Here is a 56,709-nt window from a genome sequence, read left to right on the forward strand (position 1 = left end):
CGCCGACCCGCGTCAGCCCCGGCTTCGGCGGCACGGTGTCCAGCGCGTGCAGGGTGTAGGCGGCGCAGGTGCGGGCGGCCCTGTCCCAACGGGCGCCCAGGGCGCGCAGTTCGGGTTCCAGCGGTTGCCCGGCCAGATGGGCGCCGACCACGAAGAGCTCGACGGCCGGGACGCCGCCGCCGTCCGCGATCGCCGCCGGCCACGGCAGCCGGTCGGCGGGCAGCGGCGGGGCGCCTCCGGCGAACTCCGCAGGGGGTTCGGGGCGGACGGCGATCAGGCGGGCCAGGTCGAACGCGACCGCGTCGTGGAACGGCCGGGCCACGACGGTGACGCCGAACTGGGCGATCCCCCTGTCAGGGCCCTCGTCCACCGTGCCGGCCGGCACCGCGACCGCGCACAGGTCGAACAGGTTGCAGAAGTTCGTGTACGTGCCGACGCGCGAGTTGACCGCCACCGGCTCGGCGGCGACCTCGGCCACGGTGGGATGGCAGGGAGCGGTCGGGACGAGCAGCGCGTCGAAGCCGTCGAGCAGGTCCATGCACTCCTCCCGCAGCCGTTCCAGCCGTGCGAGGTCGCGCACCAGGTCCGAGCCGGAGACCCGCCCGGCCCGGCTGATGATCGCGCCGACCGTGGGATCGACCTCGCCGGGATGGGCATCGACGAACGCGCCGACGGCCGCGTGCCGCTCGGCGACGAGCGCGCCGTCGTAGAGGAGCCGGGCGGCGGCCAGGAACGGCTCGATCCTGATCGGCTGTACGACGGCTCCCGTGGCCCGCAGCCGCTCCACCACAGCCGTGAAGGCCTCGGCCCACCCGGGGTCCATCGCGGGCAGCTCGTCAGGAACGGCCACGCGCGGGGCGGCGGGCGCGGCCAGGGGCGCGGCCGGCGGCCAGGGCCGGGTGCCGGGGCCGCCGGCCATCACGGCCATGGCGGATCCGGCGGTGTCGAGGTCACGCGCCATGATCGTGACGGCGTCGTACGAGCGGCACGCCGGCACGACGCCGGCCACGGAGACCGTGCCGAGCGTCGGCTTGATGCCGGTGATGCCCTGGAGCGCGGCCGGCACCCGTCCCGAACCCGCGGTGTCGGTGCCGATCGCCAGGTCGGCCAGGCCGAGCGCCACCGCCACCGCCGAGCCGGAGCTGGAACCGCCCGACACGAACTGCGGGCGGCGGGCGTCGCGCACCCCTCCGTACGGGCTGCGCTGGCCGACCAGGCCGGTGGCGAACTGGTCGAGGTTCGTGACGCCGACCACCGTTGCGCCGGCGGCCCTCAGCCGTGCCACGGCCTGCGCGTCGGCCGTCGGCGGGGCCGGGGCGAAGGCGGGGCAGGCGGCGGTCGTGGGGAAGCCGGCCACGTCCACGTTGTTCTTCACGGCCAGCCTGAGCCCGGCCAGCGGCCCGGACGCCGCCGCCAGGTCTGCCGCCACCTGGGCGTCGTCCCGGTGGGAGATGAAGATCTCCGGCCGCCGCTCGCGAAGGGCGGCGGACGCCTCCGACGGCTCGCGTGGCGAGGAAGGCTTCTCCGGCCGCTCCCGTGGGATGGCGGACGCCTCCGGCTGCCGCCCGTGCAAGGAAGCGGACGCCTCCGGCCGCTCGCGGGGCGGCTCGTGGATGGCGCTCATGCGAGCGGCCCCAGCACCACCAGGCAGTCCCCGGGCGCGACCTGGCTCCCCGCCGCGGCGCGGACCTCGACCACGACCCCGGCGGCAGGCGCCCCCAGGTAGGTCTCCATCTTCATGGCCTCGAGCGCCACCAGCGTCTGCCCCTCCTCCACCACGTCGCCCACGGCGACCTCCACCTTCCACACGTTCGCCACGAACGGCGCGTCCAGCCGCGCCCCGCCCTCCGGCACGACGACCTCGGCCACCCCGCCGGGCGTGGCGGTCTCGACGGCCGCGGCCTGTTCGGCGCGGGTGAACTCGCCCGCCTCCTCCCACGCCCGCCGCTCGGCCGCGAACGCCGCCGCCTGCGTGGCCCGGAACGCGGCGATGGACGCGGCGTTCGCGGCGAGGAACCGCTCGTGCTCGGCCAGCGAGAAGGAGCCGTCGGTCGCGTCGATGGCCGTGCGGCCGGCGGCGAGGTCGGCGCGCAGGTCGAGCAGTTCCTCCGGCGAGACCGGGTACCAGCGGATGCGGTCGAAGAAGCGCAGCAGCCACGGGTCCTGGCCGGGCGCCGGATGGGTGCGCCACACCTGGGTGGTGCGGCCGACGAACTGGTAGCCGCCCGGCCCCTCCATGCCGTAGACGCACAGGTAGGCGCCGCCGATGCCGACGGAGTTCTCCGCCGTCCAGGTGCGGGCCGGGTTGTACTTGGTGGTGACGAGCCGGTGCCGCGGGTCGAGCGGCGTCGCCACCGGGGCGCCCAGGTAGACGTCGCCCAGGCCGAGCACGAGGTACTCGGCGTCGAACACGGTGCGGTAGACGTCGTCCACGCTGCCGAGCCCGTTGATGCGGCGGATGAACTCGATGTTCCACGGGCACCACGGGGCGTCGTCGCGGACGCCGGCCATGTAACGCTCGATCGCCTCCCTCGTCGCGGGGTCGTCCCAGCTCAGCGGCAGCCGTACCGTGCGGCTGGGGACGACCAGCTCGGCGGTGGGCGGCAGTGTGGACTCCAGCTCCACGAGCAGGCCGAGCAGGCGCGGCACTGGCAGCACCTGCGGATCGACGTGCACTTGGAGGGAGCGGATGCCGGGCGTCAGGTCGAGGACCCCGGCTGGGGAGAGGCCGGCCAGCGCCATGTGCAGGGCGTGGACGCGGGCGCGGAGGGCGAGGTCGAGGACGAGGTCGCCGTACTCGATCAGGATGCTGTCGTCGCCCTGCCGCCGGTATGTCACCGCCGGCCCGTCGTGGCCGTCGAGGCGGCGCAGCACGCCGTCGTCGCCGTCGCCGCCGGCCGCCGCGAGGGCGGGCAGGTGGAGGGTGCGTGGTGGTGGGGCGTCGGTGGAGCTGATCGGGACGAACGAGACTGTGTCGCCCGGTCTGAGCTGGCCCAGCTTCCACCGCTCCGCCGACACCACCGTGACAGGGCAGACGAAGCCGCCGAGACTGGGGCCGTCGGGGCCGAGCAGGATCGGGGTGTCGCCGGTGAAGTCGAGCGCGCCGACCGAGTAGGGCGTGTCATGGATGTTGGACGGGTGCAGGCCCGCCTCGCCGCCGTCGCGCCTGGCCCAGGCCGGTTTCGGGCCGATCAGGCGGACGCCGGTGCGGGCGGAGTTGAAGTGCACGCCGTAGCGGGTGGAGTAGAGCTGGTCGATGTCGGCGCGGGTGAAGAACTCGGGCGCGGCGTGCGGCCCTTCGGTGACGCCGAGCTCCCAGTGCCGTCCGAAACGGGGCCGGCGCTCGACGGGGACGGGGCCGGGGAGGGTCCCGGCAGGTGCGTCGGCCGGGGTGATGGCGGACGTTCCGGCCGGGGTGCGGGTGCGGAGGACGTCGCCGGGCCGCAACGCGCGCCCGCCGTGCCCACCGAAACGGCCCAGAGTGAAGGTGGCGGCGCTGCCGAGGTAGTGCGGCACGTCCAGCCCACCGGCGAAGGCGATATACGTACGCAGCCCCGCCGTAGCATCACCGACGTGCAGGGTGGCGCCGGCCGGCACGCGCACCGGCTCCCACATCGGCACGGCGACCCCGTTCACAGTGACCGGCGCGGGCGCCCCGGCGACGCAGACGACGGTGTCATGGCTGACCACGAGGTCGGGCCCGGTCGCGGTGCACTCCAGGCCCGCCGCGTTCTCGTCGTTGCCGAGGGCGAGGTTGGCCAGCCGCAGCGAGCGGTCGTCCATCGCCCCGCTCGGCGGCACCCCGACCTGCCAGTACCCGACGCGCCCCGCGGCGTCCTGGACGGTGGTGAGCAGGCCGGAGCGCACCACCGTGATGCGCGGCTCCGGGTCGCCGACGCCGGCGAGGGTGCCTGTGGTGTGCGTCGCGGCTGCGAAGTCCGGGATGCCGACCGCGGCCCGCAGCAGGCCGAGGTTGACCTCGATGCCGTCGAACCGGGTCGCGGCCAGGGCCCGTCCGAGGCGGTCGAGGGCCTCCTCGCGGCTGCCTCCGGTGGCGATCACCTTGGCCAGCATCGGGTCGTAGGCGGTGGAGACCTCGGTGCCGGTCTCGGCCCAGCCGTCGGTCCTGATGCCGTCCCCGGCCGACAGCTCCACCCGGGTGAGCACGCCGGCGCTGGGGCGGAAGCCGGCGGCCGGGTCCTCGGCGTACACGCGTGCCTCGACGGCGTGCCCGGACACCGGCACCTCCCCGGCGGCCAGGTACGGCGCCAGGAAGGAGCGGTCGCCCCCGGCCAGGCGCAGCATCCACGCGACCAGGTCCACGCCGGTCACCTGCTCGGTGACGGGGTGCTCCACCTGGAGGCGGGCGTTGACCTCCAGGAAGGACAGCTCCTCGCGCTCGGCGTCGTAGACGAACTCGACCGTGCCGGCCGAGCGGTAGCGGATCGAGGCGGCCAGGTCGCGTGAGGTGCGGTGCAGCCGTTCGCGTACGTGGGCGGGCAGGGCCGGCGCGGGCGCCTCCTCGACGACCTTCTGGTTGCGCCGCTGCAGCGAGCAGTCGCGGTCGCCCAGGGTGACGACGCCGCCCAGGCCGTCGCCGAAGAGCTGCACCTCGACGTGGCGGGCGCGCTCGACGTACCGCTCGGCGAAGACGCCGGCGGTGCCGAAGCTGCGCAGCGCGAGGCCGGTCACCCGGTCGTAGGCGGCGCGCAGCTCCTGCGGGGTGCGGCACACGGTCATGCCGATGCCGCCGCCACCGCCGGTGGCCTTGAGCATGACGGGGTAGCCGATGGCCGCGACCTCGGCGACCGCGTGGTCGGCGTCCGTCAGCAGGCCGGTGCCGGGGAAGACCGGCACCCCGGCCGCCACCGCCACCGCGCGGGCGGTGTGCTTGTCGCCGAAGGTCCGCAGGTGCTCGGGGGTCGGGCCGACGAACGCCAGCCCCGCGCCCTCGACCAGCTCCGCGAAGCCGGCGTCCTCGGCCAGGAAGCCGTAGCCGGGGTGGACGGCGTCGGCGCCGCTCTCCTTGGCCGCGCGCAGGACCGCCTGCGCGTCGAGGTAGGACTCGGCGGGTGAGGCGGGGCCCAGCAGGACGGCCTCGTCGGCGAGCCGGACGTGCGCGGCGGCGCGGTCGATCTCGGAGAACACCGCGACCGTGCGCAGCCCGAGCTCCCGCGCGGTGCGGATGATCCGGCAGGCGATCTCACCGCGGTTGGCGACCAGCAGCGTGGCGGGGGTCCGCGTAGGTTCAGGCACCGGCGTACACCACCATCCGGGCCCGGCTGGGGTCGAAGCCGTTGCACGGGTTGTTGATCTGGGGGCAGTTGGAGACGACGACGAGGGTGTCCTTCTCCGCGCGCAACATGAGGGACAGCCCAGGGGCGGAGATGCCGTCCACGATGCCGAGCGCACCGTCGGGATCGACGGGAACGTTCATGAACCAGTTCACGTTGGAAACCTGATCCCGCTTGCCCATGCCGTACTTGGACAACTCGGCCAGGAAGTTGTCGGCGCAGGCGTGCTGGGAGTAGGTGTGGTGCCCGTAGCGCAACGTGTTCGACTCCCGGGAGCACGCACCGCCCAGCGTGTCGTGCCGGCCGACCTCGTCGGCGACCACGGTGAGCAGCGGCTCGGACTCGTTGTCGCGCAGCACGCTGCCCGTGGTGAGGAAGATCGTCTCCTGTTCCTGCAGGGTGGTCTGGGCGCTGTAGGCGCGCCAGGACCGGTGGGCGTCGTAGGCGAGGAAGTCGACGGCCTGGTTGCCGTCGAGGTCCACGATGGCGAGCACCTGCCCGCGCTGGAGCACCCACGACCAGGGGGCGCGGGGCGGGACGGTCTCCCGGTGCAGCTCGGCCCCGAAGGCGTCCGTCGTCACAGTCCTCTGCCCTTCCGGTGGTCGGCGGTGTTCTCGAAGGCGCGCCGCCCCTCGGGGGTGGCGCTCCACTGGGGGTCCTCGGGCGTCGTCACGCGGTCGCGCCAGGCGAGGATCTCCAGCGGGGTGACGGTGTAGCCGGGGCGCGGGTCGAGCGGGTGGGCGGCGTTCGCGAGCAGGACGACGACCGGCAGCTCGGTGCGCAGGGTGACGCTCGTGCCCGCCCCGGCCGAGCCCTGCCACTCGGGCCGCCCGTCGGCGTCGATCCGCACGCCCTGGAAGAAGGAGATGGACGGGGGCAGGTCGCGCCGTTCCAGGCCGTTCTTGGCGCCGGCGAGAGCGAGCAGCTCCCGTCCGGCGGGGCTGGGGCCCTGGGGGGAGCCGTCGCCGTAGCGCCGCTCGTTCCTGGCCCTGGTCGAGGTGCCGTACAGGGTGTCGTGGCGTCCCGATCCGTCGTGCAGGACGGTGGCCAGGACCCGGGCCTGGTCGCTGAGCAGCAGGTACGACGCTCCCGCGTACACCTGCCACTGCACCTTGACCGTGTCGGCGACGTTGAGCCGCTCCCACGGCATGCTCGCGTGGTACAGCAGCAGCGACGCGCAGGCGTCGCCGTCGGGGTCGGTGAGCCGGATGGCGGTGCCGGGCGCGAGCACGCGGTGGGCGTAGCCGCCCGCCGGGATGCGGTCCGCCCAGACGACGTCGCCGGCGTCGACCCCTGCGGGCAGGTCCGCCCAGCGCGAGGCCGGCACGGTCGGCGCGGTGTGGACCGCGGTGCCCTCCTGGGCGCGGGCATGGGCGCGCGCACCTGCGGTGGTGGCGGTGCCGTTCTGGACTGTCGTCACGACGCTCCTCGTAATATCTGTCGCTTGACAGAAATGCTGGGCGGCCCCGCGAACGCCCATGGGTCAGGGGCGTAAATCCCGTGTTAAGCGGTGCTCACGATGGAATCGCGGCCGAAGTGATCAGGCTGCGCGGTGAGTTTTGCGTTACGGCAGATGAACGTCGGCGTCACGAGGCGGAAACGACCGGCCCGTACATATCGGTCAACCGACAGAAATTCGATCGCCCGGAGACCCGATGGACGTCACCGCCACTCCCCCGCCACCCACGGACGAAGCCGCGCTGCGGACCTTCGGCTACCGCCAGGAGCTGCACCGCAGCATGGGCAGGTACGCCTCCTTCGCCGCCGGCTTCTCCTTCATCTCCGTGCTGACCACGGTCTTCCAGTTCTTCGCCATCGGATACTCCTTCGGCGGTCCCGCGTTCTTCTGGACCTGGCCCATCGTGCTGGGCGGGCAGATCCTGGTCGCGCTCTGCTTCGCCGAGCTGGCCGCCCGCTACCCGATCTCCGGCTCCATCTACCAGTGGTCCACCCGGCTCAGCACGCCGACGTTCGGCTGGTTCGCGGGCTGGATCATGATCCTCGGGCAGATCGTCGTCATCGCCGCCGCGGCCCTGGCGCTGCAGGTGGTGCTGCCCTCGATCTGGCCCGGCTTCCAGCTCGTCGGCGGCGACCCCGCGCCTACCACCGCCACGGGCGCGGCCAACGCCGCGATACTCGGCCTGATCCTGCTCGCGCTCACCACGGCCGTGAACGTCATCGACAACCGCGTCCTGGCCAGGGTCAACAGCATCGGCGTGACCACGGAGATCATCGGCGCGGTGCTCATCGTGGTGCTGCTGTTCACCCACGCCGAGCACGGCCCCGGCATCACCTTCAGCACCGGCGGGCAGGGCGGGGCCATCGGCGCGCTGCTCGTCGGCTCCTTCACCGCCGCGTACGTGCTCATCGGCTTCGACAGCGCGGGCGAGCTGAGCGAGGAGACCCGCAACCCCCGGCGCGTCGCGCCGCGCACCATCCTGACCGCGCTCACGGCGGCCGGGCTGCTCGGCGGCCTGATCATCTTCGCCGGCCTGCTCGCCGCCCCCAGCCTGACCGACGGGCGGCTGGCCACCGAGGGCCTGTCGTACGTGCTCACCAGCAGCCTGGGCGACTGGGTGGGCAAGCTGCTGCTGGCCGACGTGGCGGTGGCGATCGCGGTGGCCACGATGGCGATCCAGACCGCCGCCACCCGGATGTTGTTCTCCATGGCCCGCGACGGCGTGGTGCCCTGCTCCGGCGCCCTGTCCAGGGTGTCGCCCCGCACCGGCATGCCGACCGGCCCCGCCCTGGTCACCGGGGTGCTCGCGGCGGCGATCCTGCTGCTCAACTTCGCCTCCCCCGAGGCGTTCCTGGCCATCGGCACCACCTGCATCGTGCTGCTCTACCTGGCCTACGCGATGGTGACGGGACCGCTGCTGGTCCAGCGCCTGCGCGGCGGCTGGCGGGGCGGGGCGCCGGGCGGGCTCGCGGAGGACGGGACGCCGCTGTTCAGCATGGGACGCTGGGGGCTGCCGGTCAACGCGGTGGCCGTCTGCTACGGCCTGGCGATGACGGTGAACCTGGCCTGGCCGAGGGCCGAGGTGTACGCCCCGATCACCGGCCACTGGTTCTTCCAGTGGTTCACCGTGATCTTCCTCGCGGCGGTGGTGGCCCTGGGCCTGGTCTACCGGCGGCTACGCCTGAGCGGTGCCGCCGCCGGGCAGGTGGCCGTCGCGAGCGCCGCCCAGGTGCCCGTCACGAACACCGGCCAGGCGTAGCGCCGCGTCGGCGGTGGCGGCCGCCAGCGTCTCGACGGCGGTGGCGGCCAGCTCGCCCGGCGTGTCCCTGCGGATCAGGATGACGCCCTCGATCAGCGCGAACAGCAGGTCGGTGCGCAGCGCCCGGTCGTCGGGGGCCAGCGCCGCCCCGGCCGAGGTGGCCGCCAGCAGCCGGGCGTACACGGCCTTCAGCTCCTCGCGCATCCGCCGGAACCCGGCGAACCGCTCCGTACGCACCTCGGGCAGCAGATACAGCGCCCCCAGGTTGTACGGCCCCGAGCACAGCAGCCCGGCGTCACGGTGGCACAGCTCCCACAGCCGCTCCTCCGGCGTGGCGCCGGCCAGGGCGCCCGCCGCCTCCAGGGACGGCCGCACCGTGCTCTCCAGCAGCTCGGCGAGGATGGCCTCCTTGCCGTCGAAGTAGTGGTAGATCGACGCCTGCCTGATCCCGGCCCGCTCGGCCAGCGCCCTGGTCGTCGTGGCCGAGTAGCCGTGGACGGTGAACAGCTCCGCCGCCGCCGTCAGGATCTCCTCGCGCGGGCTCAGCTCGCTGCTCGGCCGGGCCACGGCTCGCGGTCTGCCTACTTTGCGCACGGTGGAAGGGGCGGTCACCGCACGATCGTCGCACACCTGCCGAACCAGCGCGGCAGCCGGTCGAGCAGCTCCCGCTGGTCGTCACCGGCCCACGCCACGTGACCGTCAGGCCGAAGCAGCACGGCGGGCACGTCCAGCTCCTCCGCGGCGTCCACGACGTGGTCCACCCGATCCGCCCAGCCCTCGACGGAGAGCCGGCCGGTCCGGTCCAGCAGCAGGCCGCGGCCCGCGCGCATCAGCTCGTAGAGCCGCCCCTCCTTCAGCCGCACGTCCCGCATCCGCCGCCCCACCAGGCCGGGCCCCGCGCCGAAGTCGTAGCGGACGCCGATCGCGGTGACCTTCTCGATGAGCCGCCTGCGTACCTCCTCCAGGTCCATCAGCTCCGCCAGCAGCCGGCGCACGGCCTGCGGGCCGGGCTCGGCGGACATCAGCTCCATCTGCGCGCGCGTGTTGTCCAGCACGTCGGCGGCCACCGGCCGGCGCTCGGCGGCGTAGGTGTCCAGCAGCCCCTCCGGCGCCCAGCCGGCGATCTCGGCGGCCAGCTTCCAGCCGAGGTTGAACGCGTCCTGGACGCCCAGGTTGAGCCCCTGCCCGCCGGCGGGCGGGTGCACGTGCGCCGCGTCCCCGGCCAGCAGCACCCGCCCGACCCGGTAACGCTCGGCCAGCCGGGTGGCGTCGCCGAACCGGGACAGCCAGCGGGGCGAGCGCGCGCCCCAGTCGGTGCCGACGTACACCCGCAGCCGCTCCTGGAACTCCTCCAGGGTCGGCGGGACCACGCGGTCCTCGGCGACCCCCGCGGCGGGCACGAGGACGCGGTACACCCCGTCCCCGAGCGGCATGGCGCCGAACGTCAGCAGCGTCTTGCGGACCTCCGCCCCGGCGGCGGCGATCGCCGCCGGGTCGTCCGTCAGCTCCATCTCGCCCAGCAGCATCTCTGTCCTGGCGGGCTCGCCGGGGAAGGCGACGCCGAGCACCTTGCGTACGGTGCTGCGCCCGCCGTCACAGCCGACCAGGTGACGCGAGCGCAGCCGGGTGCCGTCGGCCAGCTCGGCGGTCACCCCGTCCGCGTCCTGCTCCAGCCCGGCCACCTCGCAGCCGCGCCGGACCTCGGCGCCCAGCTCGGCGGCCCGCTCGGCCAGCAGGCGGTCGGTGACGGGCTGCGGGATGGCCAGGGTGTAGGGGTGCGAGGTGTCCAGGTCGTCGAGCGGCGGCTTGTCGATGCCGGCGAAATGGCCGCGGAGCGGGTGCTTGGTGCCGTGCGCGAGGAAGCGCTCCAGCACGCCGCGCTGGTCCAGCACCTCGATGCTGCGGATGTGCAGGCCGAGGGATCGGACGTACGCGGGCGGCTCCGCGTCCTTCTCCAGCACGAGGACGCGCACGTCGTGCAGCCGCAGCTCGGCGGCCAGCATCGAGCCGGTCGGCCCGCCGCCGACGATGATCACATCGAACATGGGTCCGCCCATCCGGTGAGGTTCCGTGTCGGCCAGCGGCTCAGGCGGAACGCGCGTACGGCGCGGTTTCCGCAGGTCGGTGGCCCCAGCCGTTGATTGTGCGGCACGACCCCCGTCTTGCCGCAAGGCCCCCGGTGCGCTATAGGTTGAAAGTGGCGGGGAGTTTCACCGCCGGGGCCTGACTGTCACGCATCCCCCCGGCTACCCGGTCAACGTCTCCAGAGCCCGTTTCGCCGACGCGGAATGAAGGAGACGACCCGTGTCCCAGCCCCGCCCCTTCGTCATCGATCCCACCGGCGCCGACCGCCACGCCGAGTACCAGGCCCTGCGGGCGCGCGGCCCCGCCACGCCCGTGGACGTCCTGGGCCTGCGCGCCTGGGCGGTGTCCGACCCCGTCCTGCTCAAGACCCTGCTGACCAGCCCCGACGTGTCCAAGAACGGCCGCGCCCACTACCCGCGCTTCCAGGAGACGATCCGGACGTGGCCGCTGGCCCTGTGGATCGAGGTGCAGAGCATGCTCACCGCGTACGGCGCCGAGCACCGCAGGCTGAGGCGGATGGTCGCGCCCGCCTTCAGCGCGCGCCGCATCGCCGAGCTGAAGCCGACCGTGCAGGCCCTGGTCACCGAGCTGATGGACGAGCTCGCCGCGGTGCCTGACGGGCAGGTGGTGGACCTGCGCGAGCGGCTGGCCTACCCGCTGCCCATCGCGGTGATCGGCCACCTGATGGGCGTGCCGCAGGACCAGCGGAGCGACTTCCGCGAGATCGTCGACAACGTCTTCGACAGCACGCTCACGCCCGAGCAGGCCCAGGCGAACAACCTGCGGCTCTTCGAGCACATCGAGGAGCTGATCGCCACCAAGCGCGCCGAGCCGGGCGACGACATGACCTCCCTGCTCATCGCGGCCCGCGACGAGGAGCACGACGGCTCCGGCCTCACCGGCGTCGAGCTGCGCGACACGATGATCCTGATGATCAGCGCCGGGTACGAGACGACTGTCAACGTCATCGACCAGGCCGTCCACGCCATGCTGACGTCCCCCGAGCAGCTGCGCCTCGTGCGGGACGGCCAGGTGGCGTGGGAGGAGGTGGTGGAGGAGACGCTGCGCGCCGAGCCCGCCATCAAGTACCTGCCGCTGCGCTTCGCGGTGACGGACCTCCAGCTGCCCGACGGGCAGGTCATCGCCGCCGGGGAGCCGATCCTGGCGGCGTACGGGGCCGCCAACCGCCACCCCGGCTGGCACGGGGCTGAGGCCGACACCTTCGACGTCACCCGCAGGATGAAGGACCATCTGGCGTTCGGCTACGGCGTGCACTTCTGCCTCGGCGCTCCCCTGGCCCGCCTGGAGGTCGCCGAGGCCCTGCGCCAGCTCTTCGAGCGGTTCCCCGACCTGTCGCTCGCGGTGCCGGCCGAGTCGTTGCGGCCGATACCCACCCTCATCAGCAACGGTCACCAGGCACTGCCCGTGCGGCTGCACGCCGCCGGGTGACACGCCGCCAGGGGAGCTGTCACGTGCCGGGGGTGCTGTCTTGTCTGAGCTGTACACGGCCGGACCCGCCGGCCGCTGAACGCGAAGGATGCCTGATGAGCACCGACCACGCCCACGGCCACCACCTCGACAACCCCGACAAGAGCGGCCCGCCGCCGAGGATCGACGTGGTCGCCACCGTGCCGGGGGCGCCGCCCGCGCCCGAGGGCGCCGAGGCGATGACGCTCCTGGTCACGTTGCCGCCGAAGAGCCCAGGCGCGCCGCCGCACCGGCACTCGGGACCCGCCTACGGGTACGTGGTCAAGGGGGCCGTCAACTTCGAGCTCGAAGGCGACCCGGTGCGGGTCGTCCGGGCCGGTGAGGCGTTCTGGGAGCCCGGTGGCGACGTGATCCACTACCAGGACGGCAACCACCTGGAGGACGAGGAGTCGGCCTTCGTGGTGACGATGTTCTGCGCGCCGGGGCAGCCGATGCTGATCCCGGTCAGCGCGGAGGAGCTGGAAGCCCGCAGGGACCGCCGCGCGCCGCGGTCATGACCGCGGTGCGCTCGTCCTGAGACAAGGCCACCGGCCACCCCGCGAGGGGTGACCGGTGGCCTTTCGCAGGTCCGCCCCGCACGTTTCGGGGCGGGGGCGGTCATTCGACCAGTACGGGACGCAGCCGGGCCGAGATCGCGAAGGCGGCGGCGACCGCCAGCATGCCGAGGCCGGCCCACAGGTTGGCGTTCACGTCGCCGGTCCTGGCCCGGTCGGCGGCCGTGTCGGCGACGATCCCCATGACGGTCAGCACGGCGCCGTAGAAGCCGATCAGGCCGGCGATGACGATGCGGATGTCGAACGCGCCGGCCTTGCGCGGTGTGGTCATGTCCGGGCTCCTGGTTCTATCGGAAGATCACGTTGAGGGTGGTGACGAGCAGCAGGGACAGGCCCGCGAGCTTGACCGGCGTGCGGTACCAGGGCAGCCGGGCCCCGGCGGGGTCGGTGCGGGCGGCCTCGGGCGTCCCGGAGAAGACCAGCCCGGCCAGCTCGCCGGCCGGTTTCGGCTTGGTGGCCAGGCTGACCAGCACGCTGACCACGAGGTCCACCACGAACGCCACCCCGGCGGAGACGAACGCGGCGCCCTGCCCGGGCAGGGAGACCAGGCCGGTCTCGTTGGCCAGCCAGACGGCGATCGCGCCCAGCGTGCCGGAGACCAGGCCGATCCAGCCGGCGGCGGGGGTCATGCGCTTCCAGCAGATGCCGAGGATGAAGGTGGCGAACAGCGGGGCGTTGAAGAAGCCGAACAGGGTCTGCAGGTAGGTCATCAGGTTGCCGTAGCCGGCGGCGATGAACGCGGTGCCGATGGCCAGCAGGGTGGCGCCGACGGTGGCCCAGCGGCCGACCTTGAGGTAGTAGCCGTCGGAGCGGCCCCTGCGCACGTACTGCTGCCACAGGTCGTAGCTGAAGACGGTGTTGAAGGCGGAGATGTTGGCCGCCATGCCGGCCATGAACGCGGCCAGCAGGCCGGTCAGCGCGAGGCCGAGCAGCCCGGTGGGCAGCGTGTCGCGGATCAGCAGCAGGATCGAGTCGTTGTAGGTGACCCCGGCCGCCGGGTCGCCGGCCTTCAGCCGGACCACCTCCGGCACCAGCACCCCGGCGATCATGCCGGGGATCACCACGATGAACGGGATGAACATCTTCGGGAACGAGGCGATGATCGGGGTGTTGCGCGCGGCCGTCATCGAGCTGGTCGCCATGGCCCGCTGGACCTCCACGAAGTTGGTGGTCCAGTAGCCGAAGGAGAGCACGAAGCCCAGGCCGAAGACGATGCCGACCACGGACAGGACCGGGCTGCCGAAGCCGGCCAGCGCGGTGCCCGGCCACGAGCGCAGCTCCTCGCTGTCCTGGATGCGGTCGATCAGGCCGCCGACGCCGCCGACCCGGTGCAGCCCGATGAGGGTGAGGGGCAGCAGCGCGGCGACGATGACGAAGAACTGCAGCACCTCGTTGTAGATGGCGGCCGACAGCCCGCCCAGCGTGATGTAGCTGAGCACGATCGCGGCGGCCAGGATCAGCGCCACCCACAGCGGCCAGCCGAGCAGGCTGTTGACCACGGTGGCCAGCAGGAACAGGTTGATCCCCGCGATCAGCACCTGCGCCAGGGCGAAGGTGATCGCGTTCACCAGGTGCGCGCCCGGGCCGAAGCGGCGGCGCATGAACTCCGGCACGCTGCGCACCTTGGAGCCGTAGTAGAACGGCATCATCACCACGCCGAGGAACAGCATGGCCGGCACCGCGCCGATCCAGTAGTAGTGCATGGTCGGCATGCCGTACTCGGCACCGTTGGCCGACATGCCGATGACCTCGACGGCGCCGAGGTTGGCCGAGATGAACGCCAGCCCGGTGATCCAGGCCGGCAGCGACCGCCCCGACAGCAGGAAGTCCAGGCTGCTGGAGATCCGCCGGCGGGCGGCGAACCCGACCAGCAGGACGACGGCGAAATAGACGAGGATCAGCGCGTAGTCGATGAGCTCCGCGCCGATCCTCAGCGGGTTGTCCACGGGGATCAGTCCTTTCCGGCGGCTACGCGCGTGACTCCGGTGGCACGTAGTCGAAGGTGGGCCCGGCCACCGTGCCCTCCTTCGTGCCGTCCTCGTCGGGCATCGCCATCAGGGCGACGGCCTGGCCCTTGAGCCCGTACATGGTGCCGACGGCGGCGCCGAGCAGCTTGGGGTCGCCGTCGAAGGCCTGCTCGAGCTGGTTCAGCAGCGTGCAGTAGGTGCGGTTGAACTGCTCCTGCGCGACGCGGACGGCGCTGCCAGGGGCGTGGTCGGACAGCTTCGGGTCGGGCCGCATCGGCCGGACGGCGGCCAGGTTCACCTGGACCGGCTCGCCGGTGGGGCCGGACTGCGGGGTGTCGCCGCGCCGGTAGCGGCGGCCGAGCTTGAGCTCCATGAGGCGGTAGTAGTGGGCGACCTCGTCCCGGTCGGGGTGGAAGATGTCCTGGTCGCCGTCCCAGACCTCGCCCCTGGCGGTGCCCTCGCCCTGCTCGACGATCTCCTCCAGCGCGCCCAGCGCCGACTCCAGGTCCTCCACCGCGAACAGCGAGCCGGCGGTGTGCCGGAAGTGGGTGCCGCTCACCTGGCGGGCGGGGTCGCCGCTGAAGACGGCCTGCTCGCCGAGCTGCTCGCGCAGGTGCCGCAGCCCCTGCTCGACGGCGTCGTAGAACTGGCCGATCGTCTCGTAGCCGTCGCCCTCCGCCGGCGCGCCGGGGGGCGCCGGCTGCTCCAGGCGCAGGAACATCTCCAGCGCCCGCGGGCCGAACGGCAGCAGCGACAGCTCCAGGGAGCTGTGCGGCAGCCGCCGGGGGTAGGGCGGCAGCATCCGCGGCGTGTCGAGGCGCGGCCTGCCGCCCACGGCGTTGAGCAGGTTCGCGGCCAGGGCCAGGTGCAGCATCTCCTCGGCGAAGACGCTGCCCACGACCTCCACCGCGTCGGGGTTGCGCTCCGGGTCCAGCGAGTACAGCGCGCACAGGTACGAGGGCAGCGTCGCCTGCTCCAGCTCGATCGCCCACTGCAGGTGCTCGCGCAGGCTGTCGAGGGTGTCGATCGGGGCGGGCCCGGGAGCGGTGACGCTCTGCCCCGGTTCCAGGTTCTTCATCGGTGTCCTTCGGTTCTTGTCGGAAGTGCCGGCTCAGGCCGTGGCCAGTCGCCGGCGGTTGCGGATGCGGCGGCGCTCCTCGGGGGTGGTGCCGCCCCACATGCCGTCCGGTTCGCCGGTCGCCAGGGCCCAGTCGAGGCAGACGGCCCGCACCGGGCAGCTCTGGCAGATGCGCCGGGCCTGCTCCTGGCCGCGGCCCGGATGCTCGTCCCAGGTGATCGGGAAGAACAGGCCGGGGTCGGCGTCCTGGCAGGCGGCGTGATCGGTCCACCGCAGGGGTGAGCGGGGCTCACGAGCCGGCCGGCCGGTCATGATCTCCGCCTGGTGACGGTGAGTGGCGCCGCCAGTGCTCTTCGAGCGCCGCCGCCACCCGCTCGGGCTGCTGCAGCAGCGGCCAGTGGTTGCAGTCGACGAGCTTGATCACGTGTTCCGCCCCGATGGCCCGGCCCAGCTCGTCGGCGAACTCCACCGGGCAGGCCGGGTCGCGCGAGCCCCAGATCACCAGGGCGGGCGCGGTCAGCTTGGCCAGGTCCGGCTCCCACTCGGCGCCCATGCGCACCGCCGAGCGGTAGAGCTTGAGTACGCTGTCCCTCATCGGCGCGTCCACGTGCCGCGCCATCTCCCTGGCCGGGCCGCCGGGCACCTCGAAGCCGCTGATGAGGTCCGCGGCGAAGCCCTCGGGCGTCAGCTCGGCCATGAAGCGGTCGCCCTCGACCGGGTCCTGCCAGATCCTGGCCAGCGGGTGCCACGGGTAGCGGGCGCTGATCGGGCCGTTGCCGCCGGCCCAGGTGCGTACCAGGTCGGGGCGCAGGCAGGCGGCGCGGGCGGTGAGGATGCAGCCCCAGTCGTGGCCGACCAGGTCCACCGGCTCGCCGACCTGCTCCAGCCGGCCGATCAGCCAGTCGGCGTACTCCTCCTTGGTGCTGCCGAAGCCGAGCGGGCGCGGGGCGCCGAAGCCCGGCAGGTCCCACGCCTCCACGTCCGTACGCGTCAGGTGCCGGCGGACGCCCGCCCAGACGCGGTGGGTGTCGGGAACGCCGTGAATGAGGATCGCAGGCACGCCGGCGTCACCCGCGCACGAGGTCGTCGGCGGAGCCCAGCGCGGCCCTGAGCACGGCGACGGCCTGGGCGGTGGCGGCCCGCGCGGCACGCGTGTCGCGCACGGGGTTGAGCATCATGAAGTCGTGCAGCGTGCCGTTGTAGCGGACGCTGGTCGTCGGCACGCCGGCCGCCGTCAGCTTGCGGGCGTAGGCCTCGCCCTCGTCGCGCAGCACGTCGTTCTCGTCCACGATGACGAACGCCGGCGGCAGCCCCGCCAGGTCCTCCAGCGTGGCGCGCAGCGGGGAGGCGGTGATCTCGGCGCGCTGCGCGGGGTCGGTGGTGTAGGCGTCCCAGAACCAGGCCATGGCCTTGGCGGTCAGGTGGGGGCCGTCGGCGAACTCGCGGTAGCTGCCGGTGTCCTGGCCGGCGTCGGTGACCGGGTAGTACAGCGACTGGTGCGTGAAGCGGACGTCGCCGCGCCGCTTGGCCATGATCGTCAGCGCCGCCGTCATGTTGCCGCCGACCGAGTCGCCCGCCACGGCCAGCCTGGAGGCGTCCAGGCCCTCGGCCGCGCCGTCCTTGGTGATCCACTGGGCGGTGGCGTACGCCTGCTCGATCGCCACCGGGTAACGCGCCTCCGGCGAGCGGTCGTACTCCACGAACACCACCGCCGCCTGCGCGCCCACGGACAGCTCGCGGACGAGCCGGTCGTGGGTGCCCGCGTTGCCCAGCACCCAGCCGCCGCCGTGCACGTACAGGACGGTGGGCAGCGCCCCCGTGGCGCCCACCGGCTTGACGATCCGCACCCGCACGTCACCGGCCCCGGCGGGCACGACGATCCACTTCTCGTCCACCTCCGGCTTGGCCACCTCGCCGGCCTGCACGCCGTCCAGCAGCTTGCGGGCACCCTGCGTGCCAAGCTCGTACACGAACGGCGGTTCGGCCGTCGCGTCGGCGAACTCCTGCGCCGCCGGCTCCAGGACGATCTCGGTCATGGGGATCTCCCTCTCACTGGTGACCGGCCTTCGCGGCCGGCCTTCACCCCCTTGGACCGGGCGGCGTCCCGGCTCGTGACAGCGGGCGGAGAGGGAGGGAGCCGTCAGGCGGTGGCGGCGGCGCCTCCGGGCAGCGCCTCGCGCAGCTGCCTGCGGGAGGCGATGCCGAGCTTGACGAAGATCTTGCGCAGGTGCCATTCGACGGTGTGCGGGCTGATGTAGAGCTGCGCGCCGATCTCGGAGTTCGTCAGCCCGTCGGCGGCCAGGCGGGCGACCTGCGCCTCGTGCGCGGTCAGCGTGGCACGCGCCTCGACGGGGCGTCTGCGTACGGTCTCGCCGGTGGCCTGCAGCTCGCGCCTGGCGCGTTCGGCGAACGCCTCGGCGCCCATCCGGCCGAGCAGCTCGTGGGCCAGGCCGAGCTGCTCGCGCGCGTCGACGCGGCGGTTCTCGCGGCGCAGCCACTCGCCGTAGAGCAGGTGGGTGCGGGCGAGCGTCATCCTGACGCCGGTACGGCCGAGCCGCTCGATCGCCTCCCGGTAGCGGGCGTCGGCGGCCTGCCCGTCGCTCACCTGGGCCCGCGCGCTCGCCGCGGTGCCGAGCGCCCAGTCGGTGCCGCTGGCCCCGGCCATCTCGTCGAGCCGCCGGGCGGCCTCGGCGGCGCGGGCCCGTCTGCCGCTCCTGGCCGCGGCCTCGACCAGCTCGATCGTGGACCAGGTGGACAGCCCCAGCTCCCGGGGGTGCTCGGCGCCGCGTTCCGCCGCGGCGAACGCCTCCTCGTAGCGGCCGTGGGCGTTGTACAGCACCGCGCGGGCCCACTGGGTGGCGGTGGCCACCTTGCCCTCGCCCTGCAGCGCCGTGTCGCGGGTGATCGTCTCGATGACCTGGAGGGTCGCGGCCTCGCTGCCTCGCCAAGGCTCCAGCACCAGGGCTCCGTACTGGGCCATGAAGCGGCTGCCCGTCACCTCGCCGATCGTCATCGCCTCGGCGACCAGCGCGCCCGCGGCGTCCAGCTCGCCGGCCAGGACCTGGGCCGACAGGTGCAGCAGCAGCGCCGACGGCAGCACGGACAGCGCGCCCGTCTCGCGGGCCAGGTCCACCAGCCGGGCGGACAGGGCCGCGTAGCTGTCGAAGTCCCAGACGTTGTGGGCCATGCGGCAGGCGAGCGGGAGCCAGCCCAGGCCCTCCTGCCTGGAGACGCCGTCGGTGCGGAAGGCGTCCAGGGCGCGCAGCACCATGGGCGTGCCCGCCGTGTACCCCTCGATGGCCGCCGTCGCCGTGCCGTTCAGGAGCAGGTCGTTGCGCTCGGGGGGCGGGCCGGGCGGGGCGGCGAGCGCCGCCCTGGCGACGTCCGCCACCTGGGCGCCGTTCGCCAGGCGGCCGGCGGTGAGTGCCGCGTACAGCGCGTCGCGGTAGGTCTCGCGGGCCAGCGCGGGGTCCAGCGGTTCGAGGTGCCTGCCTGCCTTGAGCAGCAGCGGCAGGGCGGCGCCCGCGCTGGTGGAGGCGAACGTGATCCGGCCGCGCAGCAGGCTGGCCTCGGCGAGCCGGTGCTCGTCGAGGGGGCTGAGCTCGGCCGCGTCGAGCAGTTCGAGCGCGGCGTCGTACCCGCCGGCCTGGTACTTGTCGCGGGCCGCCGCCAGCGCCCTGGCGCCGCGCAGAGCGGCGTCGGGGGTCAGCTCGGCCGCCCGTTCGAGGAACGCGGCGGCGGCCGCGACCCCGCCACGGGCCTGGGCCCGGCCGGCGGAGCGGACCAGCTCGGCGGCCACCGTCTCGTCGGGGCCCGGCGTGGCGTTGGCCAGGTGCCAGGCCCGCCGGTCGGGATCGGCCCGCGCGTCGGTCGCGTCGGCCAGCGCGCGGTGCACGGCCTGCCGCTCCTGCGGCGCCGCGACCCGGTAGGCCGCGGAGCGGACCAGGGGGTGGCGGAACCGAACCCGGGTCCCGATCGTGATCAGGCCCGCCGCCTCAGCCGGCCCCGCGGCGGCGGGCTCGATGCCCAGCAGGCCCGCGGCCCGCGCCAGCAATGTCACGTCGCCCACCGGCTCGGCCGCCGCGACCAGCAGCAGCCGCTGGGTGCGCGGGGGCAGGGACTGCACGCGCCGCAGGAAGCTCTGCTCGATCTGGCTGGCCAGCGGCCGCGCGTCGGGCCGGCCGAAGCCGCCCGCCAGCTCGGCCGGGGTCAGCCCCCTGGGCAGCTCCAGCAGGGCCAGCGGGTTGCCCTGCGCCTCGGCCACGATGCGGTCCCTGACCTGCTCGTCCAGCCGCCCGGGGGTCGCGGAGTCCAGCAGGGCACGGGCGTCGCCGTCACCCAGGCGGCCCAGGTCGAGCTGCGGCAGGCCGGCCAGCTCGGTCTCCAGGTGGTGGTCGCGGACCGCGATGACCAGCCCGATCCGTTCGGCGAGCAGGCGCCGCACGACGAAGGCGATGGTCTGCGCGGAGACGGTGTCGAGCCACTGGGCGTCGTCGACGAGGCAGATCAGCGGCTCCTTCTCGGCCACGTCGGCGAGCAGGCTGAGCACCGCCAGCCCGACCAGGAACCGGTCCGGCGGCGTGCCCGCGCTCAGGCCGAACGCCGTGCTCAGCGCCTCGCGCTGCGGCTCGGGCAGGTGCGGGAGGTGGTCGAGGAACGGCGCGCAGAGCTGGTGCAGGCCGCCGAAGGCCAGCTCCATCTCGGATTCGACGCCCGCCGCCCTGGTCAGCCTGCATCCGGTGGCGCTGTCGCGGGTGTGCTCCAGCAGTGCGCTCTTGCCGATGCCCGGCTCACCGCGCAAGATGAGCACCGAGCTGCGGCCGCCCTGCACGGTGGCCACCAGCCGGTCCAGCCTCTCGCACTCGGCCTGCCGCCCGCGAAGGCGCGGCCCAGGGCCTCTGCTTGCCACCGAGCCTCCGTCCTGCTCCGATCACCGGCGATGCGCGGCGGCCCCCGTGACCCCCGGGGGTCCTGGGGCCCCCAGGGTACCCGGGCCAGGGTATCGACCACGGTGTTCCCGGGGCGCGATGGAGGGGTCCCGACGACGACCGTGATCACAGTGGCATCCGCCGGATGCCGGCTGTGAACGGAGTTGAGACCGTGAGTTTGCTGGAGTCGTACGCGAACCGCGTCGAGCAGACCGACGACCGCCCGATCAGCGGGTGGGACGGCGCCGCCGCCACGTTCGTCAGCGCCGCGCCCCGGCTCTACGCGATCGGCCTGCGCGTTCTGCAGGACGTCGGGGAGGCCGAGGACGTGGTGCAGGAGACGTGGCTGCGCTGGGCCAGGGCCAACCGCTCGATCGTGGCCAGCCCGGCCGCGTTCCTGGCGCTGACCACCACGAGGCTGGCCATCAATGTCACCCAGTCGGCGCGCAAACGCCGCGAGACCTCGGCGGGGCCGTGGTTGCCGGAGACGCCTGACCCGTCCGTCAGCCCTGAGACGGCGGCCGAGCGGCATGAGGCCGTGGACGGCGCGATCCGGTTGATGTTGCAGCGGCTGACCCCGGCGGAGCGGGCCGTCTACCTTCTGCGTACGGCCTTCGAGTATCCGTATCGGCAGATCGGCGAGGTGCTCCACCTGAGCGAGGAGCACACGCGGCAGCTCCTGCGGCGGGCCCGCCACCACCTCGCCACCGGACGGGTGCATCCGGTGAGCCGCGCCGCGCACCAGCGCCTCGTGCGCACCTTCCTCACCGCCGCCCGCACCGGGGACCTGGCCGCGCTGGAGAGCCTGCTCGCCGCCGACGTCGCGCGCTGAGCGTTCTGCCGGGGGGCAGGGGGCGGCATCGGAAAGGCCCGCGACGGGAGCCGGGCTCCCACCGCGGGCCACTGCGGACCGTCCGGCGTTCAGCCGTCCGTGGCGCGGACGGCCTCGACGATGGTGGCGGTCACGGCGTCGGGCTCGGAGACGGCCAGCGCGTGCGAGGCGCCGGGGACCTCGCGGGTGCCGCGCGAGCCGGCCCGCTCGGCCATGAAACGCAACGCCGCGGCGGGGATGTTCAGATCACGCTCACCGTGCACGAACCACGACGGGATGCCGCGCCAGGCCGGCTCGGCCACCGTCGGCTCGTCCCGCAGCGCCCGCTCGGTGACCGGCCGCTGGGTCGCGGCCATCAGCGCGGCCTCACCGGCGTCCACGTCGGCACAGAACTGGTGGTGGAACTTCGCGGGGTCGATGCGGAACTCGTTCCCCCCGGACGCCACCGGGTAGGCGATCAGCGCCTCCCCCAGCGTGCTGCCCTCGAACTTGGCCGACAGCAGCAAGGCGCTCTCGCCCGGCTCGGGCGCGAAGGCGCCGACGTACACCAGGGCCCGCACGGCCGGGTCGCCGGCCGCCGCCTGGGTGATCACCATGCCGCCGTAGGAGTGGCCGGCCAGGACGACCGGCCGGCCGAGGCCGGCGATCACGTCGCGCACGTACGCGGCGTCCCCCTCGACGTCGCGCAGCGGGTTCGCCACCGCGACCGCCGACAGCCCATGGCCGTGCAGGCGCTTGATGACCCGGTTCCAAGAGGCCGACTCGGCGAAGGCGCCGTGCACCAGCACGACGACGGGCTGTTCGGTCATGACGTCATTCCTTCTCTCGTGGTGAGTTGCTGATCGGCGGGTTGTTCCTCGTGGAAGCCGATCTCCCGGTGGGTGCCGTCGCACAGCGGCTTGTTGCCGGAGTGGCCGCAGCGGCACAGCGTCATCCGGTTGCGGGTCTCCAGCGGCACGCCGTCCGAGCGGACGACCGGCACCCCGCCCGTGACCCACAGCGCGCTGGCCAGCCCGTCCTCCTCCTCCAGGACCGAGATGGCCTGCGGCAGGTCGACCTCGACGCTCTCGCCGCCGCGCTCGATCGCGTAGCTGTAGGAGCCGGACGGGCAGTGGTCGATACGGCCCATGACAGCCGAGCGCACGTCGCTGTCTTCGGTGTCGGCGAGCATCGCGGCGATCGGCCTGGTGCGGCCGATGCAGAAGGCGGCGTGGATGCACAGCTCCCCCACCCGCTGCGCCGAGATGCCGACCCCGTCGTGCACGTGCTGCAACTCCCGGTACGGGCGCATGACCGCGGCCTCGGTGCCGTCGAAGCCGATCACGGCGTGCGTGCCGTCGCAGAACGGCTTGCTGCCCGAGTGGCCGCAGCGGCACAGCGCGTAGGTGTCCTCGGTCTCCAGCGGCTCGCCGGTCTGCCAGGTCAGCGCGTCGTCGCCGGAGGAGACGAGCTTGCGTTTGCGCCGGAGCGGGACGCTGCCGTACACCACGTACGGGCCGTCGCGCAGGACGACGACGCGCCGCTCGTCGCCGACGCTCCACCTGCGGCGCTCCGGCGCCACGTAGCGGAACGTGGGGCCGGCGCCCTGCTCCATCAGGGCCAGGGCCTGGGCCTTGAGCGCGTACATGGTGCCGGTGGCGACCGCGAGCAGCCTCGGGTTGCCGTCGAACGCCCGCTCCAGCAGGTGCAGGACGGCACCGTAGGTGTGGTCGAACTCGTCCTGGGCCTTGCGGACGGCGCTGCCCGGCTCGGCAGGGCGCGGGTTGACCGGCATCGGGCGCACCCCGGCCGGGTCCACCCGGACCGGCTCGCCGGTGGGGCCGGAGCCCGGGGTGTCGCCGCGCCGGTAGCGCCGGCCGAGCTTGAGCTCCTGGAACCGGTAGTAGTGGGCGACCTCGTCCCGCTCGGGGTGCAGGACGTCCTTGTCGCCGTCCCAGACCTCGCCGTGGGAGTTGCCCTCGCCCTGCTCGACGATCTCCTCCAGCGCCGCCAGCGCCGACTTCAGGTCGTGGACGGCGACGAGCCGGCCTGCGGTGTGCCGGAAGTGACCGGCGTGCACCTGGCGGGCCGGGTCGCCGGAGAAGACCACCTGCTCGCCGAGCCGGTCGCACAGCTCACGCAGCCCCAGCTCGATCGCGGCGTAGAACTGGCCGATCGTCTCGTAGTCGTCGCCCTCCGGCGCGGCCCCGGCGGGCGCCGGCCGTTCCAGCCGCAGGAACATCTCCAGCGCCTGCGCTCCGAAGGGCGCCAGGGACAGCTCCAGGGACCGGTCGCCGTGCGGCAGGCGCCGCGGATGCGGCGGGAGCATCCGCGGCGTGTCCAGGCGGGGCCGGCCGCCGACGGCGTTGAGCAGGTTCGCGGCCAGCGCCAGGTGCAGCATCTCCTCGGCGAAGACGCTGCCCACGATCGCGGCGGCCTCCGGGTTGCGCTCCCGGTCCAGCGAGTACAGCGCGCACAGGTACGGCGGGAGCGTCGCGTGCTCCAGCTCGATCGCCCACTGAAGGTGCTCACGCAGGCTGTCGAGCGTGCCGATCCGCGCCTCACGCGACATGGTCGTCCGGCCGCGAGCCGTCCTCCAGCACCTCGACGGCGTCGAGCAGGCCGCGCAGCTCGATCTCCTCGCGTTCGGCGTCCGTCGGGTCGAACAGCCACTCGGTGACCGGCAGCTCGGCGACCTCTGCGGGACGGCTGGCCTCGGCCAGCGTCACCTCCGCCTCGATCTCGATCTCGAGCTCGTGCAGGAAGTCGTTCTCGTCCCTCGGAGCGCTCATCGTTCCTCCATCCATGACGTGCTTGGTGCCCGGCCGACGGCGTGCGGCGGCCGCACGCCGATCCGGCCGGACGCGAACAGGCGGGTGCAGCGCTCACCCTGGCGGGCCGCCGCCGGTGCCGTGATGGGCCTACTTGCCCGTGCCGGTGCGGTCGAGCCACTCGCGGTAGGTGATCGTGCCCAGCACGGCGGCGGCGTCGTCGAGCGGGACCAGCGACCGCTCGACCAGCTCGCTGCCGAAGTAGCGGGCGTGCGGGTCGGTGACCACCTCGCGCGGGTCGCCCCAGACCGCCAGCGCCTTGCGGAAGAACTCGTCCATCCGGTACTGCTGCGGCCCGGCGATCTCGACCCTGCCGTTCAGCGGCGTCCCCACCGCGGTCCTGCCGACCGCCGCGGCCACGTCGTCGCCCGCGATCGGCTGGAAGAGCACCGGCGCGACGTGCACCTTGCCGTCGCGGGTGGCCTCGTCGGCGATGCCGCGGGCGAACTCGAAGAACTGCGTCGAGTGCACCAGCGAGAACGGGACGCCCGACTTCTCGATCAGCCCCTCCTGGGCGATCTTCGCCGCGAAGTAGCCGTTGTCCGGCATGCGCTCGGTGCCCACGATCGACACCGCGACGTGGTGGCCCACGCCCGCCGCCTTCTCCGCCTCCAGCAGGTTGCCCGTGGAGGTCTCGAAGAACTTCAGCACGGCCTCCCGCTCGAACGACGGTGAGTTCGACACGTCGACCACGACCTGCGCCCCGGTGAGCGCCTCGGCCAGGCCCTCCCCGGTGAGGGTGTTCACGCCGGTGTTCGGCGAGGCCGCCACCGCCTCGTGACCGTGCTCAGCCAGCTTGGCCACCAGCTTCGACCCGATCAGACCGGTCCCTCCGATCACCACGATCTTCATGCGGATTCCTCTCTCGTCCGCCGGGCCGCGCCTCGTCGCCGCCCGGTCATCAGCTATGACCGGACAGCCCCTCGGGCTCGTGACGGCTGCCGGAGAATTCCTGCGCGGTGAGCGGGACGATCGCCACCGGGCAGGCGGCGTGGTGCAGGACGTTCCGGCTGACCGAGCCGTGCAGCAGCGCGCTGAACTCGTGGCGGTGGTGGGAGCCGACGACGAGCAGGGACGCCCGGGCCGCGGCGTCCGTCAGCGCCTTGCCCGGGCGCCCGGTCAGGCTCTCCTGGTCGATCGTGACCGTGGGGAAGCGCTCCTGCCAGCGCGCCAGCTCCGGCTCCGCCAGGGGCGGGCCGCCGCGGTCGGCCACGTGCGCCAGCATCAGGGGATCGGCGGTGCGGGCGGCATGCGCGCAGGCGAAGTCGAGGACGGCCTCGCTCTCGCCGGGGTCGCCGATGCCCGCCACGACGGGCCCGTCCGGCCGGGCGGAGCCGCGTACGACCACGACGGGGCAGGCGGCCTCGGCGCCCAGCTTGGCGCCCACCGAGCCCAGCAGCAGACCGCCGACCTCGCCCAGCCCGCGGCTGCCCACGACGAGCAGCTCCGCCTGGCGCGAGTGGCGCAGCAGCACGGCGAACGCCTCGCCTTCCGGCAGCTCGGTCGTGATCCCGACCTCGGGCGCGACCATCCGCGCGCGGTCGCGGGCGGTCTCCAGGATGCGCTCGGCGGCGTGCCGGAGCCCGCCCTCCGGCGGTGCTCCCGGCGCCGGCCCCAGGGGTACGTTCATCAGGGGCCAGATGAAGGCGTGCACGATCAGCAGCGGCCGGCGGCGGCGTCCGGCCTCGGCGGCGGCCCACTCCACGGCCCGCAGGCTGTCCTCGGAGTCGTCCACGCCCACGGTTACAGGGCTCATTGTCGTCCTTTCATGGTGGTGCCCGTCACCGGCTACTCGACGAGCTTGCCGGCGGTCGAGACCTCGCGCATGAGCGCCGCGATCTCGGCGGGGACCGGCGGGACGGCCTCGCGGGCCACGGCGCCGGGGCCGGACCACACGAGGTTGACCTGCAGCTCGGGGTCGAGGTCCGGATGGTCGGAGCGGTTGTGGCAGCCGCGGGTCTCGCGGCGTTCGAGCGCGGCCTCCATCGTCGCGCGGGCGGCGAGCGCCGCGGACTTCAGGTCGAAGGCGTGCGCCAGGTCCTGGAAACCGGCCAGGTCGGGGTGCACGCCCACCTCGCCCATCCGCGCCTCCAAGGCGGCGAGCTCGCCGAGCCCCGTCAGCAGGCCGTCCTCGTCGCGGACCACGCCGGCGTGCTCGGTCATGATGTCGCGCAGGGCGCGCTGCAGCGCCCGCACGTTCTCGGGGCCGTCGGCGGCGAGCAGCTCGTCCACCTCGGCCCTGGCCGCGCCGAGCGCGTCGGCCGAACGGCGCTGGGCCTCCAGGCCCGCGGAGTGCTCGGCCGCCGCCTGGCCGACGATGCGGCCGTAGACGAGCAGCTCGATGAGCGAGTTGCCGCCCAGGCGGTTGGCGCCGTGCAGGCCGCTGGCCGCCTCGCCGATCGCGTACAGGCCGTCCACCCCGGTGCCGTGGTCCTCGGGGCGCACCCAGACGCCGCCCATCGAGTAGTGCGCGGTCGGCGCGATCTCGATCGGCTCCCTGGTGATGTCGAGCATCTGCAGCTCCAGCAGCGTCTGGTAGACGCGCGGCAGCCGCGTCATGATCGTCTCGCGCGGCAGGTGCGACACGTCCAGCCAGACGCCGCCCGCCGGGGTGCCGCGGCCCTGCTTGATCTCCGTGTACGCGGCCAGCGCGACCCTGTCTCTGGTGGACAGCTCCATCCGCTCCGGGTCGTAGCGCGCCATGAACCGCTCCCCCGCCGCGTTGCGCAGGATCCCGCCCTCGCCCCGCGCCGCCTCCGAGACGAGCGTGCCGGCCGCGTTCTCCGGCGCGATCAGCCCGGACGGGTGGAACTGCACCAGCTCGGGGTCGCGGATCCGGCAGCCGGCCAGGACCGCCAGGCGGAAGGAGTCGCCGGTGTTCTCGTCGCGCCGCGAGGAGGTGCGCCGCCAGATGCGGGTGTGTCCCCCGGTGGCCAGGATCACCGCGTCGGCGTGGATGACGTACCGGCTGCCGTCGGTGAGGTCGAACCCGTACGCGCCGAAGACCGCGTTGTCGCGGACCAGCAGGCGCGTGACGTACACGGTGTCCAGGACGGGGATCGCGAGCTGCGCCGCGCGGTTGATCAGCGTGCGCTGGATCTCCAGCCCGGTGTAGTCGCCGGCGTAGGCGGTGCGCCGGTAGGTGTGCGCGCCGAAGAAGCGCAGCGAGATCCGGCCGTCCTGCTCGCGGGCGAACGGCATCCCGTACCGCTCCAGGTCCTGGATGCCGCGCGCCGCCCCCTCCGCGACTATCCGCACCGTCTCGGGATGGGCGAGCAGGTAGCTCTCCTTGAGGGTGTCCGCCGCGTGCTGCTGCCAGGTGTCCTCGGGGTCCATCGTCGCCAGCGCCGCGTTGATGCCGCCCGCCGCGAGCGTGGTGTGCGCGTCGGCCTTCGGCCGCTTGCCCACGGCCAGGACGTCCACGCCGCGCTCGGCCAGCTCGATCGCGGCCCGCAGCCCGGCTCCTCCCGTGCCGATGACCAGGACTGATGTGGCGATCCGCTGCTCCTGCGCGTGCATGGTGCTCCCTTTGACCCCGTCGGCGAACGCACTTCACCATCAAGACAGGACAGGGGCGGAAATCGTGACATGCCGGTTGCCGCGGCCGAGGAACAGCGCGGCCGTCACTGAGATCGGCTCGGCCTCGACGGCGGCAGGGCACTGCCCGTCAGGCGTCGGTGCGCCGCCGGTCAGCTCCCTCCGCGCGGACGAGGCCGAGCATGTCCATGCTGCGCCAGGCTTCCACGATCTTGCCTGCCTCGAACCTGTCTATGGTGATTCCCGCCACGCTACGGAGCGTTCCGTCGCGGGTCATGGCGGCGACCCAGCGCGTGGCGACCCGGTCGCCTTCGGCGATCTGATCCTCGACGCGGATGTCGAGATCCGGATAGAGCCGACGGCTGCTCTCGATGGCCTTCTTCAGCCCGGCCAGCCCTTCGCCGCCGTGTGGGTCGTACGGGTCGTGATGCACCGCGTCCGGCGCGATGATCTCATCGAGCCTGCCGAGATCACCGGTGTTCCAGACGCTGAACACCGTACGCGCGGCCGCCTTGTTCCGTTCGGACACCAGTCTGCTTCCTCACGAGAGTCAGGGACCCGATCAGTTCACGAGCAAGCCTCCTCTCCGGGCCGCGCCCGGGCAAGTATCTCGTCGAGGACGACCTCCGGCCAGGGCCCTTCTGAGCGGCGGCCTGGGCGGGTCGGCGCTGGCCCTTCTAAGATCGTTCGGGTGAGCCTGCCTGCCCTTTCCGTGCCGGGGGCGCCGCCGGTCGAGCCGGCGCGTGACCCGTACCACGTCTATCTCGACTCCCTGACCAGCCCCGAGTCGCGGCGCACGATGCGTGGCTGTCTCGACCGGCTGGCCCGGCTGCTGACCGGCGACGAGAGCGCGACGGGGGCGGGCCAGCCGTGGCACCTGCTGCGTTACGAGCACACCGTACGGATCCGGACGATGCTCACCGATCAGGGCTGGTCGGCGGCGTACGTGAACAAGCATCTGGTGGCGTTGCGGCGGGTGCTGAAGGAGGCGTGGCGGCTGGGGCAGACCAGCGCCGAGGACCTCGCCCGCGCCTCCGACCTGGCCCCCGTACGCCAGAGCCGCCTGCCCACCGGGCACCACGTGCCGCCCGAGGTGGTGGGTGCGGCGCTGTCGGCGTGCGACGACTCGCCCGCCGGCGTGCGCGACGCGGCGCTGATCGCCGTCCTGTACTCGACCGGGTGCCGCCGTGCCGAGCTCGGCGGGCTGACGCTGGCCGACTACGATCCGGGGTCGCGGTCGTTGCGGGTGCGGGGCAAGCGTGACAAGGAGCGGCTGGTCTACCTGACGACCGATGCGATCGGGCTGGTGGAGCGGTGGCTGGCGGTGCGCGGGCCGGGGGCTGGGGCGCTGTTCAGCCCGATCAGCAAGGCGGGGCGGCTGCGTACGCGTGACGGGCGGCCCGTGGGGCTGACGGGGCAGGGCATCGCGGACATTTTGGCCCGGAGGTTCGGGGAGGCGGGGGCGGCGCGGCGGACCGCGCATGACTTCCGGCGGACGTTCATCGGAGAGCTGCTGGACGCGGGGGTGGACCTGGCGACGGCGCAGGCTCTGGTGGGGCACGCCTCGCCGGCCACCACGGCGCGCTACGATCGGCGGCCCGAGCGGACGCGCCGCGAAGCCGTCGACCGCCTGCGCCTCCCGGCCGCCCGGCCCCTGGCCTGACCGCTTCGGCGCACCGACTCGCCGCACCGGCTCACCGCACCGGCTCACCGCACCGGCTCACCACACCGGCTCACCACACCGGCTCACCACACCGACTCACCACACCGACTCACCACACCGAGGTGCGTGCCTTCGGTTGCACCGCCTGGCTGGGGCCGTGTCCATGGGCGCCGCCTCCGTGAGCGCCGAGGCCGCTCCGACGCGGGCGGGGTGTGCCGGTCGGAGCGGTCGCGTACGGGCGATCAGCCCGCCAGGCGAGGCACGATGCCGGAGCTGTGCAGCCGCTCCCGGGCAGCCGCGATGGCCTCATCGGTGGTGGCGAACACCTGACCGGCCTTGTCCAGCCCCGCGAACACCCCCAGAGCATCCAGCGGCTGATGATGCTGCGCGTCCAGGATCCCCGACACGTACACCATGATCCCCCGCCGTTCGAGCCGTTCGATCGTGTCGGCCAGCACCATCGCCCCGCTGGCGTCGATGGTGGTGACCAGGCGCATGCGCAGCACCACCACGGACACATCGGTCACCTCAGACAGGTCCGTCCGCAGCCGATGGGCGGCGGCGAAGAACAGCGGCCCGTCCACCCGGTAGGTGACGATGTGCTCGGCGAGCAGCGCGTGCTCGTCCTCGGTGTGCTGCGGCTGCAGGTCGTGACGCAGCGGCTCCCGGTAGAAGCGCACGTTGTGCGCGATGGCGCGCAACGCCAGCGCCCCCGCCACCACGAGGCCGAGGATGACGGCCAGCACGGTGTCGAGGGTCAGGGTGGCGACGGCGGTGAGCGTGAGCACCACCGCGTCGCTCCTGGTGGAGCGCCACATGGCACGTACGGAGTCACGCTCCACCATGCGTACGGCGGTCGCCAGCAGCACCCCCGCCAGCGCAGCGAGCGGGATCTTGGAGACGAGCCCGGCGGCGGTGTAGACGATGGCGCCCAGGATCAGCGCGTGGGACAGCGCCGCCAGCCGGGAGGTCGCCCCGGAGCGCACGTTGACGGCTGTCCTGACGATGGCCCCGGTGCCGGGCATGCCGCCGAACAGCGGGGTGACGAGGTTGGCGATGCCCTGGCCGAACAGCTCCCTGTCGGGGTCGTGGCGGTGCCGTCCGGTCATGTTGTCGGCCACGGCGGCCGACAGCAGCGACTCCAGGGAGGCCAGCGCCGCCACCGCGATGGCGGGGGCGAGCAGCGACGGCAGCACCTCCAGGTCGAGGAAGCCCAGCGAGGGCGCGGGCAGCCCCTGCGGCAGGTGGCCGATCCTGGCCAGCGGCAGCTCGGCCACCTCCGCGACGACGGTGACGACGACCACGGCCAGCAGCGAGAACGGCACGCTGGGCCGCAGGCTGGCCCCGACCACCAGGGCCGCCGCCACGACGAAGGTGACCGACATGGCCCACCAGTGCGGCCTGGCCAGGAAGTCGAGGACGGCGTGCCAGGCCACGACGGCGACCTTGTCGCTGACGTGCGCGGGGACGCCGAGCGCGTGCGGGAACTGCTGCAGGCCGATCACGCAGGCCATGCCGACGGTGAAGCCGGCCACGACGGGCGCGGGGACGAGGGACATGTAACGTCCGGCCCGCGCCAGGGCCAGGATGACGAGCAGCAGCCCGGCCATCAGCCCGACGGTGAGCACCCCGGTGGCGCCGTGGTCGCTCATGATGGGCATGAGCACGACGGTCATCGCGCCGCTGGTGCCCGACACCTGCAGCGCCGAGCCGCCGAAGAGCGCGGCCAGCGATCCGGCGACGACCGCGGTGGCCAGGCCGGCGGCGGCGCCGAGGCCGGAGGAGACGCCGAACCCGAGCGCCAGCGGCAGCGCGACGATCGCCACCGTGAGCCCGGCCAGCAGGTTGTTGCGGGGCTGGTGCCGCATGGCGGCCAGGGCCGCCCGTTCAGGCAGTACGGACCGTACGCGTTCCCAGCCCGCGACGACCACCCCGATCACGTTGTGTCACCGATCGAATCGGTACGGTGACCGTGCATGCACATGAAAGGTCCGTTCACCACCACTCCTTCCGCGTAAAGACAACCCCGGCTTGTCCCAAATTGCATAAATTTGCAATTCGTGAAGAGGTTGTCAGGATAACAATTTCACCCCCTCCTACCTGGCTAAACTCTCTCGATCTTGCGATATTCACCAGGCGTGAAATGGTGGCAAGGGTTGAAAAGCACGGTGGAATCAGGCGGGCAACATCGCGAAACCCTGCCGGGCCGCGCGCACCGCCTCGGCCTCGACCTCCGCCATCGGCCGCCCTTCGGCCAGGAGCTGCCAGTTGCGCCGGGCCAGCACCCGCTGCGTGGCGACCACCTGGCCCGCCAGCAGCCGCGCCGTCAGCTCGTCGGCCGTCTCCGCGAGCGCCTCAGCTAGGGCCTCCTCGTCGCGTGCCATGTGCTGGTGGAGCCGCCCCAGCAGACTCGGCGCCTCGAAGAACACCATCCGGTGATAGGCCACGACCTCGGGCTCGTCGTTGAGGCCGGTGATCGGGTCGTGCCTGGCCAGCCCGTCGAGGAAGTGGCGGCGCAGCGCCGCCACCGGCCGCTCCCCCTCGGCCCGCTCGCGCACCACCCGGGCCGACTCGCCGAGATGGTCGGCGATGCGGTGCAGGACGAGGTCCTCCTTGGAGGCGAAGTACTTGAACAGTGTCGGCTTGGACACCCCCGCCGCCGCCGCGACCTCCGCCACGGACACCTCGTCGAAGCCGCGATCGAGGAAGAGCGTGATGGCCGCCGTGGAGATGGCCTCGTGCACGCGCCGCCGCTGCAGCTCCCGCAGTCCCGTCATGAGCACACTCTAGCAAAGTGTTAACCTGGTTAATATCTTAACCGAGTTAACACTACTGGGAGGTGTGATGGCCACGCTCGACGACGAGCGGGAGTACGTCGAACGCTGCAAGGCCGGCCTGCGCAGGATGCTGGAGGGCGCGCGGAACAACGTCATCGTCGGCGAGACCGTGGCCGGCGACCGCTACAGCGCCGAACGCCTGGGCCGGCACCTCAAGAGCCTGGCCAAGGAGCTGAGCGAGGAGCCCGAGGGCCCGCCGTTCTTCGGGCGGCTCGACTTCGGCCCCGGCTCCGCCGAGCACGCGGGCCGGGCGTACCACATCGGGCGCAGGCACATCAGCGGCGAGCACGGCGGCCCGCCCGTGGTGATCGACTGGCGCGCGCCGGTCTCGCGGGTCTTCTACCGGGCCAGCGCCCGCGACCCGCAGGACGTCGAGGTACGCCGCCGCTTCGGCTGGTCGGGCACCACCCTGACCGGCTTCGAGGACGAGCGGCTGGCCCGCGGCGAGGAGGGCGAGAGCAAGATCCTCGCGGCCGAGATCGAGCGCCCGCGCGTCGGCCCCATGCGTGACATCGTCGCCACCATCCAGCCCGAGCAGGACGACCTGGTCCGCGCCGGGCTGGACACCACGATCTGCGTGCAGGGCGCCCCCGGCACCGGCAAGACGGCGGTCGGCCTGCACCGGGCCGCGTACCTGCTCTACGCCCACCGCCAGCGCCTCGACCGCGCCGGCGTGCTGGTGCTCGGCCCCAACCGGGCCTTCCTCGGCTACATCTCGGCGGTGCTGCCGGCGCTCGGCGAGATGGACGTCGAGCAGACGACGCTGGAACGGCTGCTGGCCACCGTCCCCGTCACGGCGACGGACGACGAGGCGACCGCCGTGGTCAAGCACGACGCGCGGATGGCGCGGGTGCTGCGCAGGGCCCTGTACGGACGGATCGCCAAGCCGGCCGAGCCCGTCGCGGTGCCGGACGGCTCCTACCGGTGGCGGGTGTACGAGGACGAGCTGCGCCGCATCGTGGACGACACCAGGCGCGAGTCCCTCCCCTACGGCCCAGGCCGCGAGCGTGTCAGGGCACGAGTGGTCGAGTCCATCCGCCGCCAGGCCGAGAACCGCGGCCAGAGCGCCACCACGCCCTGGCTGCGCAAGATCGGCCGCGGCGTCACGCCCTGGCTCGACCAGGTCTGGCCGTCCGTCAAACCGGCGGACGTCCTGTACGAGCTGCTGCGCGGCCCCGCCCCCGGCGGCCGTGACCCGGCGAGCGGCGTGCTCACGGACGCCGAGCGCGCGGCCCTGACCTGGCGCCGGCCGCCGCGCGGCGTCAGGAGCGCGCAGTGGTCGGCGGCCGACCTGGTGCTGCTGGACGAGCTGGGCGCGCTGATCGAACGCCCGCGCGGCTACGGCCACGTGATCGTGGACGAGGCCCAGGACCTGTCGCCCATGGAGTGCCGGGCGGTCGCCAGGCGCAGCGAGCACGGCTCGCTGACCGTGCTGGGCGACCTCGCGCAGGGCACCACGCCGTGGGCGGCCACGTCCTGGCCGCAGCGTCTGGAGCTGCTCGGCAAGCCGGACGGCCGGGTCGTCGCGCTCACGACCGGCTTCCGCGTCCCGGCGGCCGTAGTGGAGCTGGCCAACACGCTGCTGGCGGCGCTGGAGGTGGAGGTGCCGGCGACGCGCTCGTACCGCTCCGACGGGCGGCTGCGGGTGACGCGGGTGCCTGAGCTGGACAAGGGGGTGGTCGAGGTGGTGCGCGAGGCGTACGCGTTCGAGGGGTCGATCGGGGTGATCGCGGCGGACGCCGCGACGGAGGCGATCACCGCCGCGCTCTGGAACGAGGGCCTGGACGTGCGCGGCCGGCTCAGCGTGACGCCCGCGTCGTTGTGCAAGGGGCTGGAGTACGACCACGTCGTGGTGTGCGAGCCGGCGGCCATCGCCGAGGCGGAGCGGCGCGGGCTGAACCGGTTGTACGTCGCGCTCACCCGGGCCGTCTCCCGCCTCGACGTCGTGCACACCCGGCCCCTTCCGCCGCAGCTCGGGTGAGATGGGCATGCTCCTCGACAGGGGCCCGCCGTTCGGTGTGTGATGGACGCACCGCCCGAGAGGAGCCGCGCGTGTCCTCACCGCCCGAGCGGCCGGCGCGGCCGGAGCCGCCCGAGCGGCCCGACCGGCCTGAGCTGCCGGAGCCGCCCGAGCCATTCGTGCGGCCGGAATCGCCCGAACGGCGGCCACCTCGGGTGCTTGACCAGGTGCCGTCGGTCATCGGGCTGGTCTGCGGCGCGGTGGCCGTGCTCTACCTGCCGGTCCTGTTCGGCCTGGCGGGGGTCGTGCTGGGCGTCGTGGGTCACGCCCGCGGCGAGCCCCTCGGCCGGTGGGCCGCCATCGCCGCGGGCGCGGGGATGCTGCTCGGCACGCTGCTCAGCATCCTGCTCACCCCACGGTGAGCTGTCAGGCGGCGGCCGGCGCCACGGTGAGCTGTCAAGTGGCGGCCGGCGCCATGGTGAGCTGTCAAGTGGCGGCCGGCGCCACGGTGAGCTGTCAAGTGGCGGCCAGCGCCACGGTGGGCGACAGGCGGGCGGCGCGCATGGCCGGGTAGATGCCCGCCACCGTGCCGATCACCAGCGTCGCGACCACCGCCCCGCCCAGCGCCCACGGCGGCACGACGGCCGGCCACCCCCGCGACGCCGCGTACCCGACCGTGGCCAGCGCGCCCAGCACCGCGCCCGCCATCCCGCCCAGCGCCGACAGCAGCAGCGACTCCGCCAGGAACTGCACCCGCACCTGCCCCCTGGTCGCCCCCAGCGAGCGCCGCAACCCGATCTCACGCCGGCGCTCCAGCACCGAGATCACCATCGTGTTGGCCACCCCCACACCACCGACCAGCAGCGCGACCGCGCCCAGCCCGAGCAGCAGGTTCGTGAACGCGCCCGCCGCGGCGGCCTTGGCCGCCAGCGCGTCCGACGGCCTGCTCACCGTGACCTCGTCCGGGTTCTCCGGGTTCACGGTACGCGGCAGCGCCGCGCGCACCTCCTCCACCGTCGCGTCCGACGAGCGCTCGTAGATGCTCGTGGGGTACCCGTCGAAGCCGAGCAGCTCCCGCGCCGCCGGGAAGCCGACCAGGGCGGAGCGCTCGATCTCCGGAGCCAGCGGCATCGGCCCGAGTATCCCGATCACCGTGAACCACCGCCCGCCCATCCACACCTGCACACCGGTCCTGGCCAGGCCGAGCCGTTCGGCCGCCGCCGAGCCGAGCACGACGGCGGGCTGCGTGGCCGTGGCGTCGTTCAGCCAGGCGCCCTTGACCACCGCGCCCTCCAGCGTGGTCAGCAGGCCGGTGCTGGCCGCCTGGACGGCGATGCCGCCGGTGACGGACTCGGAGATGCGGTCGTTGCGGCGCACGGTGGCCTCGACGGTGCCGGTGGCGGCGGCCGTGCGGACCGGGCGGATGCGCTGCACCATGGCCAGCGCGCCGGTGGGCAGCTTGGCGTCCGCGCCGAACATCGTGCGGCCGGGGGTGACGATGAGCAGGTTGGTGCCGAGGCGGTCGAGCTGGCGCAGGAGCTGCTCGCGGGAGGATGACGAGATGCCGATCACGGCGATCATCGTCGCGATGCCGATGGCGATGCCGAGCGCGGACAGCACGACCCGCGTGGGCCTGGCGCGCAGCCCGGCCGCCCCGACGCGCAGCACGTCGGCCGGGCCGAGCCTGCCCGGCGACAGGCGTTCCGGTGCCGGTGGCGGCTCGGGGACGGCCGCGGTGCCGAGCCAGTCCTGGTGATCGCCCGTCATCGGCCGGCTCCCTTCGACAAGGTCACGAGGCTGCGGTCGCCCGTCATCCGGAAGCTCCTTTCAGCAGCGCCACGGGGCCGAGGTGCTCGTGCTCGTGGCCGTCCACGATCAGGCCGTCGCGCAGGCGGACGCGCCGCCCGCACCAGCCGGCGATCTCGGCGTCGTGCGTGATGATCACGACGGTCGTGCCGGATTCGTTCAGCGCCGCCAGTACGCGCAGGACGTCCGCGCCCGCCGCCGAGTCGAGGTTGCCGGTGGGCTCGTCGGCAAGCAGCAGCGGCGGATCCCCCGCCACGGCCCTGGCCACCGCCACCCGCTGCTGCTCGCCGCCCGAGAGCTCCGAGGGCCGGTGCCGCAGCCGGTGGCCGAGCCCGACGCGCTCCAGCGCGGAGGCGGCCCGCTCGCGTCTGGCGCGGCGGCCGAGGCCGGTGTAGAGCAGGCCGTCGGCCACGTTGTCCAGCGCGCTGACGCCGGGCGCCAGGTGGAACTGCTGGAAGACGAAGCCCAGGTGGCGCGAGCGCAGCGCGGACAGCCGGCGGTCCGGCAGGCGGGCGACGTCGTGCCCGGCGACCCGGACGGTGCCGGTGGTGGGACGGTCCAGCGTGCCGATCAGGTGCAGCATGGTCGACTTGCCCGACCCTGACGGGCCCACGATGGCCAGCAGGTCGCCGCGGGCGATGGTCAGGTCCACCCCGCGCAGCGCGTGCACGCCACCCGGGTAGCTCTTGCCCACCTCACGTAACTCCACGATGCCGTTCCCGGGGCCGTTCCCGGGGCCGTACACGGGGCCGCTCACAGCACCGCTCCCACGTCCGTGCTCGGGCGTGCTCACGAGACCGGCACCCCCACCTTCATCCCCTCGGCCAGCCCCTGCCCCTCCACCTCGACCAGCCCTCCACCGAACGCCCCCGTCTCCACCGCCACGATCCGGGACGCACCCCCCTCGACGATCTCCACCCCGTACCCACCCTCACGCAACGCCAGCAACGCCTCCACCGGCACGGCCAGCACGTCCTCGTGCCGCTCGCTCTGCATCTCCACCTCCACCGGCGCCTGGTCCAGCCGGGTCCTGGGCGGCTCGGCCAGCGTGATGTCCACGTCGATGGTGGTGCTGGTGTCCTGCTCCTCGCCGGAGCTCTCGGCGACCGTGCCGACCGAGGTGATCGTGCCCTCGGCGCGCTCGCCGCCGGGCAGCGTCACGGTCACCGCCGCCCCCTTGCGGGCCAGCGCCTGGTCGCCGGTGTCCAGGTCCACGTGGACGAGGCGGCGCATGCCGCTGACGGTGAGTGCCTGCCGCCCCGGCGCGGTCCTGGCGCCCAGCTCGGCCTGGACGCCGGTCACGCGGACGGCGGCCGGCTGGAAGACGACCTGGGAGGCGTCCACCCGCCCGCTCTCGGGCAGCCCGCGATCGTCCTGCCACTCCTTGACGGCCTGCTCGGTGGCGTGGCTGAAGTGGTCGTCCACGGTCAGGTAGGCGCCGTGACCGAGCGCCTTGAGGTTGCGTTCGAGCTGCTCGACGTCGGGGCCGTCGGACACGCCGCGCTCCAGGGTGCGGTACAGCGGCAGCTTGCCGTACATGAGCACCAGCGGCTTCCTGTCCACCTTCAGCAGCGGGCGCCCCCGGCGGATCACCGTGCCCTGCGCGGGCGCCCACGTGACGGTGCCGGTGGCGCCCGAGGCGATCCGCCGCTCCCCCGCGTACGTCAGCGAGCCGGCCACCGTCTTGGTCTCCACCAGGTCCTGCCTGGTGACGTCGGCGGTGGCCGGGACGGGCGGCCTGGTGGGGGCGAGGGCGCCGGTGCCGCCGTCGTTCAGGGCCGCGACCGCCGTCCACGTGGCGGCGGCTGCCAGGACGGTGCTGCCGCCCAGCAGGAGTCCCTTCCTCATGGGGCGTCCTTCTTCGGGGCCCCGGGGGCGTACTGCTCGCAGGCCCGCTGCGCGGCCTCGGCCTTCTCCTTCGGCACGCCGCGCAGGTCCATCCGCAGCGGCCGGCCGGGCTGCGGGTCGGCCAGGTCGACGCCCTGCTCGCGCATGCACCGCGCGAACTTGACGAGCTGGTCGTGATCGGCAGCGTCCGGGCCCTCGCCCTCGCCGACGGCCGCCTCCATGATGGGGTGGCACGCCTGCTGCGCCTCCTCCAGCTTCTTCTTGTCCGCCCCCTCGGGCACCGTGAGCCGGACCCGGCCCTCCTTGGGGTCGGGCATGTCCACCCCGTACTCGCGCATGCACTGCGCGAACTTCAGCGCGGCGTCCTCCGGGTCCAGCGACGCCGACGCGCTGGCGGCGGGCTCGGCGGAGGCCGTCCCGCCGCCGGCGCTGACGACGCCGTCCTCCCGCGCGGCCGGGGCTCCGCACCCGGCCAGCGCCAGCGCGACCGCGGTCAGCAGCAGCCGTACCTTCATCACTCTCGCTCCTTCTGTCTGAGGTGCGGCCCCACTTCAGACCATGGGGTGCTAGAACCGGATAAGCCCTTATCCGCGGCTAACACGTGATCCGCCACGCTCGGGGCATGCGAGTGCTGGTCGTCGAGGACGAAGAGCGGTTGGCGGACGCGGTCGCGCACGGGCTGAGGCTGCACGCGATCGCCGTGGACGTCGCCTACGACGGGCAGGAGGCGCTGGAGCTGGCGGCGTACGTGGACTACGACGTCGTGGTGCTCGACCGCGACCTGCCCGGGGTGCACGGCGACGACGTGTGCCGGCGGCTGCGCGCGGGCGGCGAGGGGCGGCGGGTGCTCATGCTGACCGCCGCAGGCCAGCTGCGTGACAAGGTGGGCGGGCTGGCGCTGGGGGCGGACGACTACCTGGTCAAGCCGTTCGCGTTCGCCGAGCTGGTGGCGCGGGTCAGGGCGCTGGCCAGGCGCTCGGCCCGCTCGGCGGTTCCCCTGCTCGAACGGGGCGGCATCGCCCTCGACCCGGCCCGGCGCACCGTCGTCAGGGACGGGCGTCCCGTCTCGCTCAACCGCAAGGAGTTCGACGTGCTGCGGGTGCTGCTCGGCGCGGACGGCGAGCTGGTCACCTCCGGCGAGCTGCGCAGGAGCGTCTGGGATGAGCACGCCGAGCCCGGCACGGGCGCGCTGCGCGTGACGATCACGTCGCTGCGCAAGAAGCTCGGCCTGCCGCCGGCGATCCACAACGTGCCCGGCAAGGGCTACCGGCTGTGAATCCGGCCCCGCCCGCCCGCGCGCGGCTGTGGTGGAACAGCAGGCGCTTACGGCTGCGGCTGACTCTGCTGTACGGCGGGCTGTTCTTCGTCTCCGGCTCGATCCTGCTCGGCCTCACGTACCTGATCACGGCACGCGCGCTCGACCAGCAGTTCGTCACGGGCCCCGTCAAGATCACCGGCGGTGCGCCCCTCGCCCAGGCGCCACCGCCGCCCGAGGCCGCCGGTGACGTGATCTTCCGCCGCGACGTCCAGAGCAGGGCCGACGGCGTGCTGAGCGAGATGGTGAGCTGGTCGCTGGTGGTGATGATCCTGGTCGGGATCATCGCGCTGCTGCTCGGGTACGTGGTGGCCGACCGCGCGCTGCGGCCGCTGGACCGGGTGACGGAGACGGCGCAGCGGCTGTCGGAGAGCACGCTGCACGAGCGGATCGGGCTGCGCGGCCCGCCCGACGAGGTCAAGCGGCTGGCCGACACGTTCGACGCGATGCTCGACCGGCTGCGCCGGGTGTTCGACGCGCAGCGCCGCTTCATCGCCAACGCCTCCCACGAGCTGCGTACGCCGCTGGCGGTCAACCGTACGGTGCTGGAGGTGTCGCTGGAGGAGCCGGCGGCCTCGGCGGACCTCAAGGCGCTGGCCAGGGCGCTGCTGGGCACCAACGCCCGCTACGAGCGGCTGATCGAGGGGCTGCTCCTGCTCGCGCAGTCCGAGCAGGAGCTCACCGTGCGCAAGCCGGTGGACGTGGAGCAGGTCGCGCGCACCGTGCTGGAGCAGCTCGACCCCGGCTCGCGCAAGCGGCCCGTCACCCTGCACCAGGACCTGCGGCCCGCGCTGGTGGAGGGCGATCCGCTGTTCCTGGAGCGGTGCGTGTTCAACCTGCTGGAGAACGCGATCAAGTACAACGTGCGCGGCGGGCACATCTGGCTCACCGTGGCCGGGCAGCCGGAGGGCGCCTCGATCACGGTGGAGAACACCGGGCCGCTGGTGCCCGCGTACGAGGTGGAGGACCTGTTCGAGCCGTTCAGCCGGATGCAGGGCGAACGCGTGCGGTCCTTCCAGGGGGCAGGGCTGGGGCTGTCGATCGTGCGGGCCATCGTGGTCGCGCACGGCGGGTCCGTGACGGCGCTGGCGCGGCCCGAGGGCGGGCTGCGGGTGGAGGTACGGCTGCCGCGCACGCCTTCGTGAGATCCTGGAGGGATGCTGACGCCGATCGACACGCTGCGCGAGCAGGTCACCGCCCGGCTGGCCGCCTTCGAGCGCAGGCAGGTCCCGCCGGTCGGCGGGGTGCGCAGGGCCGGCGTCACCGTGTGCGTGCTGGAGGACCCGACGGGCCGCCCGTACGTCGTGGTGATCAGGCGGGCCGCCCGGGGCCGCAACCCGGGGCAGTGGGCGCTGCCCGGCGGGCGGGCCGACGACGGGGAGCGGCCGGAGGAGGCGGCGCTGCGCGAGCTGGCCGAGGAGACCGGCATCACGGGCGTCGAGGTGGCGGGGCTGCTCGACGACTTCGTCACCGACTCGGGGTTCGTGATCACGCCGGTGGTGGCGTTCGGCGGCCGTCAGGAGCCGGTGCCGGATCCGCGCGAGGTGGCCTCGGTGCACGCGGTGCCGCTGGAGCGGTTCCTGGCGCCGGGGGTGCCGCGGTGGCGGGGGGAGCTGCTGCAGATGCCGCTGGGGCCGTCCATCGTGATCCACGCGCCGACGGGGGCCATTCTGTGGCAGTTCGCCGAGGTGGCGTTGCGGGGGCGTGAGCAGCGGGTCTTCGACGTGGCGCAGCCCCACTGGACGCGCACCTGACCGGCTGGGAGCGGCCGATGGGGAAGGCGCGATTACCTCCAGGGGCGGCCGGTGTGCTTAACTCAAGATTGCCGATGTGGTTAGTGTCCCCCGGGCCGCAAATTACCGCCTTCACGGAATACCGTTCGGCTGGAGCCGTGTTGTGCACCTCGCCGAGGAGGCGACCGCCACATCGGCCTAACAGCTTTTCCCAGGCGTCCCGCCGCACCGGCGGGGCGCCTGCCTTATGGTGGGGTGGCCGCAGGCCCGACGATCAGGAGAGCTCGTTGCTGTACGAAGTGGTCAAGTTCGCCGCCGCACCTCTCACGCACGCGGTGTGCAGGCCGCACATCTCGGGCGCGGCTCACGTGCCGAGGAGCGGGCCCGCGATCCTGGCCGCCAACCACCTGTCGGTGCTCGACTCGTTCCTGCTCCCCGCGCTGCTGCCCCGGCACGTGACGTTCACCGCCAAGAACGAGTACTTCGACGGCAACCCGGTCTCCGGCTTCTTCATGCGGCTGGGCGGCAGCCTGCCGATCGACCGGGAGAGCGCGCACGCCGCCCAGGCCATGCTCGACGACGCCGCCGCGCTGCTGGAGCGGGGCGAGCTGTTCGGCATCCACCCCGAGGGCACCCGCTCCCCCGACGGCCGCCTCTACCGCGGCAAGATCGGGGTGGCCTGGCTGGCGCTGAAGACCGGCGCCCCGGTGCTGCCGGTGGCGCTCAGCGGCACCGACAAGGTGCTGCCCTACGGGGCCAAGGTGCCCAGGCCCGCGCGGATCGGCATCACCATCGGGGCGCCGATGACGTTCGAGGGCGACCACGCCAACGCGCGTGACCGGCGGCGGGTGACCGACGAGATCATGGCGGCCATCCAGAAGCTGTCCGGGCAGGAGTACGTCCCGACCTATGCCACCAGTTACAAGGCTTCGAATGGAATGCCCTGATTCGGACGCTAGGCTCGGACACCTGTCGTCGAGATGCGGGGGGCTGATCAGTGGCGCGGGGTCGTACGATCGCGATCGTGTCCGGAGCCACCGTGCTCGTGGTGGGGGCCGCGGCCGGTGGGGCGTACTACGTGCTGCACACCAGGGGCACACCGGCTGAGACCGCGCAGCGCTTCGCCGCGGCGTGGCAGGCGGGCGACAAGAACGCCATGGCGGCCGAGCTGGCCGCCCAGCAGCCGCTCACCGCGTACGACCAGCAGCGCACCGCGCTCGCCGTGGAGTCGGCCGCGATCAAGCTGGGCCGGGTCACCGAGGGCGACGACCGGGCCAGCGTCCCCTACACCGCCACGCTGAACCTGAAGAACATCGGCGCGTGGACCTACCAGGGCAAGATCGACCTGGTGGTGGCCGACCGCACCTGGAAGGTCGACTGGAAGCCCGCCACGCTGCACCCGTCGCTGACCGGGGGCGCCGCGTTCTCGCTCAAGACCAAGTGGCCGGAGCGGGCCGAGATCACCGACGCGAACGGCGACCGCATCGACACCGGCACGGTCGGCGGCTCGGTGCAGCAGCTCGTCGGCTACCTCGCCAAGGCCACCAAGAAGGACGTCGCCAGGCTCGGCTCCTCCTACAAGGTCGGGCAGGCCGTCGGGTACGACGGGCTGCAGAAGTCCTTCCAGGAGCAGCTCGCCGGCACCCCGGCGACCGAGATCAAGCTCGGCGACCAGACGCTGGAGACCATCGAGGGCACCGAGGGCGAGCCCGTCCAGACCTCGCTCGACCCGCGGACGCAGGCCGCCGCCGTGACCGCGGTCAAGGACATGAAGAAGCCCACCTCCCTGGTCGCGATCAAGCCTTCGACGGGCGAGATCCTGGCCGTGGTGAACAACGTGGGCGGCTTCAACCGGGCACTCGACGGCCGCTACCCGCCCGGCTCGACCTTCAAGGCCGTCACCGCTATCGGGCTGCTGGCGAACGGGGTGTCCCCGCAGGAAACGGTGACCTGCCCGAAGAACGTCAACGTCGGCGGGCTGTCGATCCGCAACTCCGACGAGGAGTCGTTCGGGTCGATCTCGTTCCTCGACTCCTTCGCCCACTCGTGCAACACGACGTTCGCGCCGCTGGCGAAGTCGAAACTGGGCGCCGCCAAGCTGATGGACGTGGCCCAGGACGTGGGCTTCAACCAGCCGCTGAACATCGGGGTACCGGCCACCAAGGCCAGCTTCCCGAGGGCCGAGTCCGACGCCGAGCTGGCCGCCGAGTCGTTCGGCCAGGCCAGGATCACGGCCAGCCCGCTGTCGATCGCCTCGGTGGCCGCGGCCATCGCCGACGGCACGTGGCGCCCGCCGACGCTGGTGCCCTCGATCAAGCAGAAGGCCGAGGAGCGGGAGCTGCCCGAGGGGGTCAAGTCCGCGCTGCACACGATGATGGCGGCGGTGGTGACCAAGGGCACCGCCAAGTCGGCGGGGCTGCCGGCCGGCACGCACGGCAAGACCGGCACCGCCGAGTACGGCACGGGCGAGAAGCTGGACTCCCACGCCTGGTTCATGGGGTTCAAGGGGGATGTCGCGTTCGCCGTGGTCGTCGAGGGCGGGGGCGGCGGCGGTGCGGTGGCCGCCCCCGTCGCGGCGACGTTCCTCAAGAACCTGTAGCCGCTACTCAGGAGTCTTCGGCCAGGAAGCGCCGGATCTCCTCGGCCACCCGCTCGGGGCGCCCGCGCTGGGCGGCGTTCTGCGTGGCGCCGTGGTCGAGGCCCTCCATCACCACGCGCCGGGCGCGCGGCAGGACGCGCTCCAGCTCGGCGAGCGCCGAGCGCAGGTAGCCCTGGCTCCTGCTGCCACCGAGCAGCAGCGTCCGCACCTCGACCGTCCGGTACGCCGCGAAGTCCGCCGGGGCCTCGGCCACGAGCTGCATGTCCTGGCGCTGGGTCGGGGCCAGCTCCCTGAACGTCGGCTGCTCCCCCGCCGTCCCGTCCTGGCTGTTGAGCATCAGGCCCGTCAGCCACTCCTGCACGCGGCGGGGCAGCGCGTTGAACAGCGGCGGGCCGAGCCGCGCGGCCCGCATGCCGGTGACGAGCGCGGCGGGGATCCGGCCCTCGGCCAGCTCGCGGTCGAAGCGCTCCAGGGCGGCGCGCACGTCGTCGGCGTCGAGGCCGAGCGGCGGCTCGAAGAGCACGGCCTTGCTCAGCGCCGCCGGGCGGGTGAGCGCGGTGTGCAGGGTGATGACGGCGCCCGAGCTGACGCCGACGGCGTACCGGGCGCCGGTGGCCCGCAGCACGGCGTCGAGGTCCTCGCTCTCGCGGGCGAGCCCGTAGCCTGCGCCCACGGGGCCGCTGCCGCCCCGGCCCCGGCGGTCGGGCAGGTAGCAGGTGAAGCCGGCGGCCAGGGCCGTGGCCAGCTCTGACTGGCTGTGCCCTGTCTGCATGGCGCCGTGCACGATCACCAGGCCGGGCCCCCGCCCGAGCCGGCGGTAGCTGATCGTGGTGCCGTCGGCGGAGGTCGCGGTGCCGGTGGCGGTCGTCGTGGACATGGTGGCTCCCCTTCTTGCCCTCAGTCGGTGGGGCGGCCCCGGTCCGCGAGGTCCGCCACGTCGGGCGGCAGCTCGCCCGTACGGTGATATGCCTGCCATCGCGCCAGGCCGGGGAAGGTGCCCCCGTCCAGCTCCGCCAGCAGCGAGCGCACCCAGGCGGCCTGGGCCTCCCGCATCGCCAGCGCGTACTCCGACTCGACGAGGAACAGCCGGGGCACCTCGGCCCGCTCCTCCTCCATCGCCCGCCGATCGGCCTCGATCTGCTGCTCCAGCAGCTCCAGCCGCTGCCGGAGCAGCGGCGCGACCTCGCCGGGGCCGAGACCGCCCATCACCGACAGGCCCGACTCGAACGCCGACGGCTCGTGGCGCGGGGTGGACAGCAGCTCCCTGGTCCAGTCGTCGGCCTCGGCGCGGCCCGCCTCGGTGATGCGGTAGACGGTCCGCTCGGGACGGGCGCCCTGGCGGTTGCTCTCCACCGCCTCCAGCAGGCCGTGTTTCTCCAGGTTGCGCACGACGGTGTAGAGGGAGCCCCATTTGATCGGCATGTCCTGGTCCTTGCCGCGAGCGCGCAGGACGGAGGCCATCTCGTAGGGGTGCATCGGGCGCTGGACGACGACGGTCAGCACGGCCAGGGCCAGCAGGTTGCTCACCGGACGCCGTCGGGGCATCGCCCTCACCGCCTTCTACTCGTCTGCGAATATACGCGGACGAGTATTCAGGAGGCAAGGGTTGAGCTCCAGCGGCGTGCCCCGCCCGCGGCGTCGGCTCCGGGGGCGCGCACGATAGCGTGCGAGGGCAGACACCAGCCGGAGGAGGGCCACCGATGAGCCGCGAGCACAGCTACCAGACCGTCGTCACCTGGACGGGCAACAAGGGCACCGGCACCAGCGGCTACCGCGACTTCGGCCGTGAGCACGAGCTGTCCGCCGAGGGCCCGCCGGTCATCGCGGGCAGCTCCGACCCCGCCTTCCGCGGCGACCCGGCACGCTGGAACCCCGAGCAGCTCCTGGTCGGCTCGCTGTCGCAGTGTCACATGCTGTGGTACCTGCACAAGTGCGCCATGGCGGGCGTGATCGTCACCGAGTACACCGACACCGCGACCGGCACCATGGCGGAGACGGCCGACGGCGGCCACTTCACCGAGGTGGTGCTGCACCCGGCGGTCACCGTCGCCGCCCAGGAGATGGCCGAGACCGCGCTCGCGTTGCACGCCGACGCGCACAAGTCGTGCTTCATCGCCGCCTCGGTCAACTTCCCCGTCCGCCACGAGCCGACCGTCCGCGTGGCCGGCTGACGCGAGCAGCCGGCCGTGTGGCCGGCTGAGGCGAGCAGCCGTCCGCGTCTCCGGCTGAGCTGATCAGCCGGAGGCGGCGTCGTAGTCGAGGCCGAGCCTGGGCGCGATCTCCCGCAGGCACTCCTCGAACACCGGCTCCATGTCCGAATAGACGAAGTCGAGCTGGTTCAGCACCTCCATGCAGAGCAGGCCGTACAGCCTGATCCAGCACGACATGAAGACGTGGATCGCCGCCACGGGCAGCCCGGTGCCGCCGGCGGCCGCGTACGCCCGCAACTGCTCCCTGATGGAGGCGTCCAGCTCCTCAGCGGCGGGCACCGGGAAGGGCCTGCTCTTCCACAGCTCGGCGACCTCCTCCAGGAAGACCTGCTCGAAGTCGCGCCCGGCCAGCTCACGCGGCGAGTCGGGCCGCCGCTCCGCCGTGATCGGGCTGGCGAACACCCAGCCGAACTCCGCCCGGTGCTCGACGGCCCAGCGCCGCATCGCCCGGCAGGCCGCCAGCAACCGCCGGGCGTGCTCCCCCGGCGGGCACGCGTCGCGGGCGGACTCGATGGCCTGCGTCAGCTCGCGGAAGAAGTCGGCCGTGACCGCGCCGACCAGCTCGTCGTGCCCCGCGAAGTAGTGGTAGAGCGCCGGGCCGCTCATGCCCATCTCCCTGGCCACCGCGTTGATCGTGACGGCCTGCGGCCCCTGCTCGATCAGCAGCCTGCGCGCGACCGCGCGGATCTCCGCCAGCGTGGCCTGCCGTACCCGTTCGCGCCTGCTGACGCCCTGTGCGGTCATCCGCCCACCCTTCTCGCGCTCGTTGACATCCTAGGGCATCTATGTTTGCTTAATGCCTCTAAGGAAACTTACCGTCATTAAGGAGCCGTCGTGGCACGCAACCCGCTGGCGAACGCCTTCGCCAAGTACGTCATGGAGGCCAGGGTCACCGACACGGGCCTCGTCACGCCCACCATGCGGCGCATCCGGCTGGCGACCGAGGTGCCGATCGCGTTCCCGTACCGGCCCGGGCAGCACATCCGGGTCCAGATCAACGATCCGCTGTCGGTCTACGGGATCCTGCGCCCGGCCGAGACGCTGCGCACGTACACCGTGTGGGAGCTCGACCCCGACCGGCGAGGGCTGGAGCTGCGCGCGCACCTGTACGGCGGCGACGGCATCGGGCTGCGCTGGGCGGAGGAGGCGGCGCCGGGGGACGCGGTGACGTTCTGGTGGCCGCAGGGCGACTTCTTCACCTCCGACGACGCCCCGTTCCACCTGTTCGCGGGGGACGAGACGGCGAGCGCGGCGTTCGGCCCGATGCTGCGCGGGCTCGGGGCGGACGCGCGGGTGCACGGCGTGCTGGAGAGCGAGTCCGCCGAGCACGACCCGCCCATGCCGGGCCCGCACGAGCTGCGCCGCGTGCACCGCATGGGCGCGCCGGCCGCGTCCTCGAAGACCCTGCTCGCCGCGGTGGCGGGCCTGGAGCTGCCCGGCAACACCGGTGCCGCCTACCTCGCGGGCGAGGCGCGCACGTGCCAGATGATCCGCGACTATCTCGTACGCGAGCGCAACTGGCCCCGCAGGGCCATCAAGGTCAAGCCGTTCTGGACGCCCGGCAAGCGGGGCCTGCATTGAGACCTCGAATTATTCCTTGACACGAATATTCTTCATGGCGAATACTTCTACCCATGGAGGCACTCCTCACCGCACTGGCCGACCCGGCCCGATGGCGGCTCGTGAGCCTGCTGGCCGAGCGGCCCCGCCCGGTCGGCGTCCTCGCCGAGCTCGCCGGGGCGCGTCAGCCGCAGACGACCAAGCACTTGCAGGCCCTGGAGCGCGCCGGGCTCGTCACGGCTCAGCGCACCGGCCAGCGCCGCATCTACGCGCTCAGGCCAGGCCCGCTGCGCGACCTGGCGGCCGAGCTGCACCGGCTCGCCGACACCGCCGACAGGAAGGGCGGCCCCGGCGAGACGTTCGACCGCTACGGGCTCAGCCTCGACGCGGCGCGCGCGGAGGCGGCGGAGCCGGGGTGGGCGGACGGCCGCTCGTTCACCTTCCAGCGGTCGCTCGCCGGCGGGCCTGAGCTGGTCTGGCGGCACCTGACCGAGCCCTCGCTGCTCGCCGGCTGGTGGACGCCCGACGACCTGCGCGTCTCGGAGCTGGTGTTCGAGGCGCGGCCGGGCGGGCGGATCGTCCAGGAGTACCGCGACGCCGACGACACCACCGGCGCCGACCTGGTCGCCGGCCGGGCGGAGGGAGTCGTGGACGAGGTGCGGCCCGCCGAGCACCTGTCGTACCGGCTCTCCCCGCAGCTTCCCGGCGGCGGCGCGGCCTTCACCGCCCACGTCCGCCTCGCCCTGCGCCCCTCCGGCGCGGGCACGGACCTCGACGTCGACTACCGGGTCACCGGCAGCACGGTCGAGTCCGCCGACTTCGTCGCGGGCATCGAGCTCGGCTTCGGCCAGAGCCTCGACCGGCTCGCGACCATCCTCACCGCAACCGACGCAGAGATCAGGAGCACCCGATGACGCAGCACGCCGGCCGCAGGGTCGTCACCAACATGGCCCTCTCCCTCGACGGCCGCTACGCCCAGCCGGACAATCCGGTGGACATGGGCTGGGTCATGCCGTACGCCGTCACCGACGTCGCCCGCGACCACCTGACCGGCCTCTGGGAGCCGGCGACGACGGCGCTGCTCGGGCGGGTGAACGCCGAGGGGTTCCTCGGGTTCTGGCCCACCGTCATCGGCATGGAGGGCGCCGACCCGCGTGACGAGGGGTTCGCCAAGTGGCTGGTGGACGCCGACAAGGTGGTGCTCTCCTCCACTCTGCGCGAGGCGCCGTGGGAGCGCACGACGGTCCTCGACCGGCCGGCCGCCGAGGTGGTCGAGGAGCTGAGGGCGGCCGAGGGCGGCGACATCCTCGTGCTCTCCAGCGCCAGCGTCATCAAGGCGCTACTGGCCGCCGACCAGGTGGACCGGCTCGCGATCACGGTCTTCCCCGTCTTCCTCGGCGGCGGGCCGCGCCTGTTCGACGACGGCCTGCCCGCGGGCCGGTGGGCGCCGGTCAGGCAGGTCGCGGGCGAGCACGGCACGTTGTCGCTGGTCTACGACCGGGTGCGGTGAGCTACCTGGGCCGGACGTTGTGGTTGTGCGCGAACAGGTTCGCGGCGTCGTAGCGGCGCTTGACCTGCGCGAGCCGGTCGTAAGTCGGCGCCGGATAGACCGCCGCGACGTCCGCCTCGGTGGCGGAGGCGAGGAAGTTGGCGTACGCGCCGTCCGTGTGCGGCGCCAGCCTGTCCCAGAGCGCGTCCAGGGCGGGGCGGGCGGCCTCGACGACCGGCTCCGGGCCCGCGACGCTGGTCACGATCATCAGCTCCGCCCGGCGGTGCGCGAAGGCCGTGGCGTCGTCCGGGACGCGGGACACCGCGCCGCCGAGGCTGCGCACGGACAGGAGCGGCGACCCCGGTGACGTCCCGGCCTCGGCGAGCAGGTCCAGCACCGCCGCCACCGACCCCTCGCCGACGAACGCGCTCCGGGTGACGAACCGGATGCCGGGCGGCGGCGTCACCCCCTCCACCAGGACGTCCGCGTACGGCCGCAGCTCCACGTCGTCACCGATCACCGTGCCGAGGCGGCGGATCGGGTCGATGGCCAGGGCGGCGAGCTGCGGGTCGTCGCCGTCGAAGGTGACGAGGATCTCGACCGGGGCGTCGGGGCCGCCTGCGAAGGGGTTGGCGGCGTTCAGGATGGAGGTCAGCTCCGCCGGTGCGGTGCGCAGGTGGTCGGCCCACCCTCGCAGCACGGTGGCCGCCTCCTGCGCCGGGAAGGTGATCCTGCCGTGGAAGACGTCCGTGGTCGGGTGTGCCGCGAACTCGAAGGCGGTCACCACGCCGAAGTTCCCGCCGCCGCCGCGGATCGCCCAGAACAGGTCCGGGTTCTCCTCCGCACTGGCCCGCACGACCGCTCCGTCCGCCGTGACCAGGTCGGCGGCCACCAGGCTGTCCAGGGCCAGGCCGTACTTGCGTACCTTCCAGCCGATGCCGCCGCTCAACGTCAGCCCGCCGACCCCGACGCTCCTCGTGTCGCCCGAGGAGATCGCCAGGCCGTGCGGGGCGAGGGCGGCCACGACCTGGCCCCAGGTGGCGCCGCCGCCGATCCTGACGAGGTGGCGCTCCTTGTCGATGAGGTCCACGGTGGCCAGGTGGGCGAGGTCGATCACGATGCCGCCGTCGTTGCTGGCGAAACCGGCGAAGGCGTGGCCGCCGCCCCGTACGGACAGGGTCGGCTTCTGGGCGGGCGTGGGCGTGAGTGCGGCTTGCGCTGTCACTGCGGCCTGTGTTGTCACTGCGGCCTGTGTTGTCACTGCGGCCTGTGCTGTCACTGCGGCTGCGAACCGGACCGCCGCCTGGACATCGGCGACGCTCTCGGGACGCAGCACGTAAGCCGGGTTCCCCAACGCCATCACCGAACGGCGGGCCGCTTCGTACTCCGCCCCGCCGCCCGGCTCGATGATCGCGCCACCGAAGTCGCGGCGAAGGATTTCAAGCGCTGAACTCATCACTGTTCCCCATCTCGACTGGCCCGGCCGCTGCCGGACGACCACGAGATGCCGGCGACCCCCTCCTTGTGACAGCACAGCGAACGTGACATACGCCACAAGACACCCGAATCACCGCTCAGGCAGCATGGACCAGCCAGCGACCAGGTGTCACAAAACTGCACCTCCATGCATCTGGTGGATGTGACAGTAGAAAGCGAACAGGAGCCCTCCATGCCCGACACCCCGGACCCCGCCACCGAGGCGTTCGTCGCCCACCGCAACCTCCTGTTCACCGTCGCCTACGAGATGCTCGGCTCGGCCGCCGACGCGGAAGACGTGCTGCAGGAGACCTGGTTGCGATGGGCGGGCGTCGACCTGGGCGAGGTACGGGACCAGCGGGCGTACCTGGTGCGGATCACCACCCGCCAGGCCCTCCTCCGGCTGCGGACGCTCGGCCGGCGCAAGGAGTCCTACGTCGGCCCGTGGCTGCCCGAGCCGCTGCTCACCACGCCTGACGTGGCGCAGGACGTGGAGCTGGCGGAGAGCGTGTCGATGGCGATGCTGCTGGTGCTGGAGACGTTGTCGCCGACGGAGCGGGCCGTGTTCGTGCTGCGCGAGGTGTTCGGGCTGGACTACGACGAGATCGCCGAGGCCGTGGACAAGACCCAGGCGGCCGTCCGGCAGATCGCCCACCGGGCGCGGGCACACGTCGCGGCACGCCGGCCCCGCGAGGCGATCTCCCCCGCCGAGTCCCGGGACGCCTTCACGGCGTTCCAGCGGGCCGTCCAGACGGGGGATCTTCAGGTGCTGCTCGACGTCCTGGCGCCGGACGTCGTCCTGCTGACCGACGGCGGCGGGATCAAGCAGGCCGCCCTGGCGCCCATCGTGGGGGCCGCCGACGTGGCCGCCGTGCTGGGGCGGGTCCCCGCGTCGCGGTCGCTGGTGCCGGCGCAGGTCAACGGGTGTCCGGCGCTGGTCATCCGGATCGACGGGGAGCTCGACACCGTGCTGGCGGTTCGGGTGGAGGGTGGGCTGGTCACGGGGCTCTACGCCGTACGCAATCCTGAGAAGTTGTCGCACATGGAGCAGGAGATCATCCTGAGCCGCTGACCTCGCGCCCGGCGCGCCCGGCCCCTCACCACCCGAGCCGAGGGGGCCGGAGCGCCGCACAGCACGCACCACCGCGCCAAGCCCACGCAGTCAGCCCAACACCCGCCCAGCCCCGCGCACCCAGCCCCACACGCAGTCGCCCCGGCATGCGCCAGCCCAGCACAAACCACTCTGCGCCCGACACGACGGACATGATCCTGCGCACATCCGGCCGGGCAGCAACGACGATGCCTGCCGCTACCTCAACAGCGAGGCCGCACAGGAAGAGGAGCTGCGTGCGGTGATCAGAAGGCCACGGCCAGAGCCATCGCGGCGGCGGCCTCGTGACGCAGGAGCATGATCAGGAGCGTGGCGACCAGCGTGGCGATGAGCAACCAGCTGATCAAGATGATGACGGTCGTGCGGCGCGGCCGACGACGAGGCGCGCGCTGCCCGTTCGACTTCGCCTCGCTGCGACGAACCCGCTCGTTGAACGACTCAAGCCGAGCGACGAGTCGCGGATCGTCATCGACGAGGTGCTGCTCAATCTGGGCCAGCATCCGCTCCTCGTCCTGCGACCAGGCCATAAGTACCTCCGGAACGCAAGCTCTGTGGCGTCTTCCTGCCCAACCATGAAGATCATTAGCCACCGCCTGACCACTTAATTGCAACCTCTTTTCGGTTTGCGATCAAGCTCGAACTGCTGTTCTAATCATGCCATGCGCTGGGACAACCTCCGCCTGACCGGGCCAGGCCGGGCCGATCCGACCGAGCCGCTCTTCGCCCGCGGCGCGGTGACCCGCACGTTCGACACGCCCGAGTTCAAGGGGATGACCTTCTACGAGATCCGGGCCAGATCCATCATCAACCGGGTCCCCGGCGCCAGCCGCGTCCCGTTCGACTACACGATCAACCCCTACCGGGGCTGCGGCCATCGCTGCATCTACTGCTTCGCCAGGAAGACCCACGAATATCTCGACCTCGACGCCGGCGCGGACTTCGACTCCAAGATCGTCGTCAAGGTCAACGCCGCCGAGCTGGCCCGCAAGGAGCTCGCCTCGCCCCGCTGGGGCGGCCACCACGTGGCCATGGGCACCAACGTCGACTGCTACCAGCGCGCGGAGGGCCGCTACAAGCTGATGCGCGGCATCCTGACCGCGCTGCGCGACGCCGCCAACCCGTTCTCGATCCTCACCAAGGGCACCCTCATCCTGCGCGACCTCGACCTGCTCACCGAGGCCGCCGAGGTGACGGACGTCGGCGCCGACGTCTCGGTCGGCTTCGTCGACGACGACCTGTGGCGCGCCGTCGAGCCCGGCACCCCCAACCCGCACCGCCGCCTCGAAACCTGCGCGACCCTCAACGACAACGGCATCGCCTGCGGCGTCCTGATGGCCCCCGTCCTGCCCTACCTCACCGACTCCCCCGCCCAGCTCGACCGCACGGTCAAGGCCATCGCCGAGGCCGGCGCCACCCACCTCTCCCCCATCGTGCTGCACCTGCGCCCCGGAGCCCGCGAGTGGTGGCTGACCTGGCTGTCGCGCGAGCACCCGCGCCTGGTGCCGCGCTATCTGGAGCTGTACGGGCGCGGTGCGTACGCCCCGAAGTCCTACCAGCAGCGGATCACGACCCTGATCAGAGACCTCGCGGAACGCCACGGAGTCGGCCGGGCCACCCCCGCCATGGCCCGCCGCATCCCACCCCACCGCCCGGCAGCCCCGGCCCAGCCCGAGCAACTCCGGCTCCTCTGACCGCCCCCTCCGAGTGCCGACGCAGGGGCGAGGCGGCTCGGACGGGGTGGTCCCGGGAGCCTGGGGCAAGGCCGTGTGAGCGAGGGCAGCGCCTGAGCTGTCGTGGCGGATCGCGCAGCCGCTTGGGTGAGGTCACCACGAGGAGCCGCCATCGCGGGAGCAAGGCCGCTTCGTGAGGTCACCGCGCCAGCCGCCATGATGGCGTGCCCTCGTCGTGGCGGAGACCTTCGGAGGCCACGGCTCGCGGCACCGCGTCGAGCGAAAAATCGCTGGCCCGGACATGGGGGCCGGTGGCAGGATGGCCGGGCACTGTCGGACCACGATCAAGGAGCTTGGGATGCGGCGCCGCCTCGGAATCTCCCAGCACGGCATCCGCACGAGAGTTTCCCGAGGGCTCCTTGATCAAGCACGTCCTGAACATCGGCATCCTCGCGCACGTAGACGCGGGAAAGACCAGCCTCACTGAGCGACTCCTGTTCGAGACCGGCGTCATCGACCGGCTCGGCAGCGTCGACGGCGGCGACACCCAGACCGACACCGGCGAGATCGAACGCCGCCGCGGCATCACCATCCGCGCCGCCGTGGCCTCCTTCGCCCTGGGTGACCTGCGGGTCAACCTGGTGGACACGCCCGGCCACGCCGACTTCGTGGCCGAGGTGGAGCGCGCGCTCGGCGTACTGGACGGCGCCGTCCTGGTGCTGTCGGCCGTCGAGGGGGTGCAGCCGCACACCCGGGTCCTGATGCGGACTCTGCGCAAGTTGCGCCTGCCGACCCTGATCTTCGTCAACAAGATCGATCGGGCGGGGGCGCGGGAGCACGATCTGCTCGCCGACATCCGGCGCCGCCTCTCGCCGTCGTGCGTCCCGCTCAACACCGTGGACGGTCTCGGCAGCCCGGCCGCCGTCACCCGGCCCGTGACCGATCCGTACGCGGTCGCCGAGGTGCTGGCGGAGCGGGACGACGAGCTGCTGGGGCTGCTCGTGGATGGTCAGACGCCTGAGCAGGGGATGGTGCGGGCGGCGCTGGCGCGGCAGTGTGGGGAGGCGGTGGCTTGTCCGGTGTTGTTCGGCTCGGCGATCACCGGGCAAGGGCTGCCTGAGCTGCTCGATGGGATCGCCGAGCTCTTTCCTGCTGTGCCTCGGGTGGCGGTGGAGGGCGCGTCGGCCACTGGCACGGTGTTCGCGGTCGAGCGGGCTCCTTCGGGGGAGAAGGTGGCGTTTGTGCGGGTTCGGGGCGGGGTCTTGCGGGTGCGGGAGCCGCTGACCTTCTTTCGTGGGCAGCGGCGGAGTGGTGGTGACGGTCCTCGTGCTGGCGGGGGTGCGGGCAGTGGCGGCGCAGGCCGCACCGCCGACCACGCGTACGAGGCCAGGCTGACCGCGCTGTCCGTGGCCGGAGCGCCCCGAGAAGCGCAGGCCGTGGCCGGTGACATCGTCAAGATCTGGGGCGTGCCGGAGATCCGGGTCGGTGACCACCTGGGCGAGCCGGGGCCGGCGAACCAGGCGCACTTCACCCCGCCCAGCCTCGAGACCGTGGTCCGCCCCCGGATCCCAGGCCAGGAGCCCCGCCTGCACGCCGCGCTCCTCGCCATGACCGAGCAGGACCCGCTGATCGGCACCCGGGCGCTGCCCGGCGGCGGCACCTCGGTCCTGCTGTACGGCGAGGTGCAGAAGGAGGTCATCGGTGAGACCCTGGCCAGGGAGTTCGGGGTGGAGGCGGAGTTCGAGCCGAGCCGGCCGGTGTACTTCGAGCGGCCGTCGGGCAGCGGCGAGGCGGTCGAGGAGATCCAGCGTCAGGGCCGCAACGAGTTCATGGCCACGGTCGGCCTGCGTGTCGAGCCCGCGCCCGCGGGGTCGGGGGTCGGTTACCGGCTGGAGGTGGATCTGGGGTCGCTGCCGCTGGCCTTTCATCGGGCGATCGAGGAGAGCGTACGGCTGGCGCTGCGGGAGGGGCCGCATGGGTGGCCGGTGACCGATGTGCTGGTGACGCTGACCAGGACCGGTTACTCGTCGCCGGTCACCACGGCGGGTGACTTTCGGGGGCGGGTGCCGGTCGTGCTGGCGCGGGCGCTGAAGAGGGCGGGCACGGTCGTGTACGAGCCGTGCCACCGTTTCGAGGCGGAGGTGCCGTTGGAGGCGTTCGGGCCGGTGACGGCGCAGCTCGCGGCGCTGGGTGGTGAGGTGCGCGATGCGCGCAGGGAGGGTGAGGGGTGGGTGTTGGAGGGGAAGATTCCGGCGGCGGTGGTGCATGAGGCTGAGCGGCGGCTGCCTGGGTTGTCCCATGGTGAGGGGGTGTGGTGGTCCGAGGCGGCTGGTGACCGACCGCTCCGGTGAGGGGTGTGGTGGTCCGAGGCGGCCGGTGACCGACCGCTCCGATGGGAGCGTGCCACCCCAGCGGCTGGCGACCGGCCGCCTAGATAGGTGGTATGTCGGGTTTCGTCGCTAGATGGGTATTAACGGGCTTGGTGTACCAATCAGGTGCATCTCATCCGTTACAGGGGGGATCTCCAATGGCTGACACGAAGAAGAAACCCGCGTCCAAGTCCGGCAAGTCCAAGAAGCAGGCCATCAAGACCAGCAGGCAGGCCAAGGAGACGAAGCGGGAAGGCCGGAAGGGCACCGACGAAGGCTGAAGCATCGGCCGTGCGACGGTGACGTGATCGGACGGCCGCGGCCCCGCGAGTGCCCCGGCTGTCCGATCGACCAGTGGAGCTGTCATGTCGGCTTACCTGCGTTTCCCCGCCGTCTTCCAGGACGTGGTGGTCTTCGCCGCCGAGGACGACCTGTGGATGGTCTCCGCGCACGGCGGGCGCGCCTTCCGGCTGACCGCGGGGCTGGCCGAGGCCGGTTATCCGCGGATCTCGGAGCGCGGCGAGATGCTCGCGTTCGTCGGGCGCGAGGAGGGCCCGGAAGAGGTGTACGTCATGCCGTCCGGCGGCGGCGCGGCCCGCCGGGTGACCTTCCACGGCGCCCGCTGCACGGTGACCGGGTGGGACCCCGAGGACCGCGTGCTGTACGCCAGTGACCAGTCCCAGCCGTTCGAGGGCCGCAAGTGGCTGCACCGGGTGGCGCCGGGCGGGGTGCCGGAGCGGCTGCCGTACGGGCCGGCGAACTCGATCGCGTACGGGCCGGGGAACATGATCGTGCTGGGCCGCAACACCGCCGACCCGGCGCGGTGGAAGCGTTACCGCGGCGGCACCGTCGGCGACCTGTGGATCGACCCCAGCGGCGACGGCGAGTTCAGGAGGCTGATCAGGCTGCCGGGGAACCTGGCCTCGCCGTGCTGGAGCGATGGCCGGGTGTGCTTCATCTCCGACCACGAGGGCGTCGGCAACGTCTACTCGTGCACCCCCGACGGCCAGGACCTGCGCAAGCACACGCACCACGACGACTACTACGCCCGCAACCTGTCCGGCGACGGCCGGCGGCTGGTCTACCACGCGGGCGCGGACCTGTACCTGCTGGAGCCCGGTGAGCGGCCGCGGCGGCTGGAGGTGCGGCTGGCCAGCTCCAGGACGCAGCGCAACCGCAGGTTCGTCGAGGCGGACGACTACCTCGACAGCGCCACGCTGAGCCCCGACGGCAGCGCGCTGGCGATCACGGCGCGCGGCAAGGCGTACGCGA

52 protein-coding genes (2 of these 52 cut by a window edge) are annotated in these 56,709 nt (G+C 73.0%); 21 read left to right on the plus strand and 31 right to left on the minus strand.

Translation table 11 applies throughout. The features are described from left to right. The 4 genes in view from atzF to LCN96_RS32505 are tightly spaced (each overlapping or abutting the next) and all read right to left on the minus strand, a layout consistent with a single transcriptional unit that may run on beyond the window. On the minus strand, positions 1-1,624 hold the 5' portion of the coding sequence (atzF, locus tag LCN96_RS32490) for an allophanate hydrolase (protein WP_225266241.1). It extends 215 nt beyond the left edge of the window; the window shows 1,624 of its 1,839 coding nt (coding positions 1-1,624); the start codon lies at positions 1,622-1,624; its stop codon lies beyond the left edge, outside the window. After that, positions 1,621-5,256: an urea carboxylase gene (uca, locus tag LCN96_RS32495; RefSeq protein WP_225266242.1), complete on the minus strand. Its 3,636-nt coding sequence runs from the start codon at positions 5,254-5,256 to the stop codon at positions 1,621-1,623. Before uca ends, atzF begins: the two co-directional genes overlap by 4 nt. Continuing rightward, entirely contained in the window at positions 5,249-5,875 is a 627-nt protein-coding gene (locus LCN96_RS32500) for an urea amidolyase associated protein UAAP2 (protein ID WP_225266243.1), read from the minus strand. The genes uca and LCN96_RS32500 overlap by 8 nt, the downstream gene beginning before the upstream one ends. Beyond that, positions 5,872-6,714 (minus strand): urea amidolyase associated protein UAAP1, encoded by an 843-nt coding sequence (locus LCN96_RS32505; protein ID WP_225266244.1) that lies wholly within the window; start codon positions 6,712-6,714, stop codon positions 5,872-5,874. Before LCN96_RS32505 ends, LCN96_RS32500 begins: the two co-directional genes overlap by 4 nt. 235 nt (positions 6,715-6,949) lie before the next feature. On the opposite strand from LCN96_RS32505, the gene LCN96_RS32510 reads away from it, so the two are divergent. Beyond that, positions 6,950-8,512 (plus strand): amino acid permease, encoded by a 1,563-nt coding sequence (locus tag LCN96_RS32510; RefSeq protein WP_225266245.1) that lies wholly within the window; start codon positions 6,950-6,952, stop codon positions 8,510-8,512. On the opposite strand, the gene LCN96_RS32515 is transcribed toward LCN96_RS32510, so the two are convergent. Both LCN96_RS32515 and rox read right to left on the minus strand, forming a co-directional pair. Further along, complete coding sequence (locus LCN96_RS32515) at positions 8,429-9,124, minus strand: TetR/AcrR family transcriptional regulator (protein ID WP_225266246.1); 696 nt, start codon at positions 9,122-9,124, stop codon at positions 8,429-8,431. The genes LCN96_RS32510 and LCN96_RS32515 overlap by 84 nt on opposite strands. After that, positions 9,121-10,557 (minus strand): rifampin monooxygenase, encoded by a 1,437-nt coding sequence (rox, locus tag LCN96_RS32520; protein ID WP_225266247.1) that lies wholly within the window; start codon positions 10,555-10,557, stop codon positions 9,121-9,123. The genes LCN96_RS32515 and rox overlap by 4 nt, the downstream gene beginning before the upstream one ends. Positions 10,558-10,816: 259 nt before the next feature. Between rox and LCN96_RS32525 the strand changes: the two genes are divergently transcribed. Next, positions 10,817-12,046 (plus strand): cytochrome P450 family protein, encoded by a 1,230-nt coding sequence (locus LCN96_RS32525; protein WP_225266248.1) that lies wholly within the window; start codon positions 10,817-10,819, stop codon positions 12,044-12,046. A 95-nt stretch (positions 12,047-12,141) separates the two neighbouring features. Continuing rightward, positions 12,142-12,582, plus strand: a complete 441-nt coding sequence (locus LCN96_RS32530; protein WP_225266249.1) for a cupin domain-containing protein — start codon at positions 12,142-12,144, stop codon at positions 12,580-12,582. 100 nt (positions 12,583-12,682) lie between these two features. Here LCN96_RS32530 and LCN96_RS32535 read toward each other — a convergent pair whose 3' ends face one another. The 7 genes from LCN96_RS32535 to LCN96_RS32565 all read right to left on the minus strand — a co-directional run bounded on the left by LCN96_RS32535 (position 12,683) and on the right by LCN96_RS32565 (position 20,593). Continuing rightward, entirely contained in the window at positions 12,683-12,910 is a 228-nt protein-coding gene (locus LCN96_RS32535; RefSeq protein ID WP_225266250.1) for a hypothetical protein, read from the minus strand. A gap of 16 nt (positions 12,911-12,926) precedes the next feature. Beyond that, positions 12,927-14,585 carry a sodium:solute symporter family protein gene (locus LCN96_RS32540; RefSeq protein WP_225266251.1) on the minus strand — a complete coding sequence of 553 codons (1,659 nt, stop codon included), beginning with the start codon at positions 14,583-14,585 and terminating at the stop codon, positions 12,927-12,929. A 22-nt stretch (positions 14,586-14,607) separates the two neighbouring features. After that, the gene (locus LCN96_RS32545; protein ID WP_225266252.1) at positions 14,608-15,684 is read right to left on the minus strand and encodes a ferritin-like domain-containing protein; all 1,077 of its coding nucleotides are present in this window, start codon (positions 15,682-15,684) and stop codon (positions 14,608-14,610) included. A 33-nt stretch (positions 15,685-15,717) separates the two neighbouring features. Continuing rightward, complete coding sequence (locus tag LCN96_RS32550) at positions 15,718-15,996, minus strand: WhiB family transcriptional regulator (RefSeq protein ID WP_225266253.1); 279 nt, start codon at positions 15,994-15,996, stop codon at positions 15,718-15,720. Further along, complete coding sequence (locus tag LCN96_RS32555) at positions 15,974-16,744, minus strand: alpha/beta fold hydrolase (protein WP_225266254.1); 771 nt, start codon at positions 16,742-16,744, stop codon at positions 15,974-15,976. The genes LCN96_RS32550 and LCN96_RS32555 overlap by 23 nt, the downstream gene beginning before the upstream one ends. 7 nt (positions 16,745-16,751) lie before the next feature. Then, positions 16,752-17,720, minus strand: coding sequence for an alpha/beta hydrolase (locus LCN96_RS32560; protein WP_225266255.1), 969 nt, complete (start codon positions 17,718-17,720; stop codon positions 16,752-16,754). Positions 17,721-17,824: 104 nt separating this feature from the next. Further along, a complete protein-coding gene (locus LCN96_RS32565) occupies positions 17,825-20,593 on the minus strand; it encodes an AAA family ATPase (RefSeq protein WP_225266256.1) in 2,769 nt (922 codons plus the stop codon). Between the two features lie 191 nt (positions 20,594-20,784). Here LCN96_RS32565 and LCN96_RS32570 point away from each other — a divergent pair, with 191 nt between their 5' ends. Continuing rightward, complete coding sequence (locus tag LCN96_RS32570) at positions 20,785-21,444, plus strand: sigma-70 family RNA polymerase sigma factor (RefSeq protein ID WP_225266257.1); 660 nt, start codon at positions 20,785-20,787, stop codon at positions 21,442-21,444. 89 nt (positions 21,445-21,533) lie between these two features. Here LCN96_RS32570 and LCN96_RS32575 read toward each other — a convergent pair whose 3' ends face one another. From LCN96_RS32575 to LCN96_RS32605, 7 genes are all read right to left on the minus strand, one after another. Then, entirely contained in the window at positions 21,534-22,253 is a 720-nt protein-coding gene (locus LCN96_RS32575; RefSeq protein ID WP_225266258.1) for an alpha/beta fold hydrolase, read from the minus strand. Further along, positions 22,250-23,995: a ferritin-like domain-containing protein gene (locus LCN96_RS32580; RefSeq protein ID WP_225266259.1), complete on the minus strand. Its 1,746-nt coding sequence runs from the start codon at positions 23,993-23,995 to the stop codon at positions 22,250-22,252. The genes LCN96_RS32575 and LCN96_RS32580 overlap by 4 nt, the downstream gene beginning before the upstream one ends. Beyond that, positions 23,985-24,215, minus strand: coding sequence for a hypothetical protein (locus LCN96_RS32585; RefSeq protein ID WP_225266260.1), 231 nt, complete (start codon positions 24,213-24,215; stop codon positions 23,985-23,987). The genes LCN96_RS32580 and LCN96_RS32585 overlap by 11 nt, the downstream gene beginning before the upstream one ends. A gap of 129 nt (positions 24,216-24,344) precedes the next feature. Beyond that, positions 24,345-25,106 (minus strand): SDR family oxidoreductase, encoded by a 762-nt coding sequence (locus tag LCN96_RS32590; RefSeq protein WP_225266261.1) that lies wholly within the window; start codon positions 25,104-25,106, stop codon positions 24,345-24,347. A 49-nt stretch (positions 25,107-25,155) separates the two neighbouring features. Beyond that, positions 25,156-26,010: a universal stress protein gene (locus LCN96_RS32595; RefSeq protein WP_225266262.1), complete on the minus strand. Its 855-nt coding sequence runs from the start codon at positions 26,008-26,010 to the stop codon at positions 25,156-25,158. 32 nt (positions 26,011-26,042) lie between these two features. Beyond that, complete coding sequence (locus LCN96_RS32600; RefSeq protein WP_225266263.1) at positions 26,043-27,773, minus strand: L-aspartate oxidase; 1,731 nt, start codon at positions 27,771-27,773, stop codon at positions 26,043-26,045. Between the two features lie 148 nt (positions 27,774-27,921). After that, positions 27,922-28,320, minus strand: a complete 399-nt coding sequence (locus tag LCN96_RS32605) for an ester cyclase (protein ID WP_225266264.1) — start codon at positions 28,318-28,320, stop codon at positions 27,922-27,924. Between the two features lie 162 nt (positions 28,321-28,482). Here LCN96_RS32605 and LCN96_RS32610 point away from each other — a divergent pair, with 162 nt between their 5' ends. Further along, on the plus strand, positions 28,483-29,454 hold the full coding sequence (locus LCN96_RS32610; RefSeq protein WP_225266265.1) for a tyrosine-type recombinase/integrase: 972 nt from the start codon (positions 28,483-28,485) through the stop codon (positions 29,452-29,454). Between the two features lie 242 nt (positions 29,455-29,696). Here LCN96_RS32610 and LCN96_RS32615 read toward each other — a convergent pair whose 3' ends face one another. Together LCN96_RS32615 and LCN96_RS32620 are read right to left on the minus strand one after the other, a co-directional pair. Then, positions 29,697-31,394, minus strand: a complete 1,698-nt coding sequence (locus LCN96_RS32615; protein ID WP_225266266.1) for a SulP family inorganic anion transporter — start codon at positions 31,392-31,394, stop codon at positions 29,697-29,699. A gap of 234 nt (positions 31,395-31,628) precedes the next feature. Next, the gene (locus LCN96_RS32620) at positions 31,629-32,231 is read right to left on the minus strand and encodes a TetR family transcriptional regulator (protein ID WP_225266267.1); all 603 of its coding nucleotides are present in this window, start codon (positions 32,229-32,231) and stop codon (positions 31,629-31,631) included. A 67-nt stretch (positions 32,232-32,298) separates the two neighbouring features. Between LCN96_RS32620 and LCN96_RS32625 the strand changes: the two genes are divergently transcribed. Both LCN96_RS32625 and LCN96_RS32630 read left to right on the plus strand, forming a co-directional pair. Next, complete coding sequence (locus LCN96_RS32625) at positions 32,299-34,272, plus strand: HelD family protein (protein WP_225266268.1); 1,974 nt, start codon at positions 32,299-32,301, stop codon at positions 34,270-34,272. A gap of 71 nt (positions 34,273-34,343) precedes the next feature. Further along, positions 34,344-34,673: a hypothetical protein gene (locus tag LCN96_RS32630; RefSeq protein ID WP_225266269.1), complete on the plus strand. Its 330-nt coding sequence runs from the start codon at positions 34,344-34,346 to the stop codon at positions 34,671-34,673. Between the two features lie 94 nt (positions 34,674-34,767). Here the strand turns inward: LCN96_RS32630 and LCN96_RS32635 are convergent, their stop codons facing one another. From LCN96_RS32635 to LCN96_RS32650, 4 genes are read right to left on the minus strand one after another with little or no spacing between them, the layout of a single operon-like run. Then, complete coding sequence (locus LCN96_RS32635; protein ID WP_225266270.1) at positions 34,768-36,018, minus strand: ABC transporter permease; 1,251 nt, start codon at positions 36,016-36,018, stop codon at positions 34,768-34,770. 43 nt (positions 36,019-36,061) lie between these two features. After that, a complete protein-coding gene (locus tag LCN96_RS32640; RefSeq protein ID WP_311131966.1) occupies positions 36,062-36,814 on the minus strand; it encodes an ABC transporter ATP-binding protein in 753 nt (250 codons plus the stop codon). 32 nt (positions 36,815-36,846) lie between these two features. Next, the gene (locus LCN96_RS32645) at positions 36,847-37,905 is read right to left on the minus strand and encodes an efflux RND transporter periplasmic adaptor subunit (protein ID WP_225266271.1); all 1,059 of its coding nucleotides are present in this window, start codon (positions 37,903-37,905) and stop codon (positions 36,847-36,849) included. After that, a complete protein-coding gene (locus tag LCN96_RS32650) occupies positions 37,902-38,420 on the minus strand; it encodes a hypothetical protein (RefSeq protein ID WP_225266272.1) in 519 nt (172 codons plus the stop codon). Before LCN96_RS32650 ends, LCN96_RS32645 begins: the two co-directional genes overlap by 4 nt. Before the next feature lie 107 nt (positions 38,421-38,527). Here LCN96_RS32650 and LCN96_RS32655 point away from each other — a divergent pair, with 107 nt between their 5' ends. The 5 genes from LCN96_RS32655 to LCN96_RS32675 all read left to right on the plus strand — a co-directional run bounded on the left by LCN96_RS32655 (position 38,528) and on the right by LCN96_RS32675 (position 43,552). Next, positions 38,528-39,181, plus strand: a complete 654-nt coding sequence (locus tag LCN96_RS32655; protein WP_225266273.1) for a response regulator transcription factor — start codon at positions 38,528-38,530, stop codon at positions 39,179-39,181. After that, complete coding sequence (locus LCN96_RS32660) at positions 39,178-40,365, plus strand: sensor histidine kinase (RefSeq protein WP_225266274.1); 1,188 nt, start codon at positions 39,178-39,180, stop codon at positions 40,363-40,365. Before LCN96_RS32655 ends, LCN96_RS32660 begins: the two co-directional genes overlap by 4 nt. 12 nt (positions 40,366-40,377) lie before the next feature. Continuing rightward, on the plus strand, positions 40,378-40,974 hold the full coding sequence (locus tag LCN96_RS32665; RefSeq protein WP_225266275.1) for an NUDIX hydrolase: 597 nt from the start codon (positions 40,378-40,380) through the stop codon (positions 40,972-40,974). Positions 40,975-41,240: 266 nt separating this feature from the next. Then, complete coding sequence (locus tag LCN96_RS32670; protein WP_225266276.1) at positions 41,241-41,900, plus strand: lysophospholipid acyltransferase family protein; 660 nt, start codon at positions 41,241-41,243, stop codon at positions 41,898-41,900. A gap of 77 nt (positions 41,901-41,977) precedes the next feature. Then, positions 41,978-43,552 carry a penicillin-binding transpeptidase domain-containing protein gene (locus tag LCN96_RS32675; RefSeq protein ID WP_225266277.1) on the plus strand — a complete coding sequence of 525 codons (1,575 nt, stop codon included), beginning with the start codon at positions 41,978-41,980 and terminating at the stop codon, positions 43,550-43,552. Between the two features lie 7 nt (positions 43,553-43,559). On the opposite strand, the gene LCN96_RS32680 is transcribed toward LCN96_RS32675, so the two are convergent. Together LCN96_RS32680 and LCN96_RS32685 are read right to left on the minus strand one after the other, a co-directional pair. After that, complete coding sequence (locus tag LCN96_RS32680) at positions 43,560-44,429, minus strand: alpha/beta fold hydrolase (protein ID WP_225266278.1); 870 nt, start codon at positions 44,427-44,429, stop codon at positions 43,560-43,562. A 20-nt stretch (positions 44,430-44,449) separates the two neighbouring features. Then, positions 44,450-45,097, minus strand: coding sequence for a PadR family transcriptional regulator (locus tag LCN96_RS32685; protein ID WP_225266279.1), 648 nt, complete (start codon positions 45,095-45,097; stop codon positions 44,450-44,452). A 155-nt stretch (positions 45,098-45,252) separates the two neighbouring features. Between LCN96_RS32685 and LCN96_RS32690 the strand changes: the two genes are divergently transcribed. After that, complete coding sequence (locus tag LCN96_RS32690; RefSeq protein WP_225266280.1) at positions 45,253-45,723, plus strand: OsmC family protein; 471 nt, start codon at positions 45,253-45,255, stop codon at positions 45,721-45,723. A gap of 63 nt (positions 45,724-45,786) precedes the next feature. Here the strand turns inward: LCN96_RS32690 and LCN96_RS32695 are convergent, their stop codons facing one another. Then, complete coding sequence (locus LCN96_RS32695) at positions 45,787-46,506, minus strand: TetR/AcrR family transcriptional regulator (RefSeq protein WP_225266281.1); 720 nt, start codon at positions 46,504-46,506, stop codon at positions 45,787-45,789. A 90-nt stretch (positions 46,507-46,596) separates the two neighbouring features. Here LCN96_RS32695 and LCN96_RS32700 point away from each other — a divergent pair, with 90 nt between their 5' ends. The 3 genes from LCN96_RS32700 to LCN96_RS32710 are packed head-to-tail and all read left to right on the plus strand — an operon-like array spanning position 46,597 to position 48,832. Then, complete coding sequence (locus LCN96_RS32700; RefSeq protein ID WP_225266282.1) at positions 46,597-47,343, plus strand: siderophore-interacting protein; 747 nt, start codon at positions 46,597-46,599, stop codon at positions 47,341-47,343. A gap of 53 nt (positions 47,344-47,396) precedes the next feature. After that, complete coding sequence (locus tag LCN96_RS32705; protein WP_225266283.1) at positions 47,397-48,236, plus strand: metalloregulator ArsR/SmtB family transcription factor; 840 nt, start codon at positions 47,397-47,399, stop codon at positions 48,234-48,236. Then, complete coding sequence (locus LCN96_RS32710) at positions 48,233-48,832, plus strand: dihydrofolate reductase family protein (RefSeq protein WP_225266284.1); 600 nt, start codon at positions 48,233-48,235, stop codon at positions 48,830-48,832. The genes LCN96_RS32705 and LCN96_RS32710 overlap by 4 nt, the downstream gene beginning before the upstream one ends. A gap of 1 nt (position 48,833) precedes the next feature. Here LCN96_RS32710 and LCN96_RS32715 read toward each other — a convergent pair whose 3' ends face one another. Further along, positions 48,834-50,036, minus strand: a complete 1,203-nt coding sequence (locus LCN96_RS32715) for an FAD-binding oxidoreductase (RefSeq protein WP_225266285.1) — start codon at positions 50,034-50,036, stop codon at positions 48,834-48,836. A 444-nt stretch (positions 50,037-50,480) separates the two neighbouring features. Here LCN96_RS32715 and LCN96_RS32720 point away from each other — a divergent pair, with 444 nt between their 5' ends. Beyond that, entirely contained in the window at positions 50,481-51,359 is an 879-nt protein-coding gene (locus LCN96_RS32720; RefSeq protein WP_225266286.1) for an RNA polymerase sigma-70 factor, read from the plus strand. Between the two features lie 284 nt (positions 51,360-51,643). On the opposite strand, the gene LCN96_RS32725 is transcribed toward LCN96_RS32720, so the two are convergent. Then, positions 51,644-51,925: a DUF3040 domain-containing protein gene (locus LCN96_RS32725; RefSeq protein WP_225266287.1), complete on the minus strand. Its 282-nt coding sequence runs from the start codon at positions 51,923-51,925 to the stop codon at positions 51,644-51,646. Between the two features lie 132 nt (positions 51,926-52,057). On the opposite strand from LCN96_RS32725, the gene LCN96_RS32730 reads away from it, so the two are divergent. The 4 genes from LCN96_RS32730 to LCN96_RS32740 all read left to right on the plus strand — a co-directional run. Further along, on the plus strand, positions 52,058-53,089 hold the full coding sequence (locus LCN96_RS32730) for an Rv2578c family radical SAM protein (RefSeq protein ID WP_225266288.1): 1,032 nt from the start codon (positions 52,058-52,060) through the stop codon (positions 53,087-53,089). 398 nt (positions 53,090-53,487) lie between these two features. Then, positions 53,488-55,419 (plus strand): elongation factor G, encoded by a 1,932-nt coding sequence (locus LCN96_RS32735; RefSeq protein ID WP_225266289.1) that lies wholly within the window; start codon positions 53,488-53,490, stop codon positions 55,417-55,419. 176 nt (positions 55,420-55,595) lie between these two features. Beyond that, positions 55,596-55,718 (plus strand): hypothetical protein, encoded by a 123-nt coding sequence (locus tag LCN96_RS56795; protein ID WP_263657347.1) that lies wholly within the window; start codon positions 55,596-55,598, stop codon positions 55,716-55,718. Between the two features lie 84 nt (positions 55,719-55,802). Then, positions 55,803-56,709: the beginning of a S41 family peptidase gene (locus LCN96_RS32740; protein WP_225266290.1), read on the plus strand. Its footprint extends 2,219 nt past the window's final position; only the first 907 of its 3,126 coding nucleotides appear in the window; the start codon lies at positions 55,803-55,805; its stop codon lies off the right edge, out of view.

The organism is Nonomuraea gerenzanensis, assembly GCF_020215645.1.
Lineage (GTDB): Bacteria > Actinomycetota > Actinomycetes > Streptosporangiales > Streptosporangiaceae > Nonomuraea > Nonomuraea gerenzanensis.

Bases quoted from the DNA above. Each gene is read 5' to 3' on its own strand.
- LCN96_RS32510 (WP_225266245.1), top strand. From the start codon at position 6,950: ATGGACGTCACCGCCACTCCCCCGCCACCCACGGACGAAGCCGCGCTG.
- rox (WP_225266247.1), bottom strand. From the start codon at position 10,557: ATGTTCGATGTGATCATCGTCGGCGGCGGGCCGACCGGCTCGATGCTG.
- LCN96_RS32530 (WP_225266249.1), top strand. From the start codon at position 12,142: ATGAGCACCGACCACGCCCACGGCCACCACCTCGACAACCCCGACAAG.
- LCN96_RS32535 (WP_225266250.1), bottom strand. From the start codon at position 12,910: ATGACCACACCGCGCAAGGCCGGCGCGTTCGACATCCGCATCGTCATC.
- LCN96_RS32545 (WP_225266252.1), bottom strand. From the start codon at position 15,684: ATGAAGAACCTGGAACCGGGGCAGAGCGTCACCGCTCCCGGGCCCGCC.
- LCN96_RS32550 (WP_225266253.1), bottom strand. From the start codon at position 15,996: ATGACCGGCCGGCCGGCTCGTGAGCCCCGCTCACCCCTGCGGTGGACC.
- LCN96_RS32560 (WP_225266255.1), bottom strand. From the start codon at position 17,720: ATGACCGAGATCGTCCTGGAGCCGGCGGCGCAGGAGTTCGCCGACGCG.
- LCN96_RS32575 (WP_225266258.1), bottom strand. From the start codon at position 22,253: ATGACCGAACAGCCCGTCGTCGTGCTGGTGCACGGCGCCTTCGCCGAG.
- LCN96_RS32580 (WP_225266259.1), bottom strand. From the start codon at position 23,995: ATGTCGCGTGAGGCGCGGATCGGCACGCTCGACAGCCTGCGTGAGCAC.
- LCN96_RS32585 (WP_225266260.1), bottom strand. From the start codon at position 24,215: ATGAGCGCTCCGAGGGACGAGAACGACTTCCTGCACGAGCTCGAGATC.
- LCN96_RS32590 (WP_225266261.1), bottom strand. From the start codon at position 25,106: ATGAAGATCGTGGTGATCGGAGGGACCGGTCTGATCGGGTCGAAGCTG.
- LCN96_RS32595 (WP_225266262.1), bottom strand. From the start codon at position 26,010: ATGAGCCCTGTAACCGTGGGCGTGGACGACTCCGAGGACAGCCTGCGG.
- LCN96_RS32600 (WP_225266263.1), bottom strand. From the start codon at position 27,773: ATGCACGCGCAGGAGCAGCGGATCGCCACATCAGTCCTGGTCATCGGC.
- LCN96_RS32620 (WP_225266267.1), bottom strand. From the start codon at position 32,231: ATGACGGGACTGCGGGAGCTGCAGCGGCGGCGCGTGCACGAGGCCATC.
- LCN96_RS32625 (WP_225266268.1), top strand. From the start codon at position 32,299: ATGGCCACGCTCGACGACGAGCGGGAGTACGTCGAACGCTGCAAGGCC.
- LCN96_RS32635 (WP_225266270.1), bottom strand. From the start codon at position 36,018: ATGACGGGCGATCACCAGGACTGGCTCGGCACCGCGGCCGTCCCCGAG.
- LCN96_RS32645 (WP_225266271.1), bottom strand. From the start codon at position 37,905: ATGAGGAAGGGACTCCTGCTGGGCGGCAGCACCGTCCTGGCAGCCGCC.
- LCN96_RS32650 (WP_225266272.1), bottom strand. From the start codon at position 38,420: ATGAAGGTACGGCTGCTGCTGACCGCGGTCGCGCTGGCGCTGGCCGGG.
- LCN96_RS32655 (WP_225266273.1), top strand. From the start codon at position 38,528: ATGCGAGTGCTGGTCGTCGAGGACGAAGAGCGGTTGGCGGACGCGGTC.
- LCN96_RS32665 (WP_225266275.1), top strand. From the start codon at position 40,378: ATGCTGACGCCGATCGACACGCTGCGCGAGCAGGTCACCGCCCGGCTG.
- LCN96_RS32680 (WP_225266278.1), bottom strand. From the start codon at position 44,429: ATGTCCACGACGACCGCCACCGGCACCGCGACCTCCGCCGACGGCACC.
- LCN96_RS32685 (WP_225266279.1), bottom strand. From the start codon at position 45,097: ATGCCCCGACGGCGTCCGGTGAGCAACCTGCTGGCCCTGGCCGTGCTG.
- LCN96_RS32690 (WP_225266280.1), top strand. From the start codon at position 45,253: ATGAGCCGCGAGCACAGCTACCAGACCGTCGTCACCTGGACGGGCAAC.
- LCN96_RS32695 (WP_225266281.1), bottom strand. From the start codon at position 46,506: ATGACCGCACAGGGCGTCAGCAGGCGCGAACGGGTACGGCAGGCCACG.
- LCN96_RS32705 (WP_225266283.1), top strand. From the start codon at position 47,397: ATGGAGGCACTCCTCACCGCACTGGCCGACCCGGCCCGATGGCGGCTC.
- LCN96_RS32710 (WP_225266284.1), top strand. From the start codon at position 48,233: ATGACGCAGCACGCCGGCCGCAGGGTCGTCACCAACATGGCCCTCTCC.
- LCN96_RS32720 (WP_225266286.1), top strand. From the start codon at position 50,481: ATGCCCGACACCCCGGACCCCGCCACCGAGGCGTTCGTCGCCCACCGC.
- LCN96_RS32725 (WP_225266287.1), bottom strand. From the start codon at position 51,925: ATGGCCTGGTCGCAGGACGAGGAGCGGATGCTGGCCCAGATTGAGCAG.
- LCN96_RS32730 (WP_225266288.1), top strand. From the start codon at position 52,058: ATGCGCTGGGACAACCTCCGCCTGACCGGGCCAGGCCGGGCCGATCCG.
- LCN96_RS56795 (WP_263657347.1), top strand. From the start codon at position 55,596: ATGGCTGACACGAAGAAGAAACCCGCGTCCAAGTCCGGCAAGTCCAAG.